This is a genomic window from uncultured Bifidobacterium sp., from assembly GCF_963540075.1.
Classification (GTDB): Bacteria; Actinomycetota; Actinomycetes; order Actinomycetales; family Bifidobacteriaceae; genus Bifidobacterium.
Map to the genome: position 1 here is coordinate 1 of NZ_CAUTOG010000005.1, position 57671 is coordinate 57671.

At 68.3% G+C, this 57671-nt stretch carries 42 protein-coding genes, 4 tRNA genes and 1 pseudogene (1 of these 47 running past the window's edge); 7 read left to right on the forward strand and 40 right to left on the reverse strand.

All coding sequences use genetic code 11. The features are described from left to right. Positions 1-270: 270 nt before the first annotated feature. The 7 genes from rpsO to RWX87_RS01455 all read right to left on the reverse strand — a co-directional run bounded on the left by rpsO (position 271) and on the right by RWX87_RS01455 (position 15481). Positions 271-540 (reverse strand): 30S ribosomal protein S15, encoded by a 270-nt coding sequence (gene rpsO, locus RWX87_RS01425; RefSeq protein ID WP_314686122.1) that lies wholly within the window; start codon positions 538-540, stop codon positions 271-273. Between the two features lie 211 nt (positions 541-751). Further along, complete coding sequence (locus RWX87_RS01430) at positions 752-1390, reverse strand: hypothetical protein (RefSeq protein WP_314686124.1); 639 nt, start codon at positions 1388-1390, stop codon at positions 752-754. A 113-nt stretch (positions 1391-1503) separates the two neighbouring features. Beyond that, positions 1504-1577: transfer RNA gene (locus RWX87_RS01435), tRNA-Gly, on the reverse strand. 66 nt (positions 1578-1643) lie between these two features. Next, on the reverse strand, positions 1644-2126 hold the full coding sequence (locus tag RWX87_RS01440) for a holo-ACP synthase (protein WP_314686126.1): 483 nt from the start codon (positions 2124-2126) through the stop codon (positions 1644-1646). A gap of 35 nt (positions 2127-2161) precedes the next feature. Further along, complete coding sequence (locus tag RWX87_RS01445) at positions 2162-11773, reverse strand: polyketide synthase (protein WP_314686128.1); 9612 nt, start codon at positions 11771-11773, stop codon at positions 2162-2164. A gap of 109 nt (positions 11774-11882) precedes the next feature. Further along, positions 11883-13505 carry an acyl-CoA carboxylase subunit beta gene (locus RWX87_RS01450; RefSeq protein ID WP_314686129.1) on the reverse strand — a complete coding sequence of 541 codons (1623 nt, stop codon included), beginning with the start codon at positions 13503-13505 and terminating at the stop codon, positions 11883-11885. Beyond that, positions 13502-15481, reverse strand: coding sequence for a biotin carboxylase N-terminal domain-containing protein (locus tag RWX87_RS01455; RefSeq protein ID WP_314686132.1), 1980 nt, complete (start codon positions 15479-15481; stop codon positions 13502-13504). Before RWX87_RS01455 ends, RWX87_RS01450 begins: the two co-directional genes overlap by 4 nt. Positions 15482-15842: 361 nt before the next feature. Between RWX87_RS01455 and RWX87_RS01460 the strand changes: the two genes are divergently transcribed. Next, on the forward strand, positions 15843-16478 hold the full coding sequence (locus tag RWX87_RS01460; RefSeq protein ID WP_314686133.1) for a biotin transporter BioY: 636 nt from the start codon (positions 15843-15845) through the stop codon (positions 16476-16478). Positions 16479-16537: 59 nt separating this feature from the next. Here RWX87_RS01460 and RWX87_RS01465 read toward each other — a convergent pair whose 3' ends face one another. Then, positions 16538-17524 carry a biotin--[acetyl-CoA-carboxylase] ligase gene (locus tag RWX87_RS01465; protein ID WP_314686135.1) on the reverse strand — a complete coding sequence of 329 codons (987 nt, stop codon included), beginning with the start codon at positions 17522-17524 and terminating at the stop codon, positions 16538-16540. A gap of 174 nt (positions 17525-17698) precedes the next feature. Here RWX87_RS01465 and RWX87_RS01470 point away from each other — a divergent pair, with 174 nt between their 5' ends. Both RWX87_RS01470 and RWX87_RS01475 read left to right on the forward strand, forming a co-directional pair. Then, positions 17699-19867, forward strand: coding sequence for a DUF6020 family protein (locus RWX87_RS01470; RefSeq protein WP_314686137.1), 2169 nt, complete (start codon positions 17699-17701; stop codon positions 19865-19867). Positions 19868-19920: 53 nt separating this feature from the next. Beyond that, positions 19921-20787, forward strand: coding sequence for a helix-turn-helix domain-containing protein (locus RWX87_RS01475; RefSeq protein ID WP_314686140.1), 867 nt, complete (start codon positions 19921-19923; stop codon positions 20785-20787). A 139-nt stretch (positions 20788-20926) separates the two neighbouring features. Here RWX87_RS01475 and rplA read toward each other — a convergent pair whose 3' ends face one another. The 12 genes and pseudogenes from rplA to dapE form a co-directional block, all read right to left on the reverse strand. Further along, positions 20927-21622, reverse strand: coding sequence for a 50S ribosomal protein L1 (rplA, locus tag RWX87_RS01480; RefSeq protein WP_314686142.1), 696 nt, complete (start codon positions 21620-21622; stop codon positions 20927-20929). A gap of 14 nt (positions 21623-21636) precedes the next feature. After that, positions 21637-22065: a 50S ribosomal protein L11 gene (gene rplK, locus RWX87_RS01485; RefSeq protein WP_314686144.1), complete on the reverse strand. Its 429-nt coding sequence runs from the start codon at positions 22063-22065 to the stop codon at positions 21637-21639. Between the two features lie 223 nt (positions 22066-22288). Then, positions 22289-23116: a transcription termination/antitermination protein NusG gene (nusG, locus tag RWX87_RS01490; RefSeq protein WP_314686146.1), complete on the reverse strand. Its 828-nt coding sequence runs from the start codon at positions 23114-23116 to the stop codon at positions 22289-22291. Positions 23117-23154: 38 nt separating this feature from the next. Further along, the gene (gene secE / locus RWX87_RS01495; protein WP_399552266.1) at positions 23155-23385 is read right to left on the reverse strand and encodes a preprotein translocase subunit SecE; all 231 of its coding nucleotides are present in this window, start codon (positions 23383-23385) and stop codon (positions 23155-23157) included. 71 nt (positions 23386-23456) lie between these two features. After that, positions 23457-23532 (reverse strand) — tRNA-Trp (locus RWX87_RS01500). A 126-nt stretch (positions 23533-23658) separates the two neighbouring features. After that, on the reverse strand, positions 23659-24867 hold the full coding sequence (locus RWX87_RS01505) for a pyridoxal phosphate-dependent aminotransferase (RefSeq protein ID WP_314686202.1): 1209 nt from the start codon (positions 24865-24867) through the stop codon (positions 23659-23661). 122 nt (positions 24868-24989) lie between these two features. After that, positions 24990-26129: pseudogene (gene proB, locus RWX87_RS01510) on the reverse strand (glutamate 5-kinase); the annotation flags it as partial. Then, positions 26126-27886, reverse strand: coding sequence for a GTPase ObgE (gene obgE / locus RWX87_RS01515; protein ID WP_314686150.1), 1761 nt, complete (start codon positions 27884-27886; stop codon positions 26126-26128). The pseudogene proB and the gene obgE, both read right to left, overlap by 4 nt. Positions 27887-28061: 175 nt before the next feature. Then, entirely contained in the window at positions 28062-28310 is a 249-nt protein-coding gene (gene rpmA, locus RWX87_RS01520) for a 50S ribosomal protein L27 (RefSeq protein ID WP_314686153.1), read from the reverse strand. Between the two features lie 47 nt (positions 28311-28357). Further along, the gene (gene rplU / locus RWX87_RS01525) at positions 28358-28666 is read right to left on the reverse strand and encodes a 50S ribosomal protein L21 (RefSeq protein WP_314686155.1); all 309 of its coding nucleotides are present in this window, start codon (positions 28664-28666) and stop codon (positions 28358-28360) included. A 175-nt stretch (positions 28667-28841) separates the two neighbouring features. Further along, a complete protein-coding gene (locus RWX87_RS01530) occupies positions 28842-31562 on the reverse strand; it encodes an Rne/Rng family ribonuclease (RefSeq protein WP_314686157.1) in 2721 nt (906 codons plus the stop codon). A 314-nt stretch (positions 31563-31876) separates the two neighbouring features. After that, on the reverse strand, positions 31877-33037 hold the full coding sequence (gene dapE / locus RWX87_RS01535) for a succinyl-diaminopimelate desuccinylase (RefSeq protein WP_314686160.1): 1161 nt from the start codon (positions 33035-33037) through the stop codon (positions 31877-31879). Positions 33038-33265: 228 nt separating this feature from the next. Between dapE and RWX87_RS01540 the strand changes: the two genes are divergently transcribed. Next, positions 33266-34210: an AEC family transporter gene (locus RWX87_RS01540; protein ID WP_314686162.1), complete on the forward strand. Its 945-nt coding sequence runs from the start codon at positions 33266-33268 to the stop codon at positions 34208-34210. Here RWX87_RS01540 and RWX87_RS01545 read toward each other — a convergent pair. From RWX87_RS01545 to RWX87_RS01575, 7 genes are all read right to left on the reverse strand, one after another. After that, a complete protein-coding gene (locus tag RWX87_RS01545) occupies positions 34207-35667 on the reverse strand; it encodes a Maf family protein (RefSeq protein ID WP_314686165.1) in 1461 nt (486 codons plus the stop codon). The two genes, RWX87_RS01540 and RWX87_RS01545, sit on opposite strands and share 4 nt — an antisense overlap. After that, positions 35664-36668, reverse strand: coding sequence for a homoserine kinase (gene thrB / locus RWX87_RS01550; protein ID WP_314686204.1), 1005 nt, complete (start codon positions 36666-36668; stop codon positions 35664-35666). Before thrB ends, RWX87_RS01545 begins: the two co-directional genes overlap by 4 nt. Before the next feature lie 21 nt (positions 36669-36689). After that, positions 36690-38003: a homoserine dehydrogenase gene (locus tag RWX87_RS01555; RefSeq protein WP_314686167.1), complete on the reverse strand. Its 1314-nt coding sequence runs from the start codon at positions 38001-38003 to the stop codon at positions 36690-36692. Positions 38004-38228: 225 nt separating this feature from the next. After that, entirely contained in the window at positions 38229-39851 is a 1623-nt protein-coding gene (locus RWX87_RS01560) for a diaminopimelate decarboxylase (RefSeq protein ID WP_314686169.1), read from the reverse strand. Between the two features lies 1 nt (position 39852). Next, positions 39853-41649, reverse strand: coding sequence for an arginine--tRNA ligase (gene argS, locus RWX87_RS01565; RefSeq protein ID WP_314686170.1), 1797 nt, complete (start codon positions 41647-41649; stop codon positions 39853-39855). A gap of 185 nt (positions 41650-41834) precedes the next feature. Further along, positions 41835-42224, reverse strand: a complete 390-nt coding sequence (locus tag RWX87_RS01570; protein ID WP_314686172.1) for a Rid family detoxifying hydrolase — start codon at positions 42222-42224, stop codon at positions 41835-41837. A gap of 70 nt (positions 42225-42294) precedes the next feature. Continuing rightward, positions 42295-42367 (reverse strand) — tRNA-Arg (locus RWX87_RS01575). A 109-nt stretch (positions 42368-42476) separates the two neighbouring features. Between RWX87_RS01575 and RWX87_RS01580 the strand changes: the two genes are divergently transcribed. Then, positions 42477-43109 (forward strand): CYTH domain-containing protein, encoded by a 633-nt coding sequence (locus RWX87_RS01580; protein WP_314686174.1) that lies wholly within the window; start codon positions 42477-42479, stop codon positions 43107-43109. A gap of 93 nt (positions 43110-43202) precedes the next feature. On the opposite strand, the gene RWX87_RS01585 is transcribed toward RWX87_RS01580, so the two are convergent. The 3 genes from RWX87_RS01585 to RWX87_RS01595 all read right to left on the reverse strand — a co-directional run bounded on the left by RWX87_RS01585 (position 43203) and on the right by RWX87_RS01595 (position 46457). Further along, positions 43203-44165 (reverse strand): tetratricopeptide repeat protein, encoded by a 963-nt coding sequence (locus RWX87_RS01585; RefSeq protein ID WP_314686206.1) that lies wholly within the window; start codon positions 44163-44165, stop codon positions 43203-43205. Positions 44166-44355: 190 nt separating this feature from the next. Continuing rightward, positions 44356-45363: a hypothetical protein gene (locus RWX87_RS01590; protein ID WP_314686208.1), complete on the reverse strand. Its 1008-nt coding sequence runs from the start codon at positions 45361-45363 to the stop codon at positions 44356-44358. Beyond that, on the reverse strand, positions 45363-46457 hold the full coding sequence (locus RWX87_RS01595) for a hypothetical protein (protein ID WP_314686176.1): 1095 nt from the start codon (positions 46455-46457) through the stop codon (positions 45363-45365). The genes RWX87_RS01590 and RWX87_RS01595 overlap by 1 nt, the downstream gene beginning before the upstream one ends. A 166-nt stretch (positions 46458-46623) precedes the next feature. On the opposite strand from RWX87_RS01595, the gene RWX87_RS01600 reads away from it, so the two are divergent. After that, positions 46624-47613: an FKBP-type peptidyl-prolyl cis-trans isomerase gene (locus tag RWX87_RS01600; protein ID WP_314686179.1), complete on the forward strand. Its 990-nt coding sequence runs from the start codon at positions 46624-46626 to the stop codon at positions 47611-47613. A 167-nt stretch (positions 47614-47780) separates the two neighbouring features. Here the strand turns inward: RWX87_RS01600 and nucS are convergent, their stop codons facing one another. From nucS to metA, 10 genes are all read right to left on the reverse strand, one after another. Next, positions 47781-48614 (reverse strand): endonuclease NucS, encoded by an 834-nt coding sequence (gene nucS / locus RWX87_RS01605; RefSeq protein WP_314686181.1) that lies wholly within the window; start codon positions 48612-48614, stop codon positions 47781-47783. A 237-nt stretch (positions 48615-48851) separates the two neighbouring features. After that, positions 48852-49136: a F0F1 ATP synthase subunit epsilon gene (locus tag RWX87_RS01610; RefSeq protein ID WP_314686183.1), complete on the reverse strand. Its 285-nt coding sequence runs from the start codon at positions 49134-49136 to the stop codon at positions 48852-48854. Between the two features lies 1 nt (position 49137). Next, positions 49138-50622: a F0F1 ATP synthase subunit beta gene (atpD, locus tag RWX87_RS01615; RefSeq protein ID WP_314686185.1), complete on the reverse strand. Its 1485-nt coding sequence runs from the start codon at positions 50620-50622 to the stop codon at positions 49138-49140. Positions 50623-50630: 8 nt separating this feature from the next. After that, a complete protein-coding gene (locus RWX87_RS01620) occupies positions 50631-51551 on the reverse strand; it encodes a F0F1 ATP synthase subunit gamma (protein ID WP_314686188.1) in 921 nt (306 codons plus the stop codon). A gap of 3 nt (positions 51552-51554) precedes the next feature. Next, the gene (gene atpA / locus RWX87_RS01625) at positions 51555-53183 is read right to left on the reverse strand and encodes a F0F1 ATP synthase subunit alpha (protein WP_314686191.1); all 1629 of its coding nucleotides are present in this window, start codon (positions 53181-53183) and stop codon (positions 51555-51557) included. Positions 53184-53241: 58 nt separating this feature from the next. Next, complete coding sequence (locus RWX87_RS01630; RefSeq protein WP_314686193.1) at positions 53242-54069, reverse strand: F0F1 ATP synthase subunit delta; 828 nt, start codon at positions 54067-54069, stop codon at positions 53242-53244. Positions 54070-54135: 66 nt separating this feature from the next. Further along, a complete protein-coding gene (locus RWX87_RS01635) occupies positions 54136-54672 on the reverse strand; it encodes a F0F1 ATP synthase subunit B (RefSeq protein WP_314686194.1) in 537 nt (178 codons plus the stop codon). 68 nt (positions 54673-54740) lie between these two features. Continuing rightward, positions 54741-54971: an ATP synthase F0 subunit C gene (gene atpE, locus RWX87_RS01640; RefSeq protein WP_314686196.1), complete on the reverse strand. Its 231-nt coding sequence runs from the start codon at positions 54969-54971 to the stop codon at positions 54741-54743. Positions 54972-55026: 55 nt separating this feature from the next. Then, positions 55027-55827, reverse strand: coding sequence for a F0F1 ATP synthase subunit A (atpB, locus tag RWX87_RS01645; RefSeq protein WP_314686198.1), 801 nt, complete (start codon positions 55825-55827; stop codon positions 55027-55029). 431 nt (positions 55828-56258) lie between these two features. Next, on the reverse strand, positions 56259-57359 hold the full coding sequence (gene metA, locus RWX87_RS01650) for a homoserine O-succinyltransferase (RefSeq protein WP_314686200.1): 1101 nt from the start codon (positions 57357-57359) through the stop codon (positions 56259-56261). A gap of 305 nt (positions 57360-57664) precedes the next feature. On the opposite strand from metA, the gene RWX87_RS01655 reads away from it, so the two are divergent. Continuing rightward, positions 57665-57671, forward strand: a tRNA-Met gene (locus tag RWX87_RS01655); it runs 67 nt beyond the window's last position.

Genomic DNA, 57671 nt, shown 5'->3' on the forward strand with positions numbered 1-57671 from the left:
CGGCAGCTTTCGTACCTATTCGCGCGGCGTATCCGACCGCGTCTCCTCATGTGTCATAAGGTCGTTCCTCATGTCCGCGCACCCCCGCCCTGGGGACCCGCGGCTTCAGCGTCTGCATTATCGCACCGGAGAGCGACCATTCCCCGGATGCCTCCCGCAGCCGTCCGCCACGGGGGATGCACAATGCCCCGGCGGGGCCGACGGGGCGCCATCCATCGGCGCCGCCCGTCAAAAAAGCGCCCGGACGGATTCCGTCCGGGCGCCTGACGACTAGCGGCGAAGGCCGAGCCGCTCGATCAGCGAGCGGTAGCGATTGATGTCCACCCTGCGCAGATAGTCGAGCAGACGACGACGCTCGCCGACCATAAGCAGCAGGCCGCGGCGCGAATGATGATCGTGCGCATGGGTTTTGAGATGCTCGGTGAGGTCGGCGACCCTACGGCTCAGAAGCGCGATCTGGACCTCCGGGGAGCCGGTGTCGCCCTCATGGGTCGCGTACTCGGTGATGATGCTGCGTTTCTCGTCAACCGTCAGTGCCACGGTGTTCTCCTTCGGTGTCCTGCTGCACGGTGCCACGACCCAATGCCGTAGCGCTCTCTATCCGTGGGCGAAACACGCCAAGGACACAGTCTATACCTCCGCCCGGACGGGAAGGGCGGGCACGCCGAATCACGAACCCCGGCAGAGACCAGGACCAACGGCGGACGCGACACGCCATATGAATCGCGCATCGAATCCCTGCGAACGCGGCCTAGACGTCCGTGAGAAGGCCCGAGCACAGAACCACCGCCAACGCCAGGCCCTGGATGACGGCGAACAGAAGGAAGGCGGCCCAGCTGCGCGTCAGCACGTTCAGCGGCGAATCCCTGCGGATGAGGACGAGAAGACCGACGAACACCACGGCAAACGCCGCCGCGGCGCCACCGGCGGCGATGATGCCCATGTTCGCGGCGTTCGCCAGAGGCGAGTAGCGCCCGTAGACGACGTAGGTCGAATACCAGAAGTCGAATCGCAGAAGACTGGCGCCGGCGATGAGCTGCTCGGCGGCAAGGCCGACCAGGAAGACAATCCGCCAGAACCACCGGGAGGATTCGATGACCGCCATGCCCAGACCCGTCAGGGCGGTGGCCGTGACGACCCAGGAGACGAAGGCGATCCCCTGCGGGGTGAACGTCTCCATGCGACCCACCAGCCATGCGGTTTCGTGGACGGCAAGGGAACGCCCCAGCCAGTACGGGCCGATGATCGCGACCAGAACGCCGCTCAGATACACGGTCCAGCGGACGGGGTGGGAGCGATGACGCTCAATATCCGCCAAGGACAGCCGCGATTCGTAGGCCTCCCGAGCCTCGTCATCCTCGGATGAGGTCCGCCTGGAGGAATCCCGCATACGCCCTCCGATCTCCCGCACGAATCAGCGACCAATCCCCCGGAGCGCGGTCTCGAGTGCCTCCGTCGGCGCGCCGCGAGGGCCGGCAGCGGGTCGCCGCCGTTCGGAAGCGCTGGAGCGGACGACGGGAATCGAACCCGCGTAATCAGTTTGGAAGACTGAGGCTCTACCATTGAGCTACGTCCGCGTACCGCCCTGAGACGGCCCGATTGAGTATACACGACCGGACGGAAACCCGTTCCGGCCCCCGCTTTCAGCGCGTCGATGCCGGTTCCATGACGAGAACGGCCACGGCGGAGGCGACGTCCCCGTCATGCGACAGCGAGACATGCCACCTCAGGTCCGCGCCGTTGCCTGACGACTCGCTCCGCGCACCGCCCCCGCGGCTGTCGCCCGCCGCCCTCACCCCTTCGGACAGGGCCGCGCAGAGGTCGTCGCGCAGCAGGACCCGAGGGACGCCATGCGGGTCGTCCAGAATCTCGATCGCCTCCCAGGGCAGGTCGTCCGGTGAATACGGCGGGTCGTCCACCGCCTCGCACCACGCCTTGACGACGCTTTCCTTCCCGGCCCACCTCGCCGCCAGATGCCGGGCCTCGCCGTCCCCATGACGGCGGGCCAGCAGCGAGCACTGGCGGCGTTCGCGGGCTGAGAACAGCAGGGGCATGCGCGATCCCGCGACCCGCAGACGACGGGCGAAGTCCGTGATGTCCACGACGTCATGGCCCAGTCCTTCCATGCGGGGGATTCCGGGCGCCTCGCAGCGGACGGCGTTCACGACCGGTACGTCCCGTCGGATCCCAGACGCGCGTCGGAATCGAGCAGCATCGACTTCTCGGCCGCATGCGCGTCACCGGAGGCGTCGTCGGGAAGACGGCGGCCGTCCACGGGTTCGTAGAGCGGAGCGCCTCCCATCATCCCCGCAAGGATCCGCCTGCGGCCGCTTCTCAGACGCTCGTCGGCACGACGCCGCCACTCCTCGAGCGTCTCCCGTCCCCGGAAGGAGGCCACGGCGGATTCGAAGGCGCCGGGATGCACCAGGGCGACCACCCCCGAGACGTGGCCGAATCCCAGCGATGTCGCCAGGGCTGCGCGCACAAGACCCAGATGCAGCGGGGACCTGAGCCAGACCATATGGGAATCGCCGCGCATCGCCGGATCGACGCAGTCCAGCGCCGCGTTGCCCGGTATGGTCCCCGTGGCGAACAGCTGGGTCAGACCGTTGATCTGGAACACGCAGGCCCCGCCCTTGGCATGGCCGGTGAGGGTCTTCTGGGAGACGACGAACAGCGGGTTGCCGTCATGCCTGCCGATGGCCGTCGCCAGGGCGTCGTGCAGCTCGGACTCGTTGGGGTCGTTCGCCTTCGTGGAGGTGTCATGCTTGGAGACCACGGCGATGTCGTCCGCGGAGACCCCCAGCCGGCCGAGGCGACGGGCGAGATCCGAGTCCGCGCCGCCCAGACCGGCGGCGAGCGCGCCCAGGCCCGGAGCGGGTATGGACGTGTGGATGCCGTCGGCGAAGGAATGCACGTAGCCGACGACGGCGGACACGGGAAGCCCGAGTCTCAGGGCCACGTCGCCCCGCGTGACGAGGATCGTCCCCCCGCCCTGAGACTCGACGAATCCGCCGCGGCGACGGTCGTTGGCCCGCGACAGGAAGCGCACGTCGATCCCCCGGCCGGTCATGGCCGCGGTGTCGGCGGTGGCGTTCATGCCGCCGAAGCCCTCGACGGACTCCACGCCGATGTCGTCGATGGCCCCGGCGACGACCACGTCGGCCTTCCCGAGGGCGATCTTGTCGCAGGCCTCCTCGAGGGAGACGGCCGCCGTGGCGCAGGCCGACACCGGCTGCACCATGCATCCGTACCCGCCCACGTAGGACTGCATGACGTGCGCGGCCACCACGTTGGGAAGCGCCTCCTGCAGGATGTCCAGCGGGACGTCATGCCCAAGGAAGCGGTCGAGGTACAGCCGCCGCATCGACCGCATGCCGCCGAACCCGGTTCCCTGCGTGTCCGCGACGCGGCTGGGATGCACCGACCGGAGGATCTCCGCCGGGGTGATGCCGGCCGACAGATAGGCGTCCACCGCGGTGACGAGGTTCCACAGCGCGATGGGGTCGACCTCGTCGACCATCGACGCCGGAATCCCCCAGCGACGCGGATCGAAGCCCGTCGGGATCTGACCGCCGGCGGTCCGTCTCATCGCCGCCCGACGAGGCACGCGCACCATCGCCCCCCGCCGCCGCGTCACCGTCCACTCCCCCGAGGAGGGGTCGCGTCGGACATCGGTATGGTCGGGATCGAGCTCCGCGTATTCGCGCGCCCGAGTCTCGTCGGCCACCGTGAAGCGCACGTCGTGGTCCAGGAAGACCTCGGCCTCCTTCTCGCCCGTCCCCTGGCGGTAGTCGCCGCCCATGCCGTCCTCGAAGGGTCGGATGCCGCAGCGCGCGAGAACCTCATCATGGAAGCGCAGGGCGATGTCCTCCTCGGGAACGGCGTTGCCGTCCTCGTCGTACCAGCCCGGCACCGGCCCCGTCTGCCAGGAGACGAGACCCATCCCCCAGGCGAGCTCGAGCACCGCCGAGGCCGAAAGATCCACGTCCCCGGACGGGTCGATCCCCATCTCGGCTTCGAAGCGCGTGCGTCCGGACCCCCAGGGCCCCAGCTCACCCACCGAGACGATGACGATCTGCTTCTCGGGAGGCTCCTCGACGGGGCCCCATTCCTCCGGATCGACGACGGTCACGCGAGGGATACGGGGCGTGGGAAGGGCGCGGAGCATCCCGGCCCGGGAGGGACCGTGCTCGTCGGAACCGATGGGCGCCGAATCCGACGACGTCGCCCGATCAACCGCCGCCGCATCCGGCGCCTCGCCAGCCGCCATCTCCTGCGCCCGGCGTCTCAGCGCGCGGATGTCCACGGGACCGGAGCCCAGCCCCCCGGTGAGGTTCTTCTCCAGCGGCGCCTCCCAAGCGCGTCCACGCGCCTCGGGACTGGCAAGACCCAGCAGCCCCCTGGCGACCTCATCGGTGGAGAAGGTGCGGATCCCCGCCTCTTCGGCGGCCTTCACCAGCGGATCGTTGCCGCCCATCAGGCCGGTGCCGCGCACCCAGCCGATCAGCGGATGGGCGAAGGTGACGCGACGGGACCATCCGGTCTCCGACCTCGATCTGGCGACGAGGGCGTCGAAGGCGCCTTTGATCTCGCCGTAGGCGCCGTCCCCGCCGAAGACGCCGCGGTTCGGCGACCCCGGAAGCACGACGTGCAGCCGATGGTCGACGTCCGTCCCCTCGCCGGCACGGGCCAGACCCGCGACGAGCCTTTCAACGCCCCAGAGCATGAGACGCGCCTGGGATTCGAACAGCGGACCGGCGTCCTCCAGCGTCCCCTGCATGCGGGGTGCCGCGAAGGGGAGGAGCAGATCGGGCTCCAGCGCCGGCTTGACCACCGTTCGCGAGGCCCCCGAGGATTCGGTCTGCTCGTCCACGATCCACGAGGTCAGCGCGTCGACGTCCCTGTAGCTCGCCAGGTTCGCGGGGACCAGCCACAGCGCGGACCCCTGCGTGCCGTGATCCCGGTACGCGTCGCGCGCCCACAGGCGCATCGGCGCGTCCAGCGTGTGGCAGACGGCGACAACCGTCGCCCCGCCGTCGAGAAGCCCCGTCACGACGGCTCCGGCTATGGACCGCGGAGCGACTCCGGTGACGACGGCCACGTCGCCGCGGAAGGAGGGGGCCGCCTGAGCCGCGCCCCCGGCGGTCGTCCCCGCGGACGTGGAGCCCGCGCTCCCCGATTCCCCGGACGATGGTTCCTCCAGCGCCTCGCGGGCGAGGCGCTCAAGCACCTCCGCCGCATCGGCATCCCCATGCTCACGCGCCCTGGTCGCGAACCAGCGCGCCTCGTCATGGACCGCGCGGCCGGCGCCGACCATATGCCGTCGCATGGCCCTTTCGTCATGCTCGTGGAAGATCCGGGCGACGTCCTCCCGGGCCAGGGCCCAGCGATCGTCGAGAAGAATGGCCCGCCGGGCCTCGAAGCGCGGCTGGACCTGACGAGGCCAGTCCGGTCCGAGCTCGGCCGTCACCGTGTCCGTCAGCGCACGGGCATCGGCGTCGGGATCACCCGTCGGGAGTGGGGCGGACACCCCGAGACGGTCGAGGACCAGACGGGCCGCGGATGCCAGCACGCCCTCCCTGCCAGCGATGCGGTCGGCGAAGGCGTCCAGCGCCGCCGAATCGACGACGGCACCCGAACCGACGCCCTGGGAGGACCGGGGAAGGCTCACCGCGACCCCATGGACGGACGCCACCAGGTTCACGGCCGCATCGATGAGGGCCTTGGCGGAGGGCACGTCCACGGCCGGGGAGGCCGGAAGGGTGGCCAGATCCCCGCCGCGCACGGATTCCCCGTCCCGGGTTCCCAGGGCCAGCGCGAGAAGCACATGACCGACCCAGCCCTCGCCGAGGCCCCAGACCGAACGCACGCGCTCCTCGACCTGCTGCCGGCCCAGACCCGCCGATCCGAGCACGGCGTGGATCCGCGAGCGCACGACGTCATCAAGCACCGGACCGAAGGGCCGATAGGTGGGCGCGGCATGGTCGACCATGGGAAGCAGCCGCGATACGGGGGCGTCGGCGGCCCCGTCCACGGACGGAACGGCCAGCTCGACGCCGAGATCCATGATGAGCTGGTTGCGTCGGGAGGACACCCCGTTCGTCAGGGTGTCCGTCGTGTCGGCGTCGCCGATCTGGTCCGGCCGCAGCCGTGCTTCATGGGCGATGAGCGCCCGGATGGCGTCGGAGGCCGTGAAGGGGACGTCGGGCGTCCCGGCGGTCGAATCCGACCCCTCCGACGCCGGGGCGGACGAGGCCGGTCCAGGCGAGGCCGGTCCGGAAAGGGCGTCCGATGATCCGACGGGACGGGGCCTCGATGCGGCTCCACCCCGCACAACCGGCGCCGACCCGGACGCGGGGGACGCAGGGCCGCCGAATGACGCCGGACCGGCCGAAGGCACATGGTCGCCGTCGACCCGGACGCCACCGTCATCGTCGACGTCCCCCCGGGAATCGTCCCGCACGGCTCCGGGCAGCGGATCGGAGTCCGTCATGTACACGCGGGACTCGTCCCGTCCCACGTTCCACACCACCGTCCCCGCTCCGGCGAAGGCGGGCAGGGACAGGGTCCTCGCCGCCATGTTCGCGAGCGTCGGAGCCTTGGCGAGGCCGACCTCGATGCACTGCTCGACGCCGAGGCCTCCCGCCGACCGGGACGAGAACAGCAGACGCTGGGTCTCGATCCATCGTACGGGCGAGGCGAACTGCCAGGCGAGAAGCTCCACCAGGAGAAGACGTCCCAGACGCCGATCGGCGGCCGTCGATCCCTCCCAGAGCGCCGGATCGGCCAGGGCCTCACGGACCGGCTGCGAAGGGGCGACCTCGAGAATGGAGGAGGCGAAGTCGCGCGTCAGTTCGAAGGGGCGCGCAACGAGATTGGGGATATAGCGTCCGACGAGCCGACCGAAGTCGATGTCCTGCGGCAGCAGCTTCTCCAGTCGGCGCCGGAACTCGGGGACCCCTCCGCGCAGAAGACGGGAGTGGAACGGCACGTCGATTCCGGGCACGAGCATGAAAGGCGGCCTGCCGCCCATCTCACGGGAGCGGTGCTCGCTGTCGCGCCGCAGCGCCTCGAGACCGGCGATGGTTCCGGCGATCGCGTACTGGCGTCCCTCGAGGTTGTAGTTGACGATCTGGAGGAACTCGCCGCATTCGCGCGCGACGCCCTCGACGTAGTCGGTGACCTCCTCGTCGCCGACGCCGAACTGGTTGGGCCTGAGCGCCGCCATGCGGTAGTTCGACCGGCCGTCGGCGTCGCGCGGGATGAGATGATGCATCGTCGACCCGCGATGGAAGACCAGCTCAAGCGTCGTCTCGAGCGGGATGATGCCGGCGAAGGCGCTCAGGGCCGTGTACTCCCCCAGTGAATGGCCCGCGAACGCCGCCGGCCAGACGTCGACGCCGGCCTCCCTCAGTCTGGCGGTCTGCGCGAAGGCCACCGTCGCGAGCGCCACCTGCGTGAACTGGGTGAGATTGAGAAGGCCATCGGGATGACGGTATTCCACGCCCTTCGCCATGATCCGGGCGGGGTTGTCCCTGACGACGGCGAGGATCGAGAATCCCAGACGCTCGCGGGTGACCGCATCCGCCCTCCGCCAGACCTCGCGCACCGCGGGCGAGGACGTCCTGTCATCCAGCGTCATACCGCGGCTCTGCACCCCCTGACCGGGATAGACATAGGCCGTACGGGCGGAACGCGCCACCGCGGTGCCCTGGGAGACGACCTCGCCGCGGATGCGGCATGTCACCTCGAGCAGCAGACCGCCGTGCCTCACCCTGCCGATGCGGTCGATCTCCACGTCGACGGGGTCGCCGAGACCCACCATGCCGAACATCGAGTAGGTCCATCCGGCGATCTGCCAGCCGCGACCCATGTCCGCGACGGGGTCGCCATGCGCCTGGATGAGATGTTGGACGGCGGCGGACAGCCACATGCCGTGGACGAGGGAGGCGCCGAGACCGGCGACCGCCGCGGCCCTGCGGGAGGTGTGGATGGGGTTGAAATCGCCGGACGTCCGCGCGAAGGCGGTCATGTCCAATGGCGCCGTGAGCCGTGCGCGGCGCAGAAGGCGCCGCGTGACGTCCACGCGCTCGCCGTCGTCGACGGTCCCTCCGAAGGGCCGTGCGGGCTCGGGGGCATGGGTCGACCCGATGCGGCCGCGGATGGCGAAGCGCTCGGTCTCCCGCGCCAGGACGCGGCCGTCGGCAAGACGATGGAGCACGTGGATGGCGACGAGGCGTCCCGAGGAGGATTCGCTGCAGGGATCCGCCCACGCCTCGGCCGTGACGCGCTCGCCGACGTGGGCGAGCAGCTCGTCCTCGACGACGTCCAGACGGATGGAGTGGTCGAGATGCACCGCGTCGAGCAGTCCTTCGATGACGGGGACGCCGTCCCTGCTCAGGGAGCCCAGAGCGGCGTAAATCGCCGGCCAGGCCGGTCCCGTCAAGGCGTCGGGGACGATGCGCGAGGGTTCCAGCCCCTCACCCATGTCACCGGCCGTGGCGGCCTCATGGTCGGCGCCCAGATTCGCCGACAGGGTGTAGGGATGACGGGCCACGCCCCAGGGATGCGCGTCATCGATCCCGCCGATCTCGGGCAGCGATGCTATGGCGTCGCCGCCGGCGCCCCTTCCGCCGACGCCTGCGGTGGCGGCCAGAAGAGCCCGGACGTGATCCGGCAGACGCTTCGCGTCGACGCACGGGACGCGTCCCGGAACCGACACGTCGACGACGAGCGGAATCGTGATGTCCCTCACCGCATGATGTCCGGGGTCGCCGTCACGCACGTCGCCGGCCACGTCCAGGGGGATGTCGAGGTCCACGGCGACGACCGCCCCGTCACTCCCTTCCGCGCCCCCTTCCCCGTCGGGGACGGGCAGGGCCCGGACACGGCACAGGGGTCCGGCCGGATCCTGCGGGACTCGCGACGATTCGATCGCCACGGCGGGGTTGGCGACGAGCCGGCCCAGCCAGGAGATCGTCGGGCAGCGTCGAACGAAGGCCTCGACGCTGTGCGAGCTCCCCAGCGCCGACGCCAGAGGCTCGGGCTTCTCCCCCATGCCGGTGACGCCGTCGACGGCCGCCTGTTCGAAGCGACGCAGAAGATGCGCCACGGGCTCGTCCATCGTCGTGATGCCGGCGACGGACACGGGTCCGGGGATGACGCGGACGGCGTCCGCCGGGTAACGCGCGTCCTGCGACTGCCAGAGCTGGTCCTGCCCCCACCAGCGCAGCAGGTCCTCATCGATGACGGGGACGAAGGGCATGGGCTTCGGGTACTCGCGGACGAGCTGGGGGAACCAGGCGGCGTCCTGCGGCTCGACGACGAGGCTCCGCGCGGTGGGGTAGCGCCTGACGAGACGGTCGACCGCCGTCTGCGGATCGTCGCGCACGGCCTCGGCGTCCGGGAACAGCGAGACGACCTCGCCGCGGTCCTCCCCGCAGACGCGCGCCTCGATGCGCCGCAGCAGATGGAGGAATCGGTCGACGTAGGTGCCGTCGGCCCAGGGGAAGCTCAGCTCCGCGAAGCGACGGGCCCAGCGCTCGTAGGTCATCGAGTCCAGCTCGCCGAAGTAGGGCTTCGCGGTGACGTCCAGGGCGCGGACGATCTCGTCGCGCCGGGCCGGTATCTCCTCCGGATGACGCTGGAGACGGGCGAGAAGGCGGCCGCAGCGGGACGAGGAGTTCTCGACCTCGTAGATGTCCGCATGCAGATGGCTCAGACCCGAGGTCATGCCGCCCCTGACCTCGCCGGACGGCACCCAGGCGTCGTGCGGGGCGAAGGGGTCGGGGCCGCCGTCACCGCCGACGCCGGACGCCCCCTGCGAAGCCGCGACGCCGGGAGTGGCGACGAGCAGGCGCTTGACGTCGGGGCTGGTGAGCGCCTCACGGACCGTCATGGCGGCCGTGCCGATCATCACGCCGTCGACGGGCATGACGGGCAGGCCCCGCCGCCGGGACCAGCGACCGATGAGATAGTCGGCCGTTCGCTCGGGGGTGCCGATGCCGCCTCCGACGACGAGGACGAGGTTGTCATGCTCGCGGATGCGCGCGTAGGTGGACTCCAGAAGGTCGTCCAGGGACTCCCAGGAATGATGCCCTCCGGCCGAGCCCCCCTCGACCTGCATGATGACGGGGACGGGGGCCACGGATTCGGCGATGGCGACGACCTGGCGGATCTGCTCCACGGTCCCGGGCTTGAACGCGACATAGGGGAACCCGTCGCGGCGCAGAGCGCGCACCAGACGCACCGCCTCGTCCTGCGCGGGGATGCCGGCGGAGACGACGACGCCGTCGATGGGCGCGCCGGCGGCGCGCCGGCGCGGGACGATGCGGGAGGAGCCGAACTGCAGCCCCCACAGATAGCGGTCCATGAACATGGCGTTGAACTCGACGGTGGCGCCGTCGTCCAGCAGCTCGCCAAGCCGGTCCATATGGCGGTCGAACACCTCCGCGGTAACCTGCCCGCCGCCGGCCAGCTCGGCCCAGTATCCGGCGTTGGCCGCGGCGGCCACGATGCCCGGATCGACGGTGGTGGGCGTCATTCCGGCGAGAAGGACGGGCGGCTTGCCCGTCAGCTGGCTGAACCGCGTGACGAGTCGTCGTCCCGAGGGCGTGTCCACCGGTCGGGGAAGGAACCGGCCCCAGTCCTGCAGCCGCTTCGGGACCCGATCGGAGGTGGACAGCCCGGAACGGGAGTCCGGGGAGGAGGCGTCCACGACACCGGCGCCCGTCCCCTCCGCCAGCGACTCCGTCAGACGCCCTACCGCGGTTCCGGGGCCCATGTCGACGATCCACAGCCGCGTCGCGTCCGTGCCCGACAGAAGCCCGCGGACTCGTCCCGCCCAGTCCACGGGCTCCACGAGTATTCCCCGCGCAAGAGCGCGCGCCCTGTCGGGGTCGAGCCCGCAGGCCGCGGCCCAGTCGACGACGGCATCGACGGCGCCCTCCATCAGCGGCGAATGGAAGGGGACGGTGACGTCGAGGTATTCGAGGACGGGCGCGAACGGGGACCCCCCGCGACGCCCCCTGGACCGTTCCCTCTTCTCGTCGCGGGCCTCATCGCGCGCGGCCCGTCCCCATGCCTCGAGGTCCTGGGGATGCCCGCTGAGCACCACGCGGTCATGGGCGTTGACGACGGACACCTCGAGAGGCCCGCGGGTTCCCGTCAACCGGGAGACCAGCGTCCGGGCCTGCGCGGGAGTGACGCCCGTTGCCGACAGCATCGGCGTGGACTCGCCGAGCCGCGGGGCCACGCCGGCGATGCGCGCCTGGCGGGAGGCCGCGGCGCCGATGAGGCGCGCCAGGGCAAGCACGCGGACGGCCGCGTCGGACACCCCTGCGGTCGGGTCGGCATGGAGCGCCGATGACGCCATCTCCTCGGCGAGCAGACCCTGGGAATGGCCAAGGACCGCGAGCGGCCGCGATGACGGATCGTATCCGAGCGAGACGAGGTCCAGCATCGAAGCGAGCTGGGCGAGGGCGATGCCCGGAACGCTCATCGCCACATCCTCGGTCCGCAGGCGGCCGTCCGCGCCGGCGGCCACGGCGGGCACGTCCACGGCGCCGCCCACGGCCTTCATGAGATCGGCGGAGACGGGATGGAGCAGGTCCTCGGCATCCGCCGCCGCCCCCCGCAGGACGGGGCCGAGGACGGGGTCCTCGAGGAGGCGGGCGAGTCCGGCGGCCCAGGCGACGCCCTGCCCGGCGAAGACCAGGGCGTGGGGTTCGGCATGCAGACGGGCGAGGAAGGTGTCGGTGGTGGTGGTCATGGAAGGTCCTTAGGAATCGGTGGAAGGTCAACTCGGCAATGGGAACGCGGGGGAACGGAAACAGAGGGGACAACGAGGGGCCGGTGATGGGACGGTCGGCGGGGGACGGTCAGAAGGGCGGATTGCCATGATGTCGCGGGGGCTCCCCGCGCCTCTTCCCGGACAATGACGCCAGCGCCGTGACGATGGTCTCCCTGGTGCGGGCGGGGTCGATCATCGCGTCGATCTGCCCGGTCCGCAGGGCGAGGTCGGCGTTGAGCACGCGGCCGTCATAGTCCAGGGCGAGACGGGAGCGCAGAGCCTCGACGTCCTCCCCGCGCTCGCGGGCCGCCGCGAGGTCACGGTGGTGGATGATGCCGACGGCCGCCCGGGCACCCAGCACCGCGATACGGGCCGTCGGCCAGGTGAAGACGGCGTCGGCTCCCAGGGAGCGCGATCCCATGACGATGTAGGCGCCGCCGAAGGCCTTGCGCAGGACCACGGTGACGAGGGGCACGCGCGCCTGCGCATAGGCGTAGATCATGGTGGCGCCGCGCCGGATGATCCCCGCATGCTCCTGGTCCGAGCCCGGACGGTAGCCCGGGGTGTCCACGAGGGTGATGACGGGAAGGTTGAAGGCGTCGCACAGACGGACGAAGCGGGCGATCTTCTCCGAGGAGTCCACGTCCAGAACCCCGGAGGCCACCGCGGGCTGGTTCGCGACCACTCCCACCGGCCTGCCCTGGATGCAGGCGAATCCGACGAGGGCGGACGGGGCGTACAGCCCATGGACCTGGACGAACTCGCCGTAGTCGACGATCCGGCCGATGACGTCGCGCATGTCATAGGGTTCGCGGTCCCGTTCGGGCATGATGGCGGCAAGAGCCTCATCCGGCCCCTTCTCCGACGAGACGGCACGGTACTCGTAGACGGGAGGCTCCTCGTCGGCGCAGGATGGCAGATATCCCAGCACCGTGCGGACGTAGTCGATGGCGTCCTCCTCGTCGTCGGCAAGGTAGTGCGCCACACCGGAGACGGAGCCGTGCACGAGCCCGCCTCCCAGATCGTCGCGTCCGATGTCCTCGCCGGTCGCCTCGCGGACGACCTCGGGCCCGGTGACGAACATGTTCGAGTTGTCGCGGGTCATGACGATGAGATCCGTCAGCGCGGGGCAGTAGACGGCGCCGCCCGCGCAGGGGCCGAGAACCAGGGAGATCTGCGGCACGCGCCCGCTGGCGTGACAGGTGGCATGGAAGATCCTGCCGTACTGGGCGAGCGCCGCGACGCCCTCCTGGATGCGGGCCCCTCCGGAGTCCACGATGGCGACGACCGGGACGCCGATCCTCACGGCCTGTTCGATGAGCCGCACGATCTTGTGCCCTTCCGCCGTGCCCAGGGTGCCTCCCCGGACGGAGAAGTCCTGGGCGTAGACGGCCACCGTCCGCCCGGACACGCGGCCCAGTCCGGTGACGACGGCGCATCCGGGCGCGCCCGCCTCGGCGTCGGCTCCCATAAGACGGTTCGTCTCCTGGAAGGTGCCGGGATCGACAAGCAGCCCGATCCTCTCCCGCGCGGTCCTCTTTCCCTTGGCATGCTGTCTGTCCAGGGCCCGCCGCTCACCCGCGTCGACCAGAGCCTCATACCGCGCGAGCCTCGGGTCCGCCGCGCGGGCCACGGCGGAGACCGGACGGGCCACCGCGTTCCCCGCCGCGGCCCGGGCCCTGCCTTTCGGCGTCGCCAGAGCACCGCTCATCGTGCCTCCTCCTTCTCTCCGAAGCCGGACGCGTCGACGGGGCCGGAGCCGGAACGGATCCTGTCCTTCCCGTCCGCCGATCCGTCCGCCGTCGCCTCGTCGGGCGTCCGTGCGGCGGCGAGAACCACCAGCGCATCCCCCGCGGACACCGATTCACCCTGGTCGGCCCTCACCTCGGCCACGATGCCGTCACGGGGGGCTCGGACGTAGTTCTCCATCTTCATGGCCTCGAGAACGACGAGAAGATCGCCCTCCTTCACGCGGGATCCGGCCTCGACGACCATTCGGACGACCACGGCCTGCAGGGGCGCCGCCACGGCGCCGGGAACCATGCCGGACGACGTCGGGACGCCCGACTCCATCGGTCTCCCCTCGGCGTCCCGTCGGCTCCGACGCAGCGGCTGCCGACGACGGCCCCGATCCGGCGTCGCGTCGACCGGCGTGACGTCGGCGGCGTCCTGCCCCAGAACGCCCATGACGTCCTTCGGAAGCGTGACGGTCATGCGGCGGCCGTCGACCTCGACGGGGAAGGACAGCGGCACGGACCCGCCGCTCTCACTGCCGTTCGTCCCGTCCTCCCCCGAGACGACGCCCGGGCTCCAGACGGCCTGCGCAGGGACGGCATCGGCCGAGGAGGGGCCGAGGTAGGCGCTTTCCAGCCATGTCGTCGATATCCCGAGGCGGCCGTCCCGTCCGGTGAACGCCGGATCCGCAAGGATGCGGCGATACAGGTCCACGGGGGTGGGCACGCCGACGACGCGGAGCTCCTCAAGGGCCCGCCGTGCGCGGGCGATGGCGCAGGAGCGGTTCTGGGCCGTGACGATGAGCTTGCCCATCATGGGATCGAAGGCCGGGGAGACCACGTCGCCTCGTCTGACCCCCGCGTCGACGCGGATCCCCGGTCCCGCCGGCCAGCGGATGTCCTCGATGCGCCCCGATCCGGGCGTCAGCCCGGTGCGGGGGTCCTCGCTGGTGATGCGCAGCTCGATGCTGTGGCCCCGGGGATGCCGGGGCGCGCAGACGGAGCCTCCCGAGGCGATGACGATCTGCTCGCGCACGAGGTCGAGCCCGCAGACCTCCTCGCTGACGGTGTGTTCGACCTGCAGGCGCGGGTTGACCTCGAGGAAGTACGCCGTGCCGTCCGGCTCGACCATGAACTCGCAGGTCCCCAGACCCACGTAGCCGACGGTTTCGAAAAGCGCATGCGACCAGTCGGACAGCCTGGAGACCACGTCGTCGTCGAGGAAGGGGGCCGGAGCCTCCTCGATAAGCTTCTGATGACGCCGCTGGACGCTGCAGTCTCGGGTCGAATACACGACGAAGCCCCCGTGGGAGTCCCGCCCGCACTGCGTCTCGACATGACGGGCGTGGGGGATGAAGCGCTCCGCGAAGTAGGAGGCAAGATCGTCTCCGGAACCATGCGCCTGGAGGAAGGTGCGCAGATCCTCGTCGTCGCGGATCACGCTGATGCCGCGCCCGCCTCCTCCGTCCGTCCGCTTCATGACCACCGGATACCCGTGGCATGCGACGAAGCGCGCGACGTCATCCGGACCGGTCAGGCCCCGCGCCGTGCCGGGGACGACGGGAACGCCTGCGGCATCCGCGACCCGACGGGCGCTGACCTTGTCTCCCAGCGCGTCCAGGGCCTTGGGGGACGGTCCGATCCAGACGAGGCCGGCGTCCAGGACGGCCTGCGCGAAGTCGGGTCTTTCCGACAGGAACCCGTATCCCGGATGGATCGCGTCCGCACCGGAGCGGACGGCCGCCGCAAGGATGGGCCCGGAGTCCAGATAGGCGCCGCAGCCGTCGCCGCCGAGCAGATAGGCCTCGTCGGCGGCCTCGACGAAGGCGGCGTCCCTGTCCTGGGCGCCGTACACGGCCACGGTGGAGACGGCCATCTCCCGCGCGGTTCGGATCACGCGAAGCGCGATCTCGCCGCGGTTGGCCACCAGAAGACTGCTGATCTGTTCGGACATGCCGCTCACCGTAGGGTCCGGGCCCGGTCCTCGGCTACGGAGGAAACCTCCAACTTCCCCACCCGGAAATTGGAGGTTTACCAAAACGTCACCGTAGCCTCCCTACGATGTCACCGTCCCCGACGATCGGACGGAGGCCGGATCCGACGCTTTTCTGGAGGTTTCCACAAGGACACGGGCGTACCGGACGTCCTAGCGTGGTCGAGTCGCCTTCGACGGCGGCGGGCATCGGTCGCCCGGAAACCCCGGACCGGCCTCACGACCATGACGATCCGACCCCGTGGGGCACGGCGTCACTGGCGTCGTGGGCCGCCGCCCCCGTCACGACGTCACCCGAAACACGCTCACGCAAGGAGATCCCATGCACGACATCACCCTGAAGGCCTCGGCGGCCATCCGCTCGCTGCCGGCCCCTCTGCTCCGTTCGCTGCTGTTCGCCGTTCTGCTGGCGGCGTCCACGGCGGTGGGGGCCGTCCCCGTCCCCGGAACCCCGGTCCCCGTCACCATGCAGACCTTCGTCCTGATGCTCGCGGGTCTGCTGCTTCCCGTCGGAGAGGCCGTCTCCGCGACGGTGATGTATCTGTCGGCGGGGAGCCTCGGACTTCCGGTGTTCGCCGGCGGAGGCTCCACCGCATCCCTGGTCGGTCCGAGCGCGGGATTCCTTCTGGGGTTCCTCCCCGCCGTCCTCGTCATGGCGGCCATCGCCGGCGGCCGTGACCGGAGCGCGCCCCGAACGGGCCGGAGGAAGTCCATCGAAATGATCCTGGGAACGCTGCGCCGTCTCCTGGCCTGCGTCATCGGAGGCATAGCCGTGGACTACGCCCTGGGGATCACCGTCCAGACCATCCTCACCGGCGTCGCCCTTCCCGTCGTGGCGTCCTCGTCCCTCGTCTTCGTCCCCGGCGATCTGGTCAAGGCCGTCGTGGCGACGCTGATCGCGACCGGGACGCGTCCTCTGTTCCGGCGTCACCGGAGCGGATCCCCCGCCATCCGCTAGCGAAAGGCATCGGTCGGACGCGCCCAACGGCCGACCGATGCGACGACGACCCTCCGGAGTCACCCCGCGAGAATGCCGACGTCACCCGTGCGGATCACATGGCCGATGCCTCGCTCGTCCCTGACCATAAGCGAGGCATCGGCGTTGAGGCCCTCGGCCGTTCCCACGACGGAGTCCCCCGCGACGGGACGGACGACGACCCTCCGTCCGAGCGTCCAGCATGCCTCGGCGGCCCGTTCGCGCAGACGCGCCGACGTCCGCTCCGGCGCCGCCGCGAAGACGGGAAGCCATATCCCCAGTCGCGAGGCCAGCCGAGAGGCCACCGCGTCCCGCAGATCATCGAACGGCGGCAGATCGGCCCGATGCCACTGCAGTGACGTTGCCGTGTCGGGAAGGGTCCCCCTGTCGACGTCGAGGTTCAGGCCCACGCCGATGACGATCCCCGCCCGGTCCGTTTTCTCCCGGAGACGGGCGACGACGGCGTCATCCCGCACGCTGTCAGCAGGTTCAGGGAGAACGAGCTCGACGAGGATCCCGCCGAGCTTGAGCCCGTCGCAGAAGACGTCATTGGGCCATTTCAATGCCAGAGAGCATCCCGGATGGGTCGGCGCCGCACCATGGTCCTTGAGGGAGTCCTCCAGCGCCTCGATCGTCGACAGGCCCGCGGCAAGCGGAAGCCAGCCGTTCACCGTCGGGTCGACAAGCGGACGTCTGGGCATGACCGCGGCGAAGGAGATCATGAAGGATCCGGCTCCGCTCGACCAGACGCGCCCCAGACGCCCATGCCCCCGCGTCTGCCCGTCCGCCCCCACCACGGTCATCGGAACCGGTTCGCGGTCGGAAGACAGGACGAGTCCGTCCCCGCTCGAGGCGACCATCCTCTCCAGGATCCGGCGGGCGACGACGTTGGTGGAATCCACCCGGTCGTACAGCAGGGCGCGGTCGCATGCCGCCACGGTCCGTGGCATCCTCGCGGCTGCCGCCGCGGCGGCTCTGACGTCCGTCTCCTCGGGCGTGCACGTCGCATCATCCGCCTCACCCGTCATACGGGTCTCCCTTCCGGCGATCCCGCGGAGCAGCGGCTCCCGACGCGATCGGCCACAGCGATATGAAACCGCCTCCGCAAGACGAGGGGCGGGACATTCTCTCCCCGACCGCGGGGATGAATCCCCCCGATGCCTCGCCACCCCCTTTCGCCCGTCCACGCTAGAATGCCGTCCATGAGTCCAGTCCCCCCGGTCAATGCCGCCGCACCGTGGGAAACGACGTATCTGCATGAGGGGGGTCACGGCCCCCGACCGACGCGTCCGTTCAGGCGCACGACGGTCGGGGGCGCCCTGCGATGGGGATTCGCCGTGCTGGTGTGCCTGTGGATGGCGCTGTGCACGGCGGTCGCGCCACTGTACTGGCGGGACTCCTCCATCCGGGACTTCTCCGGGGAGCAGGCATCCATCCTGCTTTTCTCCTTTCTCGTCTATCTGGGCATCGTCCTTCTTCTCGTCCGCTACGGGCACGGTCACGGATTCCGTCGACGCAGGACCACGAAGGTTCCGCTCCCCGAGGCCACGGCGGCTCCCGAGGTCCGTGGCAGGCGGCGTCCACGGCGCAGAGCGGCGCGCACCTCTCATATGCGGCTGAGACTCCGCCGGGGAATCATCCGGGCCACGGGTTCGTTCCGCGGAATCGCCATCATCCTTCTCGTCGGCTGGGCATGGGCTCCGATCACCCTCGTCTCCGCCTTCGGAGCGGACGTGTTCTCACAGATCCGTGAATTCAGCTGGGCCTGGAACCAATGGACCGGACTCGATCAGCCCTACATCGGCTTCTTCTCCTTCGTGCCGATGGACATCTATCCGACCGCCCATTACCTCTGGCCCTCGGACGCCACCTATCTGACGGATCAGCACAACGTCGTTCTCACCGTGGTCACCGGGGCCGCCGCGACGGCATCGCGGTTCCTCACCGGGTCGAACGACTGGGGGCTGGCCGCCGTCTCCCTCCTCCAGACGCTGATCGCGGCACTGTGCTGCGCCGCCACAGCGAATCGCTTCTTCAACACCCCCTGGCTGCCGACCGTCACGGCATGGACCTGCGAGAACGCCGATCCACGGCGGCCGGAGACGGGCCGACGGCCCCCGCAGGCCTGTCTTCTCCGACCGGACAGGGGAGTCGTCTTGCGAACGCTTCCCGCCGTCCGCGACTGGGGGTCGTCGACGGACGGACGTGGCACCTCATGCTTCGCGGGAACGGCCACCCGGGTGACGATCCTCGTCTTCCTGCTCGTATGTCCGCTCGTCGTCCTGAGCACCATCTCGTTGACGAAATCGCCTCTGTTCGCCTTCGCCTTCGTCTGGTGGTTCGGCGTCTGCTACGAGATGCACTGCACCTCGCAAGGGACCGCCGCCGAGGAGGGGCGGACAACCGCGAGACGATGGACACGGGATCGCCGCCGAGGGATCTTCCGGCTGCGCGGACGCAGCGTGGCGGCCCTTGCCCTGTCGACCGTGCTGATGCTCGTCAGCGCCAAATACGCGTGGTACATCATCGTCGTCACGGCGATCCTGATGCTCCTCGCCGACCGCAGGCACCGTCGCGAGACGGTCATCGCCCTGCTGCTTCCGACGCTGGTCGTGCATGGCGGCATATCCCTGCTCATCCGTTCGGGGGCCGTCATCAGCGGCGACCCCATCGAAAGCCGTGGCGTGCAGATCCAGCAGATCGCACGCATCGCCAGCAGAAACCCCGAGGCCATCCAGGGAAGGGCACGGACGGAGATCTCCCGGATCTTCAACCTCGACCAGATGGCGGACGCCTACAAGCCTCAGGACGCCGACCCGGTGAAGTCCTCGGGGATTCAGTCCAAGAAGGTGAGCTATCGCTGGCGCACCGTCACGGCCGCCGACATGGCGAGCTTCAACGACGCCTGGGCGCACATCGTCGCCGCCGACCCCGTCACGGCCGTGGATGCGTTCCTGGCGAAGTGCTATGGCTACTTCGCGGTCACGGACGCCCCGTACGTGTCGATGTCCTACTACGTCAACAACGGCTATGTGGCGGAGGACACCGCGTGGATCGGGCGCTGGAACCCGCAGTGGCGGGCCGTGGTGGCGGGGGTGTCGGAGGCCTGGAGCAGCCTGCCCGTCCTGGGCTGGCCGGTGAACGGGAACCTCTACGTGAGCCTCACTCTGCTTCTCGCGGCCGCCGAGGTCGTGCTGCGGCGCTGGCGTTCGCTGGCCTGGCATCTGCCTCTGCTCATGCTTATGGGCGTGATGGTCCTGTCCCCCGCCAACAACTTCGACCGCCATATGCTTCCCCTGGTCTTCGTCTTCGGCTTCCTTGCCCTGCAGTTCATCCGTGAATCCCATGAGATCCCACGAAAGGACGGATGAGGATCGGACGACGCGCCGGACTCCTCCCTCAGGTCACGGATTCCGGCGATAAGATGACGAACGACACGACGCCGAAGGGAGGCAGCACCATGCACGGGGATTTTCTCGACCTTCTCGGGCGGCTGACCGTCAGAAGGCATAGGGCCTCTCCCGCTGCCGGCGGGGAGAGGGAGACGATGCCCGACGACAGACTGCGGACCATCGTGTTCGAATGTCTTGTCGAGGGAATCGGTGACGACCGGGTCGATTCCCTGCTGCATGTCATCGGCTGGGATGACGACGACGTGTGCATGTCCGTCGCCGGACGCCCCTCGGAGGAGAGGCACGCCTTCGAATCCCGGGTGAAGGCCAGGCTTCTTGACGCAGGCGCCCGAAGCGTGCTGGCGGGATTGCGCGACGGATGGACGGTCATCCTCGTCGGCGCCCGCGACGCGAGGGCCGCGGAGGCGGCGTGTCTGTCGGCCGCAGCCGAATTCGGTGCGGACGACTTCGTCTGCCTCGGCGACGTCGGCACGTCCGCCAGAGGCGCGGCGGCCTCGGTATGCGGAACGATGTCGGCCCTGAGGGCGGCGCCGGGGGTGCCCGACCTCCCCCATGTCATCCACGCCTCGGATGTGCTCCCCGAGCGTGCTCTGCTGGGCGACGCGACGGCTCGAAGGCAGCTGTATGACGCGGTGTACCAGGCTCTGCGCAGTGGTGGCACCTGCGATTCGGCCCTGCCCACCATCGACGCCTTCCTGAGGTCGGGAGGCTCGCTGGACGCCACGGCGAAAAGGCTCAGGGTCCATCCCAACACGGTGCGCTACCGATTGAAGCGCGTCGCCAGCACGACAGGCTGGGACGCCACCAACCCGCGCGAGGCCTACGTCCTGCGTACCGCCCTGGCTATCGGGAGGATGGACGACGCGAAGCGCGGCTGAGGACCCCATCCATCGAACTGGTCTGCGGGAACGACGGGGACGATGATAGGCGGAGTGCCCTGAGGGGGCCATCCGGATTTCTCTGGATGGCCCCCTCAGGGCACTTATGGCATCCTCCCGAAAGACCAGGGAGGACGGTTCAGGACAGCGAGCTCGGATCGAGCGGAACGCCTGGACCCATGGTGGAGGTCAGCGTCGCCTTCATGACGTAGCGGCCCTTGACCGTGGTCGGACGCAGGCGCCTGATCTCGTCGGCGACGGCCTTGAAGTTCTCGTCAAGAGCATTCTCCTCGAACGACATCTTGCCGATGAGGAAGGAGAGGTTGCCGTGCTTGTCGACGCGGAACTCGATCTTGCCGCCCTTGATGTCCTTGACGGCCTTGGTGACGTCCATGGTCACCGTGCCGGTCTTCGGATTGGGCATGAGGCCGCGAGGGCCCAGGATGCGGCCGAGACGACCGACCTTGCCCATCATGTCCGGGGTGGCGACCACGGAGTCGAAGTCGAGGAAGCCGTCCTGGACCTTGGCCACGAGATCATCGTCGCCGACGATGTCGGCTCCGGCCTCGGTGGCCTCGGTGGCCTTGGGGCCGCGGGCGAAGACGAGGACGCGAACCGTTTTGCCGGTGCCGTGGGGGAGGTTCACGACGCCACGGACGAGCTGGTCGGCCTTGCGGGGGTCGACTCCGAGACGATACACCGCCTCGATGGTCTCATCGAAGCCGCGCTTCGGCAGGCTCTTGAGCAGGGCGATCGCCTCGGGGGCCGTGTAGAGATTGGAGCGGTCGATCTTCTCGGCCGCCTCACGATACTTCTTGGAATGCTGCTTGGTCATCTGTCCCTCTCCTCTCAGTCCGTGACCGTGATGCCCATGGACCGGGCGGTGCCTTCGATGATCTTCATGCCGGCCTCCACGTCGCGCGCGGAGAGGTCGGGCATCTTGATCTCGGCGATCTCGCGGACCTGTGCCTTGGTGACCGAACCGACCTTATGGGTGAGGGGGTTCTCGGTGCCCTTGTCGATTCCGGCGGCCTTCAGCAGCAGCGCCGCCGCCGGCGGGGTCTTGAGGATGAAGGTGAAGGAGCGGTCCTCGTAGACGGTGATCTCCACGGGGACGATCTGGCCCATCTTGTCCTGCGTGGCCGCGTTGTAGGCCTTGCAGAACTCCATGATGTTGACGCCGTGGGAACCCAGCGCCGGGCCGAGCGGCGGAGCCGGATTGGCCTTGCCGGCCTGGATCTCCAGCTTGATCAGCGCCGAGACTTTCTTCTTGGCCATGTGATGGTCTTCTTTCTGACAGCGGTGCGAACGGTTCCCGCGAAACGGACGAGCCGATTCACGGAACGCCTCCCGCAACGGACATTACCGTGCCCGCCCGAGGATGTCTCCCCGGACACAAGCCTTTCTATTATGCCTCGCCGGCCAGGACAGAGCGAGGGCGCCACGCCGTGAACGGCGTGGCGCCCTCGAAGGCCATCCGCAGAGGAATGGCGAAGCGCGCTCAGGACAGCTTCTCGACCTGTCCGAACCCGAGCTCGACCGGCGTGTCTCGGCCGAAGATCGAGACCAGGACGGTGAGCTTCTGAGTGGCGGGCTCGACCTCGGAGATGACGGCGGGCATGGTTTCGAAAGGTCCGTCCGTCACGGTGACCTGATCCCCGATCGCGTAGGAGACCTCGACGGTGCGCTCCTTGGCGGCGGCGGGCTTGTCACCGGCCTCGCGGAGGGCGGCGGCGGAGATCATCGGCGCCATCATCGAGACGACGTCGCCCCGGTTCAGAGGTGCGGGCTGACGGGAAGGCCCGACGAAGCCGGTGACGCCTTCGGTGTCGCGCACGATGCGGCGGGCGTTCTCGTCGGGCTCCATGCGGATGAGGACGTATCCGGGGACGCGGACGCGGGTGACGACCTTGCGCCCCTTCTCCGTATGCTGCTCGACCTCCTCCATGGGAACCTCGACCTGATAGATGACGTCCTCGAGACCGAAGTTCTGCACACGGGACTCGACGTTGGCCTTCACGCGCTTCTCGTATCCGGAGTAGGTATGAAGGACGTACCACTCGCCGGGCAGGGTCTTCAGGCTTTCGGTGAACTCCTTGACCGCCCTGGTCCCGGCATCCTCCGGCTCGGCGTCGGCGTCGGAATCGATCCGGCCGGACTCGTCGGAAGACTCCCCGGAGCCGGCACCGGCCGGCACCGCCGACTCCGTGGGAACCTCGGAGCCGACGTCCGAATCCGGCTTCACCGCATCCTGCGGCATGGCCGAAGCGGCATCCGTCGGGTCCTCGGAATCCACGCGGGCCTCGACGGGATTGACTTCATCAGACATTCACACACACCTTCGTTTCGCATCAGCGTTTCATCGGATCAGCCGAACAGCCACAGGACGAGCTTGCCCAGCCCCCAGTCCATGCCGCTGACCAGGGCCATGAGCAGAAGCACGAAAATGAACACGGCGAACGACCAGGCCAGCAGCTCACGACCCGTGGGCGTCACGACCTTGCGGAGTTCGTCGATGATCTGCTTGATGAATCGGCCGACGCGCATGAACACGTTGGGTTTCCTGGCCTTGACGGCCTTTCCCGTATCGCTCGCCATATCCATCCCTCGTTCGGCTCGTCGTATCCGTTGCGTCGACTCGTCCTGCGTCGCAGGCCTCGCATGCGCACTGGCAGGGACGGCGGGACTCGAACCCACAACCTACGGTTTTGGAGACCGTTGCGCTACCAATTGCGCCACATCCCTAGGGGCTGAGCCCATGGTACCCGACAAACGGGACCGGGGCTTAAAACCGCCAAGGAGCCATAGTAGCGGGCGGCGGTGGTTTCGTCCAATCATTCCCGCCCCTGCCGCCACGTCTCCAGGCACCGGTCAGCGAGAGGCCCAGTCCGCGAAACGCCTCATGCCTTCGACGAGATCGGCGTCGGCGAGGGCATACGAGAAGCGCAGGTATCCCGGCGCTCCGAAGGCCTCGCCGGGAACCGCCGCCACATGGGCCTCGTCAAGAAGCAGAGCCGCCAGAGCCGCGGAGGACTCCGCGACCGATCCGTCGGGGCCGACCGGCCGGCCCAGAAGACCGGAGACGTCGGCGAAGGCGTAGAAGGCGCCCTTCGGCGTCGGGCAGTCGACCCCGTCGATCCCGTTCAGCGCGTGGACGATGAGCCGCCGACGACGATCGAAGGCCTCCCGCATGGCATGCACCGCCTCAAGCGACCCGGACACCGCGGCGATGGCGGCCCGCTGGGGGACGTTGGACACGTTCGAGGTCAGATGACTCTGAAGTTTGACGGCAGCCGACGTCAGCGCGTCCGGCGCGACCATCCATCCCACGCGCCAGCCCGTCATGGCATAGGTCTTGGCGACGCCGTTGAGGATGACGAGCCGGTCTCGGACCTCGGGGACGAGAGACCCGACGTAGGACGTGACGGCGTCATCGTAATGCAGATGCTCGTAGATCTCGTCGGAGACGACCCATATCCCGTGCTCGAGGGCCCACAGTCCGATGGACCGGACCGTGTCAGCGCTCCAGATGGCGCCGGTGGGATTGGATGGCGAGTTGAGGATGACGGCCTTCGTCCGCGGTGTGCGCGCCGCCTCCAGGGCCTCCACCCGAGGCTCGAATCCACGCTCCGCACCGGCGAAGACGGGAACGGGAACGCCGTCGGCGAGCTTCACGGCCTCCGGGTAGCTCGTCCAGTAGGGCGCGGGGATGATGACCTCGTCGCCGGGGTCCAGAAGCACCTGGAAGGTCTCGTACACCGCCTGCTTGCCGCCGTTGGTCACCAGCACCTGGGAGGGGTCCACGGCGAATCCCGAGTCGCGCAGCGTCTTGTCCGCGATCGCGCGTCGAAGTTCGGGAAGTCCCGCCGTCGGGGTGTAGCGATGGTTGCGGGGGTCTCGGCAGGCGTCGACGGCCGCCTGCACGACGTAGTCGGGAGTGGGGAAGTCGGGCTCCCCGGCACCGAATCCGATGACGTCGATGCCGGAGGCCTTCATCGCCTTCGCCTTGGAGTCGACTGCCAGTGTGGCACTGGGGGCCACGGAGTTGATTCGGACGCTCAGGGTACGCCAGTCAGCGATGGTCATGCGGCCACTGTATCGCCCCGTGGAGAGAACGGGAGGGACACGGCGTCTTCGCCTCAGCCATGCTGAGCCCGCACGGTCGACGAGGCCTGGGGAACCTCCGGGGACGGCGGCCGCAGGACAAGCACGAGGTTGTCGCGATGGACGAGGGGATGCGCGTACTCCTCGCCGAAAACCCTCTTCAGCTCCCCGGTGGTGCGTCCGATCATGCGGGGGATTTCCTCGGAGTCGAAGCCGGACAGCCCCTTGGCCAGATGCCGGCCCCGCCCGTCGTCGATCCAGACGGGATCGCCGGCCGAGAACTCGCCCTCGACCCCGATGACGCCGGCGGAGAGCAGACTCGCCCTACCCCCACGCACGGCCTTTGCCGCCCCCGCATCAGCCACGAGGATTCCGCGCGGCTCGGCGGCGAAGCCGATCCACAGCCGTCGGGACGAGCCGCGGGGCTTGACGGGAGCGAAGGCCGTTCCCACGGGATCGCCCATAAGGGCCGGACCGGCCTCCCGAGCCGAGGCCAGAACGGTGGGGATGCCGGAGACGGCCGCGACCCGAGCGGCCTCGAGCTTGGTCACCATCCCACCCGTCCCGACTCCCGACGAGCTTCCCGCGACGCTGACGGCCGACATGGCGGCCATGACGTCCGGCACGAAGGGAATGCGATGCGCCCCGGGCGTGGAGGGCGGAGCCGAGTACAGACCGTCCACATCGGTGAGAAGCACCAGGGCGTCGGCTCGCACGAGGTTGGCGACAAGCGCGGAAAGATGGTCGTTGTCGCCGAAGCGGATCTCGTTGCTGGCCAGGGCGTCGTTCTCGTTGACGACGGGCACGACCCCCAGATCCAGCATCCGCAGCAGGGTGCGCTGGGCATTGCGATACTGCACGGCGCGGATGGTGTCCTGGGCCGTGAGCAGAATCTGCCCGACGCGCACGCCGAAGCGGGCGAACGAGGTCTCGTAGCGTGCCATGAGAAGCCCTTGGCCCACCGATGCCGTGGCCTGCTGGGTCGCCAGGTCATCGGGCCGCGAGGAGAACCCCAGGGGACCGAAGCCCGCCGCTATGGCGCCCGATGACACCACGACGATCCGGGCGTCAAGAAGGCGCATCCGGGCGACCGCGGAGACGAAGCCCTCGAGACGGTCCGCGTCGAGATGCCCGGAGGGCCGGGTGAGCGAACTTGACCCGATCTTGACGACAAGCGTATGGGCCTGGGCGACCCGTGACCGGATCGCCGCCTCATCGGTGGCGTCGACAGGCGTCACTTCCCGACATCCCCTGCGGACCCGTCCTCCCCCGAGGCCTCGTCGCGTGCGCGGGCCGCAGGCCCCTCGGAGGCGATGGAGCCGTCCTTCTTCGGATTTCCGCCGTCACCACGCCCGAGAATCGCCTGCTGGTCATGCGAATCGTCATCCACCGACGGATCGGCCCAATGCCCGGCCTTCCTTTCGGCGTCCATGGCCTGCCGGACGGCCGTGCGGGCGTCCATCATCTCGTGGTATTCGCGACGACGCTCGGTGTTGGTGCGGCGACGCGCCCTGCTGTCGGTCTCCTCGAGACGCAGGTCCCTTCCCCTGGCACCAAGCTGCGATCCGTCGAGAAGCTCCGCTCCCGCCGCGATCGTGGGATTCCAGTCGAAGGCCACGGCGTCCCGGCCCCGGCCGATGACGACCTCGTCGCCCGGTCGCGCCCCCTGACGCCGCAGCTCCTCCTCCACGCCCAGGCGGGCCAGCCTGTCGGCGAGATATCCGACGGCCTCGTCATTGTCGAAGTTCGTCTGTCGCACCCACCGTTCGGGCGCGTCCCCGATGACGACGTAACTGGGGGCGTCGTCCTTCCCCGTGCGCTCGATCCGGAAAGCGGACGCGTCGCCCGCATGCACGCGACGGCGTGTGGACGGGCTGTCCAGCGGACGGACCACGACCCTGTCATCCTCGGCCTGACGTTCACGAAGCTCCACTTCGCGGCGCAGCCGACCGACCAGCGTCCCCAGGGCGTATCCGAGCTCCCTGAGTCCCTCATGCGTGACCGTGGAGACCTCGAACACCGTCAGCCCGAGCGCCTCGAAGTCGGGACGCACGAGGTCCGCCAGGGCGCGGGCGTCCGGTATGTCGATCTTCGCCAGGATGACGATGCGAGGACGTTCGGGGATCGGGATGGCCCCCAGCGGGAGGTCGAGCCTCGCCGCGTACTGGGCGAGCTCATGCTCGATGGCCCGGTAGTCGGACATCGGGTCGCGCCCTGGCTCGAGCGTCGCACAGTCGATCACATGCGCGATGACCTCGGTGCGCTCGACATGCCGCAGGAACTCGAGTCCGAGACCCCTGCCCTGCGCGGCCCCGGGGATGAGCCCTGGCACGTCGGCGACGGTGTAGCGCATGTCGCCGGCGCTGACGACGCCGAGATTGGGCACGAGCGTGGTGAAGGGATAGTCCGCGATTTTGGGACGGGCCGCGCTCATCGCCGCGATGAGGCTTGACTTGCCGGCGGAGGGGAAACCCACCAGGGCGACGTCGGCGATGGACTTGAGCTCCAGGACGACGTCCCTCTCCTCGCCGGGCTCCCCCAGCAGGGCGAAGCCGGGCGCGCGGCGGGTCCGGTTCGCCAGGGCGGCGTTGCCGAGCCCTCCGGTCCCACCGGCGGCCGCAACGAGGCGATCGCCCTCGCGTTTCAGGTCGGCAAGCTGACGGCCATGGCCATGCCCTCGGGAACCCTCGGGGGCGGCCTCGAAGACCACGGTCCCCGGAGGCACGGGAAGCAGGAGATCCTCGCCGTTCGACCCGTCCTTGGTGTCGCCGCGTCCCATGGTGCCGTCGCCGGCACGGCGATGCGGCACGTACCGGTAATCAAGAAGACTGGTGGCGCGCGGGTCGGCGACGATTACCACGGATCCGCCGTCGCCGCCGTTGCCGCCGTTGGGACCGGCCAGCGGCTTGTATTTCTCGCGTCGGACGCCGGCCGACCCATTGCCGCCGTCGCCGCCACGGACGTGGACGACGACGCGGTCGACGAAATCACTCATGTGCCCACCTTACTTCCTGCCAGGCGCCTGCGGGGCGACGGGCCGCCATCGCATGGCCTGCATCGCCGGTCCCGCGACGGGATGGCCATGCCCGGAGATGCCGACCGGCCGCGGACGCCGCGCCACAACGACAAAAGGCCGCATCCGTATGCGGATGCGGCCCCGAAATGCTCCGTCAGTCGATGACGTCGACGACCTTGCGGTCACGGCGAACGCCGAACTTCACGCTGCCGTCCTTCAGGGCGAACAGGGTGTGGTCCTTGCCGATGCCGACGTTCTCGCCCGGGTGGACGTTGGTTCCGCGCTGACGGAGAATGATGTTCCCCGCCACGACGGCCTCGCCGCCATACTTCTTGACGCCGAGATACTGAGGCTGTGAATCACGCCCGTTATGCGAGCTGGAGGCGCCCTTCTTGTGTGCCATGAGGTGTTCCTTTCGACGCTATCCGGAATCGTCGGATTCCGACGGACTCAGGCGATGGCCGTGATCTTCACGGCGGTCAGCGGCTGACGATGACCCTTGCGACGGGCGACGCCGGTCTTGTTCTTGAACTTCTGGATGGAGATCTTCGGTCCCTTGGCTTCGTCGTCGACCACCTCGCCGGTGACGTGATGCTGGGCGAGGTCCTTCGCCGCGAGGGTCACCGAGGAGCCGTCCACGACCAGCGCGACCGGGAATTCAACGGAGTCGCCCTTCCTGACCGACAGACGGTTGACCAGGATGACGTCACCGACCTCGACCTTGTCCTGATGGCCACCGGCCTTGACAATCGCGTACATATCCCATTCCTTGCTGTTGTGGAAGCTCTTATCCGGCACGCTCGAGCCCGCGGCCAGACACCAGCGACCTACGCTACACCGGCATACGACATACCGTCAAGTCCCCATCCGGGCGTGTCCATCCACCGGATGCCAGAGCCCGGAGTCAGACGACCATCGCCGCACGGCGTCGCCATCAGACGTTCTGCGGCTCGGCACCCCCGTCATCATCCCCCTGCTCGGCCTCGTTCGCCGCGGCGGCCGCGGCGGCGATCTGGGCGAGCTTGGCCTTGACGTCGGGGCTGGAGCCCTGGGGAGCCGGCGATTCGGCGCCGCGTCCATGCTTGTTGGTGTGCACGAAGGGGTCTCCCCCCTTCACGGCGTAGGGGTCCGAGAACTCGGCGGACACCGTGGGCTCGTCGTGGAGGATGAATCCCCGTCCATGGCAGGTCGGGCACTCCTCGGAGAAGGCTTCGACAAGCCCCTGGCCGATGCGCTTGCGCGTCATCTGCACAAGCCCCAGGGAGGTGACCTCGGCGACCTGGTGCTTGGTCCTGTCACGGGCCAGGCATTCGACGAGACGCCGCAGGACGAGGTCCCGGTTGGCGGGCATGACCATGTCGACGTAGTCGATCATCACCATGCCGCCGATGTCGCGCAGCCTCAGCTGGCGGGCGATCTCCTCGGAGGCCTCGAGGTTGCATCGGGTGACGGTCTCCTCCAGGCTTTTCCCGCGTCCGATGAACCGGCCGGTGTTCACGTCGATGGTCGTCATGGCCTCGGTGCGGTCGATGACGATCGAGCCGCCCGAGGGCAGATACACCTGGCGCTCCATGCCCTTGCGCAGCTGAGCGTCGATCTGCCAGCGGTCGAAGACGTCCTTGCCGCCATGCTCCCCCGGGTCCCACAGCTCCAACCGGCCCCGGAGGTCAGGGGCCATGGAGTCGAGATAGTCCTCGATGCGCCGGTAGACGCCATCCCCTTCGACGATCATCCTCGAGAAGTCGTCGTTGAAGATGTCGCGCACCACGCGGATGGCGACGTCGGGCTCGCCCTGGAGCAGCTTGGGACGCTTGCCGTGGAGGAACTCGTCCCGCTTGGCCGTGATGGACTCCCACTGACGGCTGAGCATCTCGAAGTCCTTGGCGATGGCGTCCTCCGACGCCCCCTCGGCGGCGGTGCGGATGATGACGCCGACGTTCTTCGGCGCGATCTTCGACACGATGCCCTTGAGCCTTGTGCGTTCGCGCTCCGAAAGCTTGCGGCTCACTCCGGTCATGCCTCCGGAGGGCACGAGGACGAGGAAGCGTCCGGCCAGCGTGACCTGGGACGTCAGACGCGCGCCCTTGTGCCCGATCGGGTCCTTGGTGACCTGGACGAGCACCGGGTCTCCGGATTTGAAGGCCAGTTCGATGCGGCGGGGCTGACCCTCCAGGCGCGTGGCGTCCCAGTTGACCTCGCCGGCGTACAGGACGCCGTTGCGAGGCTGCCCGATGTCGACGAAGGCGGCCTCCATGCTGGGCAGGACGTTCTGGACGCGGCCCAGATAGATGTTGCCCGCGGTGGACACGTCCTGGATGTCCGAGACGTAATGCTCGACGAGAACGTTGTCCTCGATGACGGAGATCTGGGTGTGGCGGCCCTTCTCGCGCACCACCATAAGCCGTTCGACGTTCTCGCGGCGGGCGAGGAAGTCCTCCTCGACGAGCTGGCTCTGACGGCTGCGCTCGCGGCGGTTGTCGCGACGACGCTGCCTTTTGGCCTCGAGCCTCGTGGAGCCCTCGACATCCGTGATCTCGTCGATGTACTGCTGCTTGCGCGAGCGGCGGGATGGGCCCTGCTCGTCTCCCCTCCCCGACGTCTCGGAGTCGCGCGTGCCACGGCGGCGGCGACGGCGGCGGGTGACGGTCCCCTCCTCCTCGTTCGACGGCTCCTCCTGACGGCCCTCGGAGGCATCCTCGTCCTCGTTCTCCGAGGATGCCTCCTCCGGCCCCGCGACGCTTCGCGACCGACGCGACCGACGACGACGACGGGTGCGCATCCCCGTCTCCTCCTCGTCCTGCTCGGATGAGGCCGGACTCTCCTCATCGGCCTCGGCATCACCCTCGGCGGCATTGGTCACGTCGATGGGGCGGTAGCTGATGTCCTCGTATTCGAGGTCCTCCTGGATGCTTTCCACCTCGGCGGCGGCACGGCGTTCCTGGGCATTCAGACGCCGCGAGCGGTGCGAGCGGCGACGAACGCCCTGCTCCTCCTCGGAATCGGCGAGCTCCTCGTCGGCCTCGCCCGTGCTTCCGGTGGCATCGGACTCCGGTTCGACCGGATCCTCCCGCGAGGCCACGGTCTGGTCCGCCCTCGTGCGCGTGCGCCCGCGACGGGTTCTCGGGGACCGCCGGGACCGTGCGGAACGCGTCCCCTCGTCCGAGGGATTTCCCTCTGAAACGGCGACGTCCGCTTCGTCCACGTCAGCGTCGGAGACCGCCTCCGGGGCGACCGGAAGCACGGGTTCGCGGAACAACAGCGAGGTCATCGGGCGCCGTGAGCGCGGATGAGCCCCCGAGACCCCCTTCGTCACGGCGGAGGCCTCCTCGTCATCTCCGTCTCCGGAGGAGAACGACGTCGTCACGGGCTCTTCGAAAACCGGGGTCCTGCGCTCCTCGACCTTCAGCGCCACATCGGCGCCGGCCGCGCCGGCGCCGCGGACGACGCGCCGTCCTCCCCGGCGGCGGCGGGGGGCGGCGACCGCCTGCGCCGACGACGTGGCGGCTTCGGCAGGGGCGGCCGCTCCGGTGGACGGATTCGACGCGGTCGCCGAGGGCGCCTGCTGCGATGATGACGATGACGTGATGGCGGACGTCGACACCTCGACGTCGCCCGTGTTCTCTGTGGGCACGATGCTCCTTGCGAGGCGCTGCATCCGTCCCGCTCTCCTGGCCACGCCGGCTGTCACGTCACGCTCTCACCGTGACCGCGCGTTTCGCGCCCCTGCGTGGCGACCTGAAAAGTCCTCAGCTGCACGATGACGGACACCGACGCTCGCTGGACGCGAGGGGATCGACATCATCGAATGGCTTGACGGCATGCAGTGCCGTCGCCACCAGTATGGCACATCCGGTGACGCGGGGGTTAACCGGGGAAACGACGGGGCGGGAGGGCCTCGGGGCCATGAGGACCAGGCGTCCGCGGCGGCAGGAGGAAGGGGGATGCGACGCGGAAGCTCAAGAAGAGGAGCTAGAAGAGGAGCCAGCGGCGAAGCAGCGATTCGAGCTCCGCAAGCTCCCCGGCCGCGATCTGCTCGTCGCGTCTGTGCGCCAGAAGCGGACTGCCGGCTCCGAGGTTGACGGCCGGAACGCCGAGATCCGCGAAGCGCGCCACATCCGTCCACCCGAGCTTGGCGACCGGACGTCGGCCTGTGCCCTCCTCGACGAGCGCGGCCAGAGCACGCGCCAGCGGCGCATCCATGCCGGGTCTGGCCGACGGGGACTCGTCCTTCATCTCGATGCCGAAGCCGGCGAACACCCCGCCAAGGGCAGCGCGCTCGCCGGCGCCCGGCTTCGCGCCGGTCCCCTCCCCCATCATGAGGGCCTTGGCCGCCGCGACGTCCTTGTCGGGGGCGAAACGATAGTTCACATGGACGCGGCATTCGTCCGGAATGACGTTGGTCCCGCGCCCGCCGGAGATCAGGGTGGCGTTGAGTCCCTCCCGGTAGACGAGCCCGTCCACCTCGACGTCCGCCGGCTCGTAGGCCGCGAGACGGTCAAGCACGGCCGCGGCCTCATGGATGGCGTTGCGCCCCATCCACGCCCGCGCGGAATGCGCGGCGATCCCGTGGGTGATGACGTCGAAGCGCAGGGAGCCGTTGCAGCCGCCCTCGATCCCGCAGGAGGTGGGCTCGCCGATAACCGCGAAGTCGGCCTTCAGCCACTCGGGATGGCGCTCGGACACGCGTCGCAGGCCATTGAGCTCGGCCGCGACCTCCTCATGGTCGTAGAACACGAAGCTGAGGTCGTATCTCGGGTCGTCGAGGGTCATGGCGAGGTGGAGGAGCACGGCGCCGGAGGCCTTCATGTCGACGGCGCCCCGCCCCCACATGACCCGTTCGCCCGGATGCGCCTCGGCGACGTCGGAACGGATGTCCGGATCGCCCGGCTCCAGCCAGCGCGGCGGGAAGTTGTCGATGACGGGCACCGTGTCCAGATGGCCGGCGAGAGCAACGCGCGTAGCCCGTCCCAGATTCGTGGAGGCGACGACCGTATCGCCGTCCCGGCGCACCAGCAGACGTCCGGACTCCCGCAGCAGGCGCTCGACGCAGTCGGCTATGGCCGTCTCCTCCCCGCTGACGGAGCGGATTCCCATAAGCCGCGAGAACAGATCCTCGAGTTCGTTGCCCATGCCCGCCAGTGTGCCAGCACCCGTCGATGGCGGACGATGACGGGCCCCGATCGGACGTCCGGGAGCCGGAGGCCGCCCGTGAGGGCGGGCCGTCGCCGTCGTGCTCGTCATCGGGGCGATCATCGACGTGCTCGCGGCTCCCCGACCCCACCAGGGAGGGACGCAGGCCGATCCAGCGACGCGGTCCCTGCCCCCATGAACAATGTGCTGGGAAAGGACGGGGGTCACATGCCGGGTCTGCTCAGCGCGATGGAGGGCTTCTGCGTCATCGGCGTCGTCATCCTCGTCGGATACGTGGCGGCACGCATGCGCATCGGCGGCCCAAGCGCGCAGATGGTGCTCAACCGCTTCAGCTTCTTCGTCTCGAGCCCCTGCCTGATGTTCGCCATCCTGTCGAAGGAGCCGATCTTCGACATCTTCCACTCCTCCATCGTGGTGGCCTTCCTCTCGGCGCTGCTGGTGGGCGCCGCGTTCCTCGTCCTCAACCGCCTCTTCTTCCATATGGGGCCGGCGGACGCCACCATCGGGGCCCTGAACTCCCTGTATCTCAACTCGAACAACATAGGCCTGCCCATCGCCACCTACATCCTGGGCAACGCGGCCCTGGTGGCGCCGATCCTCGTCATGCAGCAGGCGGTGTTCACCCCGATCGGACTGACCGTCCTCGACGTGGCGACCAAGGGGAAGGCCTCGGCGAAGGAGATCCTCACCCAACCGCTCCATCAACCGCTGCTCATCGGCTCTCTGGGCGGCATCCTCGTCTCGGCCATCAGCGCGAGGGCCGGATGGTTCGTCATCCCCACGTTTCTCTACGATCCCATCGACATGATCGGCGACTCGGCCGTGCCCATGATCCTCATGGCCTTCGGCATGTCCCTGCACGGCACGCAGCCCATGCGCAACCGCGGCGACCGGCCGGCCACCATCACCGTGGCCGTGCTCAAGAACGTCCTCATGCCGGTGATCGCGTTCCTTCTCGCCTACTTCCTCATGGGCTTCCGCGGGACGACCCTCTACGCCTGCGTGGTCCTGGCGGCGCTTCCCACGGGCCAGAACGTCTACAACTACGCGGCCCGGTACAACGTCGGCATGACCTTCGCGCGCGACGGGATTCTGCTGTCCACGGTGACGAGCCCTCTGATGATCGCCCTCGTCGCCGCGGTGCTGTCCTAGCGCTGCTGATCGGCGGCGAGCGCGTCAAGCCGTCGACGGAAGCGCGGCCAGTCCACCCGCAGCGCCGTGAGCAGCCTCAGGGAGGCCACCTCGTTCACCGGGACCCATGCGATCTCCATGCTTTCGTCGTCACCCGCACGGGGTTCGACGCGCCGGCCTTCGCGTTCGAAGGCGAAGACGGTGGTGTACGCCCACGACCCGTGCTCCTCACGCCATGAGCCGACGACGTCGATGTCCTGCGGAGGGATCGAGGCCTCCTCGAGGCTTTCGCGCAGCGCACCCTGAACAGGGCTCTCCCCGTCCGCGATCGCCCCTCCGGGCACTCCCCAGGTGCCGCCCTCGGCGCTCCACAGGGCCCGATGCTGCATGACCACATGGGTCACGCGTCCGCCTGTCGGGTCGCGACGAGCGAGCAGCACGCCGGCCGCGCCATGGAGTCCCCAGTGGCGCCGGCCGCAGGCGCAGTCGACCCATCCGTCTCCCGGCTGGTGGATGTTGCCCTTCGGAGTGCCGGATGACGTGGACGCCGCAAGGACGGGCGTTCTGCCGGGACCGGCGGCCTTGGCGTCGGTCAGATTCCACAGCTCGGGCCAGCGCGCGCCGAGTTCGCCCGCCAGACCGCGCACCAGTGGCAGGCTGAGCCCGAGCACGCCATGTGGGTCGCCGTCGACGCCGTCGATGAAGGCGCCTCCGAAACCCTCGAGCGTGAAGGATCCCGCCACCTCCAGGGGCTCGCCCGTGGCCACATAGGCGTCCACGTCCCTGTCGTCGTAGTCGCCGAAGCGCACCCGGGCATGACTGGTCTCTGACGCCGCACGCCCCGTGGCAAGGTCGACGAGCGTATGCCCGGTCCACAGCTCGCCCAAGTCTCCGCGCATCGTCAGAAGGCGGCTGCGGGCCACGTCGGGGTCATGGGGTTTGCCCTGGGGGCGACCATGGAAAAGGAACAGCGAATCGCAGCCGAGGACCAGAGGACCGGGTCCGGGCTCGTCGACGACGGTGAGGGCCGGGGTCAGCCGGTCGCGTCGGATGGGAACGTCCACGCCGGAGAAGTCCCGGGTGTCCATCATCGGGGGTTCGGCGGATTCCGCGGGGCGGTGTTCGCGTCGTGAAGGCTGCGACGCGGAATCCGGCCCGGCTGGGGCCGTGGCCCGCAGGGGGAAGGCCGTGACCCTCTCGCCATGGGCACGCTCGGCGGTGCGACGGATCTCCCGGTATTCGTCCACGACGGCGTCGGCCTTGGCCTGGGCCAGCACGGCGACGCGCGTCCCCACGTCCAGGGAGTCGGCGTCCACGCCGCGGCGCCCGGCCTCCTCACGCAGCACGGCGTCCTCGTCGACATGAGAGACCCTGATGGTGGGCAGTATCCCCGCCGCGACCAGGACGGCCCGGCGCGACGGCGACTGGGAGGCCAGGATGAGGGGAATCCGCCGAGTGCCGGGGACGGCGCCGGTCATCGGCGCTCCACCTCCACACCGGTCGAGGAGACGGGGAGATGAAGCACCCGCCAGTGCCCCGAGGACAGTCGGTCCCCCGCCACCGCCTCGATGTCCGCACGGGCGTCCCCATGATGGAGCACGAGGACGCAGGGACCCGCGCCGGAGACCGCCGCCGCGAATCCCCGCTCGCGCAGATCCTCGATGAGATTCCATGAGGACTTCATCAGACCACGACGATACGGCTGGTGCATGCGGTCCTGGGTCGCGGCGAAAAGCAGGGCGTTCGGATCCGTCGTCGACCCGCCCGAGACGATCGGAGGATTCATGGCGCCGGGCATCAGTCCCACGCGGGAGAGGTCATAGACCGCGTCGCGGTAGGGCAGACGCTCGGGAAGGGCCTGCCTGGCCTTCTGCGTGGACAGCTCGTAGTCGGGGATGAGGACGGAGGCCAGCACATCGTCCGCCACCGGATAGGTGAGCGTGTGGAATCCCGGCTGCACGGGCTCGCCACCGGCGATCGGGACGGAGCCCACGCCTTCATCGACGGCCATGTCCCAGGAGACGGTCAGCCCGCCGAAGACGGCCGGGGCCACGTTGTCGGGATGCCCCTCGATGATTGCGGCCAGGTCGAAGATGGTCTGCCGGGGGATCTCCCCCTCGTGGAGCAGGGCGGCGGCGGCCCCGATACCCGCCACGATGGCCTCCGCGGACGACCCCATGCCCCTCGCCTGCGGGATCCGGTTCCACGCCTCCAGAACGAGTCCCGGATGGCCGAGCCCGAAGGTGCGACAGGCCTGCCGGAAGGCGGACACCACCAGATGCGTCTCATCCCTGGGCAGGGAATTCTCGCCCTCCCCATGGATGAGGACGCGGACGGACGAGTCGTCCGGGTCGTCGGACAGCGTGAAGTCGAGGTCGTCGTGATAGTCGAGGGCCAGGCCCACCGTGTCGAAGCCCGACCCGAGATTGGCGCTGGTCGCCGGGACGCGGACATGCACCCGCCGGCAGACCGGTGTGATGGTGCTCATATCGGTCCCCCGTCAGCCGATCACGCGAAGAATCGACGGCGTTCCCGTGACGCCGTCAAGCCCGCACACGAGCTTCACCGCCCGGCGCAGCGTCACCTCGTCGCAACGATGCGTCACCAGGCGAAGCTGCTGGATCTCGCCTGAGTAGCCCGGGTCGTGGAGCGTGGGTTTGAGATCCTGGTTGACGCCGTTGATGGAGATTCCCGCATCCGCGAAGGTCTGCGCAATCACGGCCAGGACCCCGGGCTTGTCGTGGATGAGGAAGCGCACGGCGAATACCGCCCTGGACGCCTCCAGTGGCGCCATCGGCAGCGTGCGGTACAGCGAGATGGCGGGTCCGGTGCAGCCCTGCGCGATATGCCGGGCCTCGGTGACCACGTCGCCGACCACCGCCGAGGCCGTCGGGGCGCCGCCGGCGCCGCGGCCGTAGAACATGAGGTCGTCGGCGGCCTCGGCATGGACGAACACGGCGTTGAAGCTGCCGTGCACGGAGGCGAGCGGATGGTCCTCGCCGATGAGGGCCGGATAGACGCGCGCCGAGACGCCGTCCTCTCCGTTCTCCACGACGGCGAGCAGCTTGACGACCTTGTGCTCGGCCGTCGCCGCGGCGATGTCGTCCGCCGTGATCGCGGTGATGCCCTCGACCGTCACGTCGTCGATGGACACGGGCGTATGGAAGCCCAGCGTCGCCATGATCGCCGCTTTGTTGGCCGCATCGAGGCCCTCGACGTCGCCCGTCGGGTCGGCCTCGGCGTAGCCCCTGTCCTGCGCGTCCTTCAGGGCGATGCCGAAGTCGAGTCCCTTCGTGGTCATCTCGTCGAGGATGTAGTTGGTCGTGCCGTTGACGATGCCGAGCATGGAGGTCACGGAATCGCCCACGAGGGATTCGCGCAGCGGCCTGACGATGGGGATGGCCCCGCCCACCGCGGCCTCGAAGTAGACGTCGACGCCGCGCTTCTCGGCGGCCCGGTAGATCTCGGGGCCATGCTTGGCGAGCAGGGCCTTGTTGGCGGTGACCACGGAGGCGCCGGAGTCGATCGCCTTCAGAACGAAGGTCCGCGCCGGCTCGATGCCGCCGATGAGCTCGATGACGATGTCGGCCCGCGTGCACAGCCCCGCCGTGTCCGTCGTCAGCAGGCCCCTGTCGATCCACGGGAGGTCGACCTCGTCGGGATTGAGGCAGGCGACCCCCACGAGTTCGATGTCGCGGCCGATGCGCCTGGCCAGGTCCTCACGCTGCTCGACGATGAGCCGGGCCGTCTGCGAACCGACGGTTCCGGCTCCCAGCAGCCCTACGCGGATCGGTGATTGGGTCTTCTGTGCCACGGATTCCCTCCTCGGGTACCGACCGTCCCTGTGACGGTCCTACGCGGTTTCCTGTGCGGTTCCTGACGCCGACGGCCCTGCCTTGGACGGCATGCCATCACGGATGCACCACGGCGGCGCCCTTCCGGACCATGCCGCCGACCTCGGCCCATCTTACGGAGCCAATCCGACACGCCCCCTGGCGCTTCGACGACCGCGTCAGGCCGTTGTCGGCCCGGATTCGGCTCAGCCCATGTCCAGGGCCAGCAGATCGTCGATCGTCTGCCGTCGGATCATGACGTGCGCGTCCCGGGAATCGACGCCCACGACGGCCGGAATGGGAGCCTGGTTGTAGTTGCTGGCCATGGTGCGCCCATAGGCGCCGGTCACCGGCACGGCGAGAACGTCCCCGCGCCTCAAATCGGCGGGAAGAAGACAGTCCCTGACGACGATGTCGCCGGATTCGCAGTGCATGCCGACCACGCGGCTGCGCATGACCTCGGACGAGCCCGTCCTGTTCGCCAGTCGGGCGGTGTAGTCGGCTCCGTACAGCGCAGGACGGATGTTGTCGCTCATGCCCCCGTCCACGGAGACATAGGTCCTCGCGGCCAGAGGCGACCCATCGCCGTCCGTCGTCCCCGGCGAAAGGGCGACGCGCTTGACCACGCCCACGCGGTAGAGCGTGAGGCCGGCAGGAGCGACGATCCATCGTCCCGGCTCGAAGGAGATGACGGGCTGCGGCATGCCCAGGGCCTCGTTCACGTCCCGTACGTCGGCTCCGAGACGCGCGAGCTCGGCCTGGACGTCCATCGCATCCTCGTCGTCGGTGTACGCCACCGAGTACCCGCCTCCCAGGTCCACTTCGGGCAGCATGACGGCGTCGGTGGCGTAGAAGGTGCGACGCAGCAGCATCATGCGCCGGGCGGCTTCGATGAACGCCGCGGCGTCGTGGATCTGCGAGCCGATATGCGAATGGACGCCGACGAGCTCAAGCTCGTCGGGATGGCGCGCGATCTCCTTGAGCACGGCGAGCGCGGGTCCATCCGCCACCGCCTCCATCGCCCGGGCAAGGCGGCGGTCGGACTCCGCGACCTCCAGATTCGAGAGGTCATAGGGGTAGCGCACGTCGTGGCGCAGCCGGCGTTCGGAGCCCGTCGCCGGCTCTCTCCCCCCTGTCGGTTCACCCGCGTCACCCGGCACGCCCCGCGGATTCTCCACCGTCTCCACGCGGGCGTTGGTCCCCGCCGGCGTCACTCCCGACAGGTCGTCGAGCACCGTCAGCACCCCCGCATCCACGGAGGCCGGGAGCAGGGGGACGCCGAACTTCTGGTCCTCATGAGCGGTCGAGATGTAGTCATGGCCGCCCGCATGGATGCCGGAGGTGACGCGTAGCATGACCCGGGCCCGCAGACCAAGCCGCCGGGCTATCGCGGCGATGCGGGCCGGCTCGTCGGGCTCGTCGACGACGATGCGCGCGAAGCCCTGGCGAACGGCGAGCGCGATCTCCTCGTCGGACTTGTTGTTGCCGTGCAGCACGAGTCTGCGGCCGGGCGCCCCCGCGGACAGGGCGATGCGCATCTCGCCCAGGGTGCAGGTGTCGATGAGCATCCCGGCGTCCAGGGCGATCCGCGCCACCTCGCGGCTCAGGAAGGCCTTGGCGGCGAAGCTCACGCGCGTGGTCGAGGTGGGGAAGCCGTCGGCCGCAGCGGCCACGAAGCGTCGCGCACGGGTCCGCACCTCGTCGAGGTCCATGACGTACAGGGGCGATCCGAACTCGCCGAGAAGGGCCTGAGCCGTCCTGCCGTGGACGGTCAGCGCGCCGGCGTCATCGACGCCGGCACCGGAGGGCCAGATCGCGGACGGTTCCATCTCACATCCTCTCCGGGGCGGTGACGCCCAGCAGGTCGAGTCCGGATTCGAGAAGAACCCTCACGGCGTCGTTGAGCCGCAGACGCGCGGCCGCCCGAGCCGGCTCGGGGTTCTTCGCCACGCGCAGGGCGTCCCTGGCGTCGTCCGGCAGCCGGCGCTCGACGTCGGTGAGCTCCATCGGCACGACGCGTTCGCTGTTGTACCACCGGTGATAGGCGCCGGCGAGGTCCTCGAGATAGCGCGCGATGCGGTGGGGCGCCCGCAGGTCGCCGGCCTGCTCGAGCGTCGTGGGCCACTGGGCGAGCGTGGCGATGACCTCGTCGTCGGCGGGGGTGTCGAGCAGCCCGAGATCCGCGCCGTCGCGCCCGATTCCGGCCTGCTGCGCGTTGCGTGCGACGTTGCAGGCGCGGGCATGGGCGTACTGGACGTAGTAGACGGGATTGTCGTTGGTGTGGGAGGCCAGTAGGTCGAGGTCGATGTCGACGCTGGTGTTGTAGTCGGTGCGGGCCAGAGAGTAGCGCGCCGCATCCGTCCCAACGGCTTCCACGAGGTCGTCGATCGTCACGACGTTGCCGGCGCGCTTGGACATGCGCACGGCCCTGCCATCCTTCATGACGTTGACGAGCTGGCCGATGAGGATCTGCATGTTCTCGCCGGGCACGTCGCCGAAGGCGGCGCACATGGCCATCATCCGCCCGATGTATCCGTGGTGGTCGGCACCGAGCATGTAGATGGCCACGTCGGCGGGATCCGCGGCGCGGTGGCGCTTGTTGTAGTAGTAGGCGATGTCGGCGGCGAAGTAGGCGTAGTTCCCGTCGGATTTGATGATGACGCGGTCCTTGTCGTCACCATGCCGCGTGGAGGCGAACCAGGTGGCGCCGTCCTTCTCGAAGATGTCGCCCCTGGCGCGAAGGGCCTCGATGGCCCGCTCCACCTCGCCGTCCTCGTAGAGGCTGTTCTCATGGAACCACACGTCGAAGCGGACCCGGAAGTCGGCCATCGACCGCTGGATCTCCGCAAACATCATGGGCACGGCGCGGCTTCGGAACTCCTCGCGCTGCTCGGAATCACCCTCGCCCAGGGGATTGCCCTCGGCGTCCCTGCCGCCGTCGACGCGGGGAAGGGCCAGGATGTCGACGCCGTCGGTCCTGGCCTGCGCGACCACCTTCGCGGCGATCTCATCGATGTAGGCGCCCTTGTACCCATCCGCCGGCGTGGGCTCGCCATGCGCCGCGGCGACGAGGGATTTGGCGAAGCGGTTGATCTGCTCGCCATGGTCGTTGAAGTAGTACTCCCGCACGACGGTGGCGCCGTTGGCCTCGAGCACGCGCGCCATGGAGTCGCCGACCGCCGCCCAGCGCGTACCCCCGATATGGATGGGGCCGGTCGGGTTCGCGGAGACGAACTCGAGGTTGAGGGTGCGGCCGGCGAGATGCGCGTTGCGGCCGAAGGACGGTCCCTTCTGAAGGGCCTGGTCCACGACCGAGGCTGCGGAGGCCGAATCGAGAGTGATGTTGATGAAGCCCGGACCGGCCACCTCGACGGAGGCGACGCCCGCCACATCGGCAAGGGAGCCGGCGATGGCCTGTGCCAGGTCTCGGGGCTTCACGCCGGCCTTCCGGGCCAGCTGCATGGCGGCGTTGGAGGCCCAGTCACCGTGCCTGCGGTCGCGGGGGCGCATCACCGCCAGCTTCGAGGGCTCGGGGACGTCGTCGGGGGTCAGGGACCCGGCCTTCGAGGATTCCGCCAGAACCCGGATGATACGTGCCAACTCTTCGCTCAGCGCTTCAGGACTCATTCCGCCCAGTCTAGCGTCCGGAAGGACACGCCCCCGGCGCCCTGTCGACGCATCCCGGCCTCCGACAGGCCTCCCGGAACGGCTTCGGCCCCGACGGAGACGCGTCGGGGCCGAAAGACGGGAGGAGTCGGATGACCGGATGGCAGCACCACCGTCCACGCGCGCGGAGGCGCAGGACGATTCCGCTACTCCACCGCGATGGCGTCGATCTCGACGAGAGCCCCCTTGGGGATGTCATTGCCGCCGAACGCCACACGGGCCGGCTTGACCGACCCGAGGAACACCTCGGCGTAGCGCGCGTCGACCTCGTGGAAGTCCTCCACGTTCTTCATGTAGATCGTGGCACGGACGACCTTCTCGATGCCGCTTCCAGCGGCGTCGAGAATGCATTTGATGTTTCGCAGCGCCTGCGCGGCCTGCTCGCCCGCCGTCGGACCCGCAAGCTCGCCCGTTTTCGGATCGATTCCCAGCTGTCCGGAGACGAAGACGAACCCGTTCGCCTTGACGGCCTGGCTGTAGGCCCCGAGCGCCGCGGGGGCATAGGCCGTGGCGACCTCGTGCATCGAATCTCCCATTGCGATCCCCTTTCCTCGGGGCGCCACAGGGGATGACGCCCGCCCGGGCGCCTCGACGCCGCCCTGTTCGTGGGCTTGATGGGATTCGAACCCACGACCTTCTGTTCCGGAGACAGACGCTCTATCCACTGAGCTACAAACCCGAACGCACTGCACCACTGTACACGTCCGGCCGACAGCGTCCCGCGGCGGCGACGGACGACCGCGACGGACGACGGCGGAACACGCCGGATAACGGAATACACTGGCGTCATGGCACAGACGATGGGCGACTTCGAGTTCGAACGGCGGTTCTTCTGCACGCATATGCCCGCTGAGCTCGACGACGGCGACGCGCCGACGCTGATCGTCCAGAGCTATTACGTGCACGAGGACAACTATGCGCTGCGGGTGCGAACCCAGATGCATGACATCCGTGAACCCATGACGGACGCCACCGACGCGCTTGACGTTCTCAGGCGTCATCGGGACGAGGCGTCCGAGGCCTTCGTCACGGTCAAGGGGCCGGCCGTGGGCGGGACCCGCTACGAGGCGGAAAGGGAGATCGACGCGCATATCGGCGTGGACCTCATTCTCCGAGGGGGCTCGCCCATCGTCAAGAACAGGTATTCGGCATGGCTTGGCGAGGACGGATGGAGCATCGACGTCTTCGGCGGCGTCAACGCGCCGTTGGTCGTCGCCGAGGCGGAGCGGAGCGGGCCGGTGACCAATCTCGCGATTCCCGCGTTCTGCATCACGGAGATCACCGACCAGCCGCGGTTCTCCAATGACGGACTGGCCTCACGACCCTTCGGCCTGTGGAGCGATGACTTCATGGACGAGCTTCGAGAGAACGGCCCGCATTTCGAACAGGTGTTCGGACGCAACAGGCGCGCGCAGGCATAGGGCGCGCGGTCTCCCGTCCGCTCATCCATCCCGCGGACCCGATTCGGCCGCACGACGGGAGGCGACGCGGGCACGTCGTCCGACGGGCGCGACTCAGTACATGAGCGCGGCCAGACGCCGACGGGCGCGCCCCAGGCGAGGGTCCGCGGAATCGGGGATGGCGAAGTACTCGAGCAGGCGCGTGCGCACGGCGGACAGCGCCGGCCTGTGTCCGGCGAGGAAATCAAGCAGCCTCGCGAAGGCGTCGTCGATCTGGCCGCCGATCATGTCCACGTCGGCCACCGCGAGCTGGGCCTCCACGTCGTCGGGCCGGTCGGCCGCCGCGCGCCGCACGGCGCGCACATCCGCCTTTCCCGACCTGGCGAGGAGAAGGGCCTTGGCCCGCTCACGTGCGGCCAGAAGGTCGGAGGGATTCTCCTCGAGGACCCGCTCGTAGGCGACGGCCGCCCCCGACCAGTCCCCCGCCTCCGCCAGACGATGCGCCTCCTCATGCTCGGGAGGAACGGCGTCGGCCTGGGTGGTCTGAGAACCATCGGCGCCATCCTCGGGTTTCGTCCCGGCATAGGGGGCCGTTCCGGTCACTCCGGCGCGCTGGGCGACCTCGATAAGACGCGGAATGACCTGGTCGCGAATCTGGTCGAGTTCGTCGGCCGCGGGAAGACCCTGCAGGATGGGCATCGGACGTCCCCCGATAAGCGCGAAAAGCGCGGGCGCCCCCTGGACCTGGAAGGCCTGGGCGATCGTCGGATTCTCGGCGATGTCGATGCGCGAAAGCTGGATCCTCCCCTCCTGGGCGTTGACCGCATCCCCGAGCTCGCGGGCCATGGCGAACAGGCGGTCGTCGGTGGGAACCCAGAGAAGAAGAAGGATGGGGAAGGTCGCCGAGGTCTTCACCATCGCCTCGAAGCCGGACTGGGTGGTGTCGATGACGTAGGCGCCCGCCGCAGGAGCTCCGCCCTTGGCTCCGGGTTCCGCCTCGACCTTATGCTTCAGCGACTCCAGATCGACGGCGCCCGCCAGCGACACCCCCGGGGTGAACTGCTGTTTGTCAGCCATCATTCCTCTTTCCTTGCATCTTGACCACAGGCTCCACGCCCGTCGTCGGGCGCGGAGCCGATCCTCGTATCACGCTACCAGTCGGGCACTCCGCATGGCGGCCCCAGATCCAGGGAGGCGGCGGGACGCCGCGTCCCCTGGGACCCCACGAAGCCCCGGAAGAACCGCGATGCGCCCGGTTCGGCCACGGTCACCGGGCCTCGACCTTGACGGGCTGTCTTTCGGCGCCCACGGCGGTGATCTTCTCCCCCGTACCGGCGTGGGGGATGTACAGGGCGATGACGTTGACGTAGCTCACCGCCATGGTGCTGGTGGCGGTCCCGTTGCCGAACAGGACCTTCTCCGCATCGGAGGCGGGAAGGGACTGCCGTCCGCTGCCGGCCTTGCGGATCCAGGTCGAATCGATGCGCGCCACCACGAGGTCTCCTCCGTCGGTGGACCTCATGACGGCGATCTGGTCCGTGACCGGCGTGAAGCTCTGGCTCTGCGTGCCGTCGTTGCGTTCCATGCCCTCCTCCACGGTCGAGGACAACGTCGCAAGGTCCTGCCTGAAATAGTCGTCGGAGAACTGCGCCGCATAGGTGCTGGAGCTCCCTTTCTCGAGCACGTCCGCGTAGCGGGCGACGGCCTGGGCGGGAGTGGCCACCAGGCCTGAATCCGTGTCGGTCCCCTGGGTGGAGCCCAGTGAGGCGATCTCGAACTTGGGCAGCTCCGCCCCCTGAAACAGCCGGGCCACGGCCCACAGCCTGTAGTTGGAGCGGGCCGAGTCCTGTCGCATCACCAGAAGCCTTTTGGACTGCTGGTCGGCGGTCGTCGTCGTGATGGTGAATACGGATCGGGGCCATCCCGATTCCGTCGGTATCACGGTCTGGACGGCGCCGCTGGGGATGGTGGTCTTGGCGTCGAGGGATCCGGTCGACTTCGCGATGGTGATCTCGCTGGAGCGGATGGCGAGCGCGGGGCCGCTCATGTACCGGTCGAGCCCCTCGGTGCTTTTCGCCTTGTTGGCCTTCGTGATTCCCCCGAGTATGCGATGCCGGATGGACCTTTCCTGGGCGACGCTCAAATCGGGCGTCTCCGAGGAGGAGGACGAGGTTGCCAGCACCGGCGGCTGCCCGTTGCATCCGGCCAGTCCCACCGTCATGGCGCAGGCAAGCAAGGCGGCGGCCGCCGCGGCGATTCGCTGACGCGTTCTCATCATCGGCCGTCCCCTCCCTGCGATCGTCGGACCCCGTCGGTGCCGACGCCACCGTCATCCCCCGAACCATTCTCGCCCGCGAAGCGGGAGAAATAGTCGGCAAGCTCCTCAGGGGAGATCACCGACGTCTGTTCACCGTCACCGCCACCCACCGGAGTCTGTGCGCGGTGGGCACCACGGGATGGCGCGCCGAGCATGCTGCGGGAGGATGGATCGACGACGACGGGACGCCTGCGATGCGTCGCACGTCGCGACTCCTGTTCCTCGCTGGTGGCGGCGTGAAGGCGGGCGCCGCGTCGCGGACGCCGACGCCGTGAACCGCTCAGAGCGCGCAGCGACCCCAGCAGGGCCTCCACGATGGCGACCTCGTCATGCCGACGAGCCACGCGTCGGGCCGGATGCCGATGACGCCGCCTGGCAGGATGCATGGCGAACACCGAGGCGAACAGCACCGTCAGAGCCGCGCACAGCCCTGCCAGGAAGTACATGGGGGTGACGAAGTCGGGGAGGGTCCTGCGCGTCCAGTGAAGCGACACGGTCGCCGGGACGGACGACGATCCGAGATCGACCAGAGCCACCTGACCCGCAGCATCTGAGGAGGGCAGCGTGACGTCCCCCTTCGCGCATCTCACGGCGCTCCACATATCGGAGTCCTTGAAGGACACGCTCGAGGAGGCCGATGCGGAGCCGGAGCTGACGCTTGATTCGGCGGTCGTCAGAGTCGACCATCCGTCCATGCCCGTGATCCGCGTCACGGTCTCGCCGGCCACCCATCCGTTGACGTCCTTGGCCGTTCCCAATGCCACGCAGACCCTTGAGGACGCCGACGTCGACGTCACCTTCAGACGAACGGAGTCGTCGACCAGGGACAGCATGCCCGGATCGGTGATGACATATCGGGTCCCCAGGTCGTCGGCTGCCGCGGTCACCGAGGAGATCGGCCTCCACACGGTGGCGTTGAGCAGCCCAAGCGCGACGAAGGCCATCGCCAGAAGACCGAAGACGGGGGCGATCACGCCCCTCATGATCCGGGCGTGACGGGTCGGCGGCGCGGCGACCTTCCGTCGTGCGCCTGCGTGTCGTTCGTGAGTCATATCATCGCCATTCTACAGGTGGACGCCGGGGGACGGGCACGGCCTCGGCCTGAAGGACCCACATTCCGGCAACGAGAACGGACGCGGCGGCCAACCTTCGGGACCCCAAGGCTTCACGGACGCACTGCCGAGAGGTTCATCAGGTGCGAACGGTAGTGTTGGGGCCATGCATAGCACACCCCGGCGGTCACGCCGTCTGAGCACCCTCGTCTCTCTGGTCGGCGTCATCGCCTTGGGACTTTCCCTGGCGTCCTGCGGAGGGTCGTCCTCCTCGTCATCGTCCTCGGCGACGGTCTCGTCGTCGTCCTCGTCCTCGACGCTCGACCAGCTGGCCGGCGTCACCGCAACCGGAACCCTCGGCAAGAAGCCCACGATCGCCTTCCGAACGCCCATGACCGTGGAGAACAACACCTACGCGGTCCTCCAGAAGGGCAACGGCGACGTCATCTCCGACGGCGACCGGGTCTGCGCGCAGGCCATCGCGGTCAACGCCAAGGACGGCTCCGAGCTTATGGACACCTGGACGAAGAACACGCCCGACTGCTCGCTGGTCGTCGACTCCGGCTCCATCAGCAGCACGTACTACAAGGTCTTCAAGGGCCAGCGTCTCAACGCCACGATCGCCTTCGGCGTCAACGACGAGAACTCCGAGGGAACCTCCTACATCATGGCGATGACGCTGGTGTCCAAAAGCAGGGCCCTGACGCGAGCCACCGGAACCACGGTGACGGACATCCCCTCCAACCTTCCCAAGGTCACGCGCGCAAGCAGCGGCAAACCCTCCCTCTCTCTTAACGACTACACGGCCGGCAGCTCTCTGGTGGCGCAGACCCTCATCAAGGGAACGGGCGACAAGGTCGAGTCCTCCGACACGATCAGCGCGATGTACACGGGCTGGTATGTGACGAAGAAGGGCAAGCTCAAGCAGTTCGACTCCAACTGGAGCAGCGGGTCGGCCTCCGACTTCTCCCTGTCCAGCGTCGTCACCGGGTGGAAGAAGGGACTGACGGGACAGACGGTGGGCTCCCAGGTGCTGCTCGTCATCCCGCCCGACATGGGCTACGGTTCGGACGCCCAGACCGATTCCAACGGCAACGTCACGATCCCGGCGAATTCGACGCTCTACTTCGTGGTCGACATCCTCTACGCCTACTGACGAATCGATGCCCGCGGGAGAGCCGAAAGGCGCCGCGGAACATGAGGCAACGCCCGGGCCGAACGACCCGGGCGTTCGCGTATCCGCACGGCGAGGGGGGGCGGGATGACGGACGACTCCCGCGGCACGGGCTCCCGGCCAGGGTCCGGAGGGCGGCGTCAGAGGCCTCAGAACAGCCTCAGGTCGGCGTCCCCCTCGTCCTTCATGTCGTCATAGTCGAGAATCAGGCAGGACAGCCCGCGGCTTTCCGCCAGCACCTTCGCCTGGGGGGTGATCGTCTGGGCGGCGAGTATCCCTCTTACCGGCGCGAGAAGCGGATCGCGGTCCAGCAGTCTGCAGTAGCGCGTCAGCTGCTCGACGCCGTCCACCCCGCCATGGCGTTTGATCTCGACGGCCACATGAGTGCCTGCCTCATCGACGGCCATGATGTCGACGGGGCCGATGGGCGTGGGATATTCACGGCGAACAAGACGGGAGCCGGACCCTATGCGTTCGATCTGTGCGGCGAGCAGACGCTGCAGATGGTCCTCCACGCCGTCCTTGACCAGACCCGGATCCTCGCCAAGGTCGTAGTCGTCGTCGGCGTAGACGTGGAACAGGCGGATCTCGAGGATGTCCGGGCCCTTGTCGGAGGCGACCCGGAGGATTCTCACGCCCTCGCCGGACGCGGCCTCATCCGCAGCATCCTCGCGCCCTGATTCCGGGGAGTCCGTGGGAGAGGACTGCGCTGACGCGTCCGAGGGAGAGGAGACGGAATCCGAGAAGGAAAAAGACGATGAAGCGGAAGCAGAAACGGAAGCCGAGGGCGAAGGCGGATCCTCGATGACCTCGCGCATCGTGCAGGGGGCGGCCATCCAGTTGAGCGGCTTGTACGAGCCGATCTCGGAGAAGATGAGCACGCTGCCGTCGGCCTTGAGGAGGATGACGCGACGCGCCTGGGGCAGGGAGGCCTGGAGCCGTCCGGAGTATTCGGCACTGCAGTCGGCAACGATGATGCGCACCCCACCACTCTAGCAACGACGTCGATGGTGATCCGGAAGGCGTCCGTCATGCCGGTTGGCGCAGAACGCCGGAGCACGGAACCCACACGGGGAACGGCCGATGGCGGTCGACCAACGGCCTCCGGAGGCCCATGTGTCGCGGAGAACGCGCGGATATCGGATGAGAAGACAGAAACACGGGCGCGAATGCCCAGAGGCATCCGCGCCCGCATCGCAGTGGACGACGACCGGCCCGAATCAGCCCTCCGCCGCGGCTCCCGCACTGACCTGTCCGCGATCCACCGCGGCGGTCAGACGGTTGGAGTCGAAGGAGATGAACCCATCGCCCACGTCGAAGGAACGACGTGCGCCGTCGGGTTCGATCACCGAAACCGTCCCCTTGTGGATGAGCGTGAGCACCGGCTCGTGGTCCGGCAGGATGCCCATGCCGCCCTCCGCCGCGGGGATGGTGACGGACCGCGCCTGACCGGACCAGATCGGATGGTCGGCTGCGACGATGGTGACGCTCATGGTGGCGGTCATGTCAGGCTCCGTACTCCTTCTGCATGTCGTGCCACTTCTTTTCGAGGTCGTCGATGCCGCCGATGCCGGAGAACGCCTGCACCGGCACGTCGTCGTAGACGCCGTCGCAGATGCGGGTGAAGGCCTCGATGGTCTCGTCGGCCGGCACGTAGGAGCCGGGACGACCCGTGAACTTCTCGGCCACGTAGAAGTTCTGTCCGAGGAACTGCTCGATGCGGCGGGCGCGGTTGACGGTGGTCTTGTCCTCCTCACCCAGCTCGTCGATGCCGATCAGGGCGATGATGTCCTGCAGCTCCTTGTTCCTCTGGAGGATGGCCTTGACGCGGTTGGCGCAGTCATAGTGCGCCTGTCCGACGTAGCGGGGGTCGAGGATCCTCGACGTGGAGGCCAGCGGGTCCACGGCCGGGTAGATGCCCTTGGACGCGATGTCGCGGGACAGCTCGGTGGTGGCGTCCAGATGCGCGAAGGTCGTCGCCGGGGCCGGGTCCGTGTAGTCGTCGGCGGGCACGTAGATGGCCTGCAGCGAGGTGATGGAGTGGCCGCGGGTCGAGGTGATGCGCTCCTGGAGGGCGCCCATCTCGTCGGCGAGGTTCGGCTGGTAGCCGACGGCGGACGGCATGCGGCCGAGCAGCGTGGAGACCTCGGAGCCGGCCTGGGTGAACCGGAAGATGTTGTCGATGAACAGCAGCACGTCCTGGTTCTCGACGTCGCGGAAGTACTCCGCCATGGTCAGGGCCGTCAGCGGGACGCGCAGACGCGTCCCCGGGGGCTCGTCCATCTGTCCGAAGACCAGGGCGGTCTTCTCGAGGACGCCGGCCTCCTGCATCTCGCCGATGAGGTCGTTGCCCTCTCGCGTGCGTTCGCCGACGCCCGCGAACACGGAGACGCCGCCGTGGTTCTGCGCCACGCGCTGGATCATCTCCTGGATGAGCACGGTCTTGCCGACGCCGGCGCCGCCGAACAGGCCGATCTTGCCGCCCTCGACGTACGGGGTGAGCAGATCGATGACCTTGATGCCCGTCTCGAACATCTGGGTCTTGGACTCCAGCTCGTCGAAGGCCGGCGGATTGCGATGGATGGGCCAGCGCTCGGTGACCTTGACGACCTCCTCGGGCTTCCTGTTGAGGATGTTGCCCGAGACGTCGAAGACATGGCCCTTGGTCACGTCGCCGACAGGGACCTCGATGGGACCGCCGGTGTCCGTCACCTCGGCACCTCGCACGAGGCCGTCGGTGGGCTTGAGCGCCACCGCGCGCACGGTGGAGTCGCCGAGATGCTGTTCGACCTCCAGGGGGACCTCATGAAGGGTCTCACCCTCCGTGTTGCCCACGTTGGTGATCTTGACCTTCAGGGCGTTGTAGATGTCGGGCAGGTGGCCGACCGGGAACTCGACGTCGATGACCGATCCCTGGACGCGTGTGATGCGCCCGGCGGTCGGTTCCGCCGTCGTGTCCTCCGGAGCCGCTGTGGACTGGTTCTCAGCCATATGCGTTCCTACTCTTCCTCTTTGTTCAGCGCATCGGCGCTGCCGATGATTTCGGTGAGTTCCTGGGTGATCGAGGCCTGGCGGGAGGCGTTGAGCTTCCTGGTGAGGTCGTCGATGAGATTGCTGGCGTTGTCCGTGGCCGTATGCATGGCGTTCTGCCGGTTGGCGGTCTCCGACGCGGCCGAGCTGAGCAGGCACTCGTGGATGCGCGACTGGATGTACTTGGGGAGGACCGCGCCGAGGACCTCGTCGACGCTGGGCTCGAAGGAGTACAGGGGCGCGGCCTTCTCGGCCTCCTCCTCGGGGACCGGTCCGGAGTCCTGCTCCTCGGAACGGACGAGCTCCACGGGAAGCATCCTGAGCACCCGCACCTTCTGGACGACCATGTTCACGAACTCGGTGAACACGATGTACAGCTCGGAGACCCCGCCATGGGCGGCATCCTTCATGTACGCGTCGAGCAGCGCAGAGGAGATCGACTCGGCCACCTCGACGCCGGGATGGTCGGTGTCGCCCTCCCACGTCCCGGCCACGTCGCGATTGCGGTACCGGTAATACGTCACTCCGCGACGGCCGTAGACGTAGAGCTGGGGATGATGGCCCTGGCCTTCCAGCCGGGCCAGCAGCGACTCCGTCTCGCGGATGATGGAGGAGGTGTAGGCCCCCGCCATTCCGCGATCGGCCGTCAGGGCGAGCACGGCGACCCGGGGGTTGTCCTCCTCCTTGCGCACGATCGGGTGCGTGATGTGGGTGTGGGCCACGAGGGCCTGCACCGCGTCGAAGATCGCATCGGTGTACGGCTTCGCGTTGAGCGCCACGTCACGCGCCTTGGCGATATGCGAGGACGCGATCATCTCCTGGGCGTTGAAGATCTTCCGCAGCGAGGTCGTCGAGCCGATCCGCGACTTGAGGGCGAGTTGGGAACCCATGGCTCACTTCTCCCCGGCCACGATCTTCTCCTGCTCGACGGGGACGTCCTGCTTCACGGCGGGCTTCTTCTCGACCAGGGGCTTTCCGGCCTTCGTCACGTAGGTGGCCCGGAAGTCGTCGACGGCCTTGTCCAGCGCCGCCTCGGTGTCCTTGGTGAAGTCCTCCGTGTCACGAATCGTCGTGAGGATGTCCGTGTTGTGGGCGACGTAGTCCAGCAGGGCCTTCTCGAAGGGCAGAACGTCCGCCAGATCGAGGTCATCGAGCTTTCCGTGCGTTCCGGCCCATACCGAAACGACCTCCTGCTCCATCGAGTACGGGGAGAACTGGGGCTGCTTGAGCAGCTCCGTCAGCCTCGCGCCACGGGTGAGCTGGGCCTTCGACGCCGCATCCAGGTCGGAGGCGAACATCGCGAAGGACTCCAGGGACCGGTACTGGGCCAGCGAGATCTTCAGCGTGCCCGAGACCTTCTTCAGGGCCTTGGTCTGCGCGGCGCCACCGACGCGGGACACCGAGATGCCCACGTCCACGGCGGGACGCTGGTTGGCGTTGAAGAGGTCGGACTGCAGGAAGATCTGGCCGTCGGTGATGGAGATCACGTTGGTCGGAATGTAGGCGGACACGTCGTTCGCCTTCGTCTCGATGATCGGCAGCCCGGTCATCGAACCCCCGCCGAGGTCGTCCGACAGTCTGGCGCAGCGTTCCAGCAGGCGGGAATGCAGGTAGAACACGTCGCCGGGATAGGCCTCGCGCCCCGGCGGGCGACGCAGCAGCAGCGAGATCGATCGGTACGCCTCGGCCTGCTTGGACAGGTCGTCGAAGACGATGAGCACGTGCTTGCCGTGGTACATCCAGTGCTGGCCGATGGCCGAGCCGGTGTACGGGGCGATGTACTTGAATCCGGCGGAGTCGGAAGCGGGGCTGGCCACGATGGTGGTGTACTCCATGGCGCCGGCCTCCTCAAGGCTCTGGCGCACGGAGGCTATCGTGGAGCCCTTCTGCCCGACGGCCACATAGATGCAGCGCACCTGCTTCTTCGGGTCGCCGCTCTCCCAGTTGGTCTTCTGGTTGATGATGGTGTCGATCGCGATGGCGGTCTTGCCGGTCTGGCGGTCGCCGATGATGAGCTGTCGCTGGCCGCGGCCGATGGGGGTCATCGCGTCGATGGCCTTGAGCCCGGTGGACAGCGGCTCGTCGACGGGATGGCGGTGCATCACGTCCGGGGCCTGGGCCTCGAGGATACGCCTTCCCTCGCTGGTGATCTCGCCGAGGCCGTCGATGGGGTTGCCCAGCGGGTCGACCGTGCGGCCGAGGTATCCGTCGCCGACGGGCACGGACAGCACCTCGCCGGTGCGCCGCACCTCCTGGCCCTCCTCGATTCCCGCGAAGTCACCGAGGATGACCACGCCGATCTCGCGGGCGTCCAGGTTGAATGCCAGACCCAGCGTGCCGTTCTCGAACGTGAGAAGCTCGTTGGCCATGCAACCAGGCAGTCCCGTCACGTGCGCGATGCCGTCGCCGGCCGTGGCGACGTATCCGACCTCCTGGGTCGGCGTCTCGGACGGCTTGTACGACTCGACGAACTCGTCGAGCGCCTTGCGTATCGCGGCGGGATCAATGGTCAGTTCTGCCATGATCACTCCTTTGGTGGTTGTTGTACGACTGTACGTCTGTTATGCGTCATCGGCGTCTCTATGCGCTGATGGAAACCTGTCGTCGCAGGTGCTGGAGCTGGGCGACGACGGTGTTGTCCGTCACCTCGTGACCGACCTGGATGCGCATGCCGCCCAGGACCGTGGGATCGACGACGGGGTTGATGTGGACCGCATGGCCGAGCCGTGCCGCGTAGGCGCGGGACAGCGCGTCGATCTGCGCGGGCGTCAGCGGCGTGGCGGTGGTCACGGTGACGAGCGATTCGCCCATATGGCGCGAGAACTTGGTAATCAGCCATTGGATGGTCGCCAGGTAGCGACGATGGCGCAGATTGCAGGTGGCGTGCTCGGCGAGCCGCACCGTGATGGTGCAGAAGCCGCTGTCGTCGAGGACGCTGTGCAGCAGCCTCAGACGCGCCTCGGCGGGAACGGTGTCGTCGTAGAGACGGGACCGCACGACGGAGAGGTTGAGCAGCGCGGAATGCAGCTCCGCCAGCTCGACGGACACCTGCAGGGTCTGCCCGGTGGCGTCGGCGTAGTACATCATCGCGTCGATGCCGAAGTCCTCGACCGCGTTGGCGATGTCCGCCGCACGGCTCCACCGGCGGGAGACGAGGTCCGACAGGATGGTCAGAGTCGTCGGATGGGCCTGGTCGCCGATCAGCGCGCGCACCACGGCCACCTTGTCGGCGGCAGGACGCGACACGTCGGTCAGGGCCCGCTCGAGGCGCACGTTGTGGTCCAGCGCGTTGGTGAAGGAGAACAGCTCGTTGCCGATGCGCCACGCGCCGTCACCGGCCGACTTGAGCTGCGGCGCCAGGGTGTCCCTGGACGTCCTGTCGGCGATGCGTGAGGCCTCACCTCTCATCGTCCACCTTCCTTTCCCGTGTGGTCTGCGGATGGGATCTTCGGACCGACGCTCCCGGCCGCCATGTCACGACGACTTGCCGTCCCCCGAAGGAGCGAGCTCGTCGATCATCTGGTCGATCATCGAGGTCTGGACCTCGTCGTCGGCGAGCTTGGAGCCGAGGATCTTGCCCGCCAGAGCGGTGGCCAGGGTCCCCACCTCCCCGCGCAGGCTCACGAGGGCCTGCTGCTGCTGGGAGGCGATGGACCTCTGGGCGTTGGCGGTGACCTGTGCGGCGTCGGTCTCGGCGCGGGACCGGGCGTCGGCGATGATATGCGAGGCCTCGGCACGGGCGTCGTCGCGAATCTTCGCGGCGTCCACGCGCGCCTGGCTGAGCTGCTCCTCGTAGTGGCGCTTGGCCTCGTCGGCGGCCTTCTGGGCCTTCTCGGCGTTGGCCATGCCACCTTCGATCTTCGCCGCACGCTCATCGAACACCGACTGGAACTTCGGCAGGAAGAACCTGTAGAAGAACAGGGCGATGATCACCAGGATGATCAGCGACCAGACGACGTCATAGGTCTCCGGAAGGAACAGGCGGATTCCACTTGCCGCTATCGTGTCCATCGGTCCTCCTTTCATCATGATTCACGATCCATGGATCTGCAGGGCCCCGCAGAGGCGGGGCCGCGGGCTCAGCTGAAGATGAAGTAGCTGATGAAGCCGAGCAGGGCCAGGATCTCGATCAGGCCGAAGCCCAGCCACATCAGAACCTGGATGCGCCCGGAAAGCTCGGGCTGCCTGGCCGTGGCCTCGATGGCCTTGCCGAACACGATGCCGATGCCGATGCCGGGGCCGATGGCCGCGAGGCCGTAGCCGATGGTGCTGATGTTCCCCGCCACTGCGGCAAGCGTGATGATGTCCATCTTGTTTCCTTTCCTATTGCTGGTCCGTGTGAACCGTTTTCCGGTGATGCGTCCGTCAGTCCTCGGGGTAGCTGAGGTTGATGTACACCGTGCTCAGCGTGGCGAAGATGAACGCCTGTATCGCGGCCACGAAGGCCTCGAAAAGCGTCATGACGAATCCGCCCACGAAGGTGACGACGCCGAATCCCACCAGCGCCTTGTTCTCGACGTCGATGAGGAAGAACTGCGTGGCGGCGAAGCACAGCGCCACGAGGATGTGCCCGGAGATCATGTTGGCGAAAAGCCGGATGGTCAGCGAGAACGGTCGGATGACGACGATGTCGAGAAGCTGCATCGGCGCCAGGATGAAATAGATGGGCCACGGCACGCCCGCCGGGAACATCTCCTCACGCAGATAGGTGAGGAACCCCTTGCCGCGGAACGTGGCCGCCCAGTACTGGACGAAGGTCCACAGCGCGAGCAGAAGGGGGACGGTGATGGTCGCGGTGGCCGCGATGTTCATGCCCGGGATGATGCCGCACAGGTTGAACACGAGAATCGTCAGGAACATCGTCGTGATCATCGGCACGTAGCGCCGACCGCGCAGCTCCCCCATCACCTGGTAGACGATGTTGTCGCGGACGAACTCCAGCAGCCATTCGACCGCCCCCTGCCAACGGCCGGGAACGACCTTGGCATGGCGCGCGGTGATGCCGAGGACGAGCAGCATGATGATGGAGGCGACGATGCGCACGAGGATGATGCGGTTGATGGCGAAGGGGGTGCCCTGGAAGAGGATCTCGGGGGGAAGGAACTCGTCGATGCTCGGCACCTGCAGCGACGCGCCCGCAAGGGCAACGCCAGTTCCATAGGCCATCATTCGCGCCTCCCGCGTCCGTTCAGCTGTCAGTCTAACCCGGCGTTCGCGTCGTTTGTGACGCCCAGATTACCTGCGGCCCCATGTCCTTCGGATGCCGGTTGCGGCGCGGGGCCGAACTGACATTCGACCTCGAATGGCTACGGTGATTGTACGTCCCTCAGGGACATCGTCAATCCGCACGTCCGAGGAACGACCCTGCCGATGTCACGGATGCGCTCTCGCAGGCCGCGGGACGGGGATGGCGACGAGGGCCTGGGCCCGGGCGTTTCCCGGGACCCGGAGCCGCGATGGCTCTGTGACCAGGCCGGAAGGGCGGATGAGGAGGGTCAGGACAGGGGAATCGGACCTCGTGGACGCCGTCGGATGAATCGGGTTCGGAAGACCGGCGCAGGCGGATTCCGTCGGGCGTCCCGATCAGCAGGAGCCCATCAGGAGCGCGTCTGACTGGCCGAACCCCTGTCAGGGACGGGCGCCCGTGAGGCGGAACGACCCGCAGCTCCCTGGATCACGCCGTATCCATCCCCCGTGAAGGGCAGGAACCCGTCGGTGCGAGGCTCGCCAGGCGCATGCCGTATCGAACGATCCGTACCCAGACGTCTTTCCGCCCGCAGACGCGGGACCTCGGACAGGTCGTAGGGCGTGGTCTGATAGACCCAGTTGAGCCAGTTGCGCCACAGCAGGTTCGCATGCGCCCGCCACGAGAACAGCGGCTCCAGATGCGGGTCGTCGTGCGGGAAGTAGTTGGCGGGGAAGGGCACGTTCGTCAGTCCGCGGTCCATGTCCCGCTTGTACTCGTCGAACAGCGTGTACTTGCCGTATTCCCAGTGGCCCAGGGCGAAGACCTCGGAGAAGTCACGCGTGGCGATGAGGCCGGGGCCCGACTGCGGTCCCCAGGTCAGGACCTGGAGATCGGGATTGGCGGCCACGTCCCCCTCGTCGACGCCGGCGAGGCGCGAATGGGGCTGCAGGGATATCTCATCGAAGCCGTTCGTCAGGAAGCAGTACTCGTCCTGGAGGTACTGGGGGAACACGCCGAAGATCTTCTCGGGCAGCAGATGCTTGCGCACTCCGTAGCGGTAGTGGAGGGCGCCCATCGCCCCCCAGCACAGGTACAGGGTGGAGAACACGTGGGAGCCGGCCCAGTCGAGAATGGTCTTGAACTCCTCCCAGTAGTCGACCTGAGCGAAATCGAGATGCTCGACGGGGGCGCCGGTGACGACGAAGCCGTCATAGTAGTTGTCCTCGAAGGCGTCGAGGTTCTCGTAGAACTTCACCAGATGGTCGGCGCTCACATGCGTGGACTCATGGGTGGAGGTCTTCATGAAGTCGACCTCGACCTGCAGCGGGGACTTGGAGATCAGGCGCAGCAGCTGCGTCTCCGTCTCGATCTTCTTGGGCATGAGATTGAGGATGACCAATCGCAACGGCCGCACGCGCTGGCGCTCGGCCTCCGGCTTCTCCAGAGCGAAGATCCGCTCCGAATCGAGGATGGCCCGTGCAGGCAGGCCGCTGGGAATCTTGATTGGCATGTGTCCATTATGTCCGTCTGACGCGGTTATGCCAACGGATGGAGAGGGAATAGGCGCGAATCGCCGGGAAGGGTGGAACACGGCCTGGAGTGCGACGGCGGAAGCCGGACTTCCATCCCCTGCCTGCGCCCGCAGGTCGCAGGAATCCTCCGACGCGGGGAGGGAACATCCTCAAGCCGTCTCCCGCCTTGCGACTGCGGCCAGAGGTCGACGGTCTGTCATCGACGGCCCACCTCCAGCGAACCCCGATTTGACTTTCCCGATTTTGCCCCTATCGTAGAGAGAGCTGCCGCAAGGGCAGCCGACGCGGGG

Coding starts and splice junctions, on each gene's coding strand:
- RWX87_RS01430 (WP_314686124.1), bottom strand. CDS start 1,390: ATGCGGGATTCCTCCAGGCGGACCTCATCCGAGGATGACGAGGCTCGG.
- RWX87_RS01440 (WP_314686126.1), bottom strand. CDS start 2,126: ATGGAAGGACTGGGCCATGACGTCGTGGACATCACGGACTTCGCCCGT.
- RWX87_RS01445 (WP_314686128.1), bottom strand. CDS start 11,773: ATGACCACCACCACCGACACCTTCCTCGCCCGTCTGCATGCCGAACCC.
- RWX87_RS01450 (WP_314686129.1), bottom strand. CDS start 13,505: ATGAGCGGTGCTCTGGCGACGCCGAAAGGCAGGGCCCGGGCCGCGGCG.
- RWX87_RS01455 (WP_314686132.1), bottom strand. CDS start 15,481: ATGTCCGAACAGATCAGCAGTCTTCTGGTGGCCAACCGCGGCGAGATC.
- RWX87_RS01460 (WP_314686133.1), top strand. CDS start 15,843: ATGCACGACATCACCCTGAAGGCCTCGGCGGCCATCCGCTCGCTGCCG.
- RWX87_RS01465 (WP_314686135.1), bottom strand. CDS start 17,524: ATGACGGGTGAGGCGGATGATGCGACGTGCACGCCCGAGGAGACGGAC.
- RWX87_RS01470 (WP_314686137.1), top strand. CDS start 17,699: ATGAGTCCAGTCCCCCCGGTCAATGCCGCCGCACCGTGGGAAACGACG.
- RWX87_RS01475 (WP_314686140.1), top strand. CDS start 19,921: ATGACGAACGACACGACGCCGAAGGGAGGCAGCACCATGCACGGGGAT.
- rplA (WP_314686142.1), bottom strand. CDS start 21,622: ATGACCAAGCAGCATTCCAAGAAGTATCGTGAGGCGGCCGAGAAGATC.
- rplK (WP_314686144.1), bottom strand. CDS start 22,065: ATGGCCAAGAAGAAAGTCTCGGCGCTGATCAAGCTGGAGATCCAGGCC.
- nusG (WP_314686146.1), bottom strand. CDS start 23,116: ATGTCTGATGAAGTCAATCCCGTCGAGGCCCGCGTGGATTCCGAGGAC.
- secE (WP_399552266.1), bottom strand. CDS start 23,385: ATGGCGAGCGATACGGGAAAGGCCGTCAAGGCCAGGAAACCCAACGTG.
- obgE (WP_314686150.1), bottom strand. CDS start 27,886: ATGAGTGATTTCGTCGACCGCGTCGTCGTCCACGTCCGTGGCGGCGAC.
- rpmA (WP_314686153.1), bottom strand. CDS start 28,310: ATGGCACACAAGAAGGGCGCCTCCAGCTCGCATAACGGGCGTGATTCA.
- rplU (WP_314686155.1), bottom strand. CDS start 28,666: ATGTACGCGATTGTCAAGGCCGGTGGCCATCAGGACAAGGTCGAGGTC.
- RWX87_RS01530 (WP_314686157.1), bottom strand. CDS start 31,562: ATGCAGCGCCTCGCAAGGAGCATCGTGCCCACAGAGAACACGGGCGAC.
- dapE (WP_314686160.1), bottom strand. CDS start 33,037: ATGGGCAACGAACTCGAGGATCTGTTCTCGCGGCTTATGGGAATCCGC.
- RWX87_RS01540 (WP_314686162.1), top strand. CDS start 33,266: ATGCCGGGTCTGCTCAGCGCGATGGAGGGCTTCTGCGTCATCGGCGTC.
- RWX87_RS01545 (WP_314686165.1), bottom strand. CDS start 35,667: ATGACCGGCGCCGTCCCCGGCACTCGGCGGATTCCCCTCATCCTGGCC.
- RWX87_RS01560 (WP_314686169.1), bottom strand. CDS start 39,851: ATGGAACCGTCCGCGATCTGGCCCTCCGGTGCCGGCGTCGATGACGCC.
- argS (WP_314686170.1), bottom strand. CDS start 41,649: ATGAGTCCTGAAGCGCTGAGCGAAGAGTTGGCACGTATCATCCGGGTT.
- RWX87_RS01570 (WP_314686172.1), bottom strand. CDS start 42,224: ATGGGAGATTCGATGCACGAGGTCGCCACGGCCTATGCCCCCGCGGCG.
- RWX87_RS01580 (WP_314686174.1), top strand. CDS start 42,477: ATGGCACAGACGATGGGCGACTTCGAGTTCGAACGGCGGTTCTTCTGC.
- RWX87_RS01585 (WP_314686206.1), bottom strand. CDS start 44,165: ATGGCTGACAAACAGCAGTTCACCCCGGGGGTGTCGCTGGCGGGCGCC.
- RWX87_RS01590 (WP_314686208.1), bottom strand. CDS start 45,363: ATGAGAACGCGTCAGCGAATCGCCGCGGCGGCCGCCGCCTTGCTTGCC.
- RWX87_RS01595 (WP_314686176.1), bottom strand. CDS start 46,457: ATGACTCACGAACGACACGCAGGCGCACGACGGAAGGTCGCCGCGCCG.
- RWX87_RS01600 (WP_314686179.1), top strand. CDS start 46,624: ATGCATAGCACACCCCGGCGGTCACGCCGTCTGAGCACCCTCGTCTCT.
- RWX87_RS01610 (WP_314686183.1), bottom strand. CDS start 49,136: ATGACCGCCACCATGAGCGTCACCATCGTCGCAGCCGACCATCCGATC.
- atpD (WP_314686185.1), bottom strand. CDS start 50,622: ATGGCTGAGAACCAGTCCACAGCGGCTCCGGAGGACACGACGGCGGAA.
- RWX87_RS01620 (WP_314686188.1), bottom strand. CDS start 51,551: ATGGGTTCCCAACTCGCCCTCAAGTCGCGGATCGGCTCGACGACCTCG.
- atpA (WP_314686191.1), bottom strand. CDS start 53,183: ATGGCAGAACTGACCATTGATCCCGCCGCGATACGCAAGGCGCTCGAC.
- RWX87_RS01630 (WP_314686193.1), bottom strand. CDS start 54,069: ATGAGAGGTGAGGCCTCACGCATCGCCGACAGGACGTCCAGGGACACC.
- RWX87_RS01635 (WP_314686194.1), bottom strand. CDS start 54,672: ATGGACACGATAGCGGCAAGTGGAATCCGCCTGTTCCTTCCGGAGACC.
- atpE (WP_314686196.1), bottom strand. CDS start 54,971: ATGGACATCATCACGCTTGCCGCAGTGGCGGGGAACATCAGCACCATC.
- atpB (WP_314686198.1), bottom strand. CDS start 55,827: ATGGCCTATGGAACTGGCGTTGCCCTTGCGGGCGCGTCGCTGCAGGTG.
- metA (WP_314686200.1), bottom strand. CDS start 57,359: ATGCCAATCAAGATTCCCAGCGGCCTGCCTGCACGGGCCATCCTCGAT.